Source organism: Nocardioides pocheonensis (assembly GCF_003725535.1).
Classification (GTDB): domain Bacteria; phylum Actinomycetota; class Actinomycetes; order Propionibacteriales; family Nocardioidaceae; genus Marmoricola; species Marmoricola pocheonensis.
The window spans coordinates 1-54,468 of sequence record NZ_RJSF01000005.1 but is presented as its reverse complement, the minus strand read 5'-3'; the positions used below and the strand labels follow the sequence as shown (position 1 = coordinate 54,468).

Below are 54,468 nucleotides of genomic sequence, written 5' to 3'. Positions count from 1 at the left end.
GTCGGGGCCGACTGACCGCGCGCCCCGGCCTGACGTCGTTCGGCCCTCCGGCCGGGGGCCTTTGGCCCTGATCAGCCCCACCCTCGCCACCTAGCCTCCAAGTGAAGGCGAGGAGGGCGGATGTTCGCAGTACGGATCCACGGGCGAGGCGGCCAGGGTGCCGTCACGGCCGCCGAGATGCTCTCGGTGGCAGCGTTCGACGAGGGCCGACATGCCCAGGCGTTCCCGACCTTCGGCTCGGAACGGACAGGTGCACCGGTCGTATCGTTCTGCCGCATCGACGACCGGCCGATCCGGCTGCGCGAGCCGATCTCCCACCCGGACGCGCTGATCGTGCAGGACCCGACGCTGCTCCACCAGGTCAACCTGTTCGCCGGACTCAAGCCGGACGGCTTCCTGCTGGTGAACACCTCCCGGTCGCTGGCCGACCTCGGCATCGCCGAGCTCGCCGGCGCGTTCGACGTACGCCGGGTCGCGACCGTGCCCGCCACCGAGCTCGCCCGCGAGCACCTCGGCCGGCCGCTGCCCAACGCGGCGCTGCTCGGGGGGTTCGCCGCCCTCACCGGCGAGGTCAGCCTGACCGCGGTGACCAAGGCGATCCTCGACCGGTTCGCCGGAGCCGTCGGCGCGGGCAACGTCAAGGCCGCCGAAGCGGCGTTCGACCACGTGCTGGCCTCGGCCGGCGCACGCGCGGCGGAGGTGCGCTGATGCTCAGGCAGATCGAGGGATCGCAGGCCGTCGCCACGGCCGTGCAGCTGTGCCGGCCCGAGGTGATCTCGGCGTACCCGATCTCCCCACAGACGCACATCGTCGAGGCGCTCTCGGACCGCGTCCGGACCGGCGAGCTGGCCGGTTGCGAGTACTTGATGGTCGAGTCGGAGTTCGGCGCCCTGTCGGCGTGCATCGGCTCGTCGGGCGCCGGTGCGCGCAGCTACACCGCGACGTCCTCGCAGGGCCTGCTGTTCATGGCCGAGGCGCTGTTCAACGCCTCGGGCCTGGGGCTGCCGATCGTGATGACGGTGGCCAACCGCGCGATCGGAGCACCGATCAACATCTGGAACGACCACTCCGACTCGATGTCGATGCGTGACTCGGGGTGGATCCAGCTGTTCGCCCGCTCCAACCAGGAGGCCGTCGAGCTGCACATCCAGGCGTTCCGCCTCGCCGAGACGCTGTCGGTGCCGGTCATGGTCTGCATGGACGGCTTCGTGCTGACGCACGCCTTCGAGGCGGTCGACCTGCCGAGCCAGGAGCAGGTCGACGCGTTCCTGCCGCCCTTCGTCCCGCAGCAGTCGCTCGACCCGCGCGACCCGGTCACGATCGGCGCGATGGTCGGCCCGGAGGCGTTCGCGGAGGTCAAGTACCTGATGCACGCCAAGCAGGTCGCCGCGCTCGACGAGATCCCGCGGATCTCCGAGGACTTCGCGGCCACGTTCGGCCGTGACTCGGGCGGCCTCGTGCGTCCCTACCGGCTCGACGACGCCGAGACGGTCGTGGTCGCGCTCGGCTCGGTGCTCGGGACCGTCGAGGAGGTCGTCGACGCCATGCGTGAGGAAGGCGTGCGCTTCGGCGCCCTCGCGATCTCGTGCTTCCGGCCGTGGCCGCTCGAGGAGGTCCGCGAGGCGCTGAGCGGTGCGAAGCGGGTGGTGGTCGTCGAGAAGGCGTTCGCGGTCGGAGCCGGCGGCATCGTGGGGCAGAACACCCGGCTCGCGCTGAGCGGCCTGCCGACCGAGGTGTACAACGTGGTCGCCGGCCTCGGTGGCCGGCCGATCACGCAGGCCTCGCTGCACGGGCTGTTCGCCGACGTGGTCGAGGCGCGGCTGGACCCCCGGCGGCTGCACTTCCTGGACCTCGACGTGGCACTCGTCGAGCGCGAGCTCGCCCGCGCCGGGCAGGGCAGGCGCAGCGGACCCCACGCCGAGAACATGCTGCGCGATCTCGGCGTCGTCGCCTCCGGGTCGGTCTGAGGAGGACGAGATGGCGTTCCAGGAGATCAAGCTCTACCAGGTCGGCACCTCGGTCGTCGGCAACCGCCTGCTCGACCCCGAGCACCGCACGGCGCAGGCACGGATGGGCCGCTCGAACACGCTCACCTCCGGTCACCGGGCCTGCCAGGGCTGCGGCGAGGCGCTCGGCGCCCGCTACGTGCTCGACGCCGCGATGCGTGCCACCGGCGGCAACATGGTGGCGGTGAACTCCACCGGTTGCCTGGAGGTGTTCTCCACGCCGTACCCGGAGTCGTCGTGGCAGCTGCCCTGGCTGCACTCGCTGTTCGGCAACGGCCCGGCCGTCGCCGCGGGCGTCGCCGCGGCGCTCAAGGCCAAGGGGCGCGAGGACATCCGCGTGGTCGGGCAGGCCGGTGACGGCGGCACCGTCGACATCGGCTTCGGCTGCCTGTCGGGCATGTTCGAGCGCAATGACGACGTGCTGTTCGTCTGCTACGACAACCAGGGCTACATGAACACCGGCGTGCAGCGGTCCAGCGCGACCCCGCCCGCCGCGCGCACCGCGAACACGAAGGCGATCGGGCCGGAGGCGGGCAACGTGTTCGGCCAGGGCAAGAACGTGCCGCGGATCGCGATGGCCCACGAGATCCCGTACGTCGCCACGGCGACCGTCGCCGACCTGCACGACCTCGAGGCCAAGGTGGAGAAGGCGATGACGTTCCGGGGCGCTCGCTACCTGCACGTGCTCGTGCCGTGCCCGCTCGGCTGGGGCGCGAACTCCGCCGACACGATCCGGGTGGCGCGCCTGGCCAAGGAGAGTGGGATCTTCCCGGTCTTCGAGGGTGAGCGCGGCGAGGTCACCGCGGTCTCGAAGATCCGGCGTCAGGTGCCCGTGGAGGACTACCTGCGGCTGCAGAAGCGCTACGCCCACCTCTTCGCGAACGGGGCCGCCGGCAGGCCGGACATCGTGGCCCGGCTCCAGGAGGAGGCCGACCGGAACATCGCCCGCTACGGCCTGCTGGGAGGCGAGCTCTGATGGAGAAACCGTTTGCCATCACCCTGGACATCGGCTCGAGCCGGGCCAACAAGACCGGCTCGTGGCGGACCGAGCGCGCGGTGTACGTCAACCGGATGCCGCCGTGCAACGACGGTTGCCCGGCGGGGGAGAACGTCCAGGCCTGGCTCTACGAGGGCGAGGAGGGCGGCGCGGGCTACGAGCGTGCCTGGCGGCAGATCATGGTCGACAACCCGTTCCCCGCGGTGATGGGTCGGGTCTGCTACCACCCGTGCGAGACCGCCTGCAACCGGGCGCAGCTCGACGACGCGGTCGGGATCAACTCCGTGGAGCGTTTCCTCGGCGACGAGGCCCTGCGCCAGGGCTGGACGGTCTCCGTCGACATGACGGCGACCGGCCGGCACGTGCTGGTCGTGGGGGCCGGGCCCTCCGGGCTGTCCGCGGCGTACCACCTCGCGCGACGCGGCCACACGGTCACGATCAAGGAGGCCGGACCGATGGCCGGCGGCATGATGCGCTTCGGCATCCCGCGCTACCGGCTCTCGCGCGACGTCCTGGACGCCGAGATCCAGCGGATCCTCGACCTCGGGGTGACGCTGGAGCTGGACAGCAAGGTCACCGACCTCGCGGCGCTCGCCGAGCAGTACGACGCCGTGTTCCTCGCGGTCGGCGCACAGCTCGGCAAGCGCGCCTACATCCCGGCCGGGTCGGCCGCCCACGTCCTCGACGCGGTCTCGATGCTGCGCGGGCTGGAGGAGGGTGAGCAGCCGCTGCTCGGTCGTCGGGTCGCGGTCTACGGCGGCGGAAACACCGCGATGGACGCCGCCCGCACCGCCAAGCGCCTGGGCGCGTCGGAGGCGATCGTGGTCTACCGCCGCAACAAGGACCGGATGCCCGCCCACGAGTCGGAGTTCATGGAGGCCGAGGACGAGGGCGTGTTGTTCAAGTGGCTGACCACGATCAAGCAGGTCGACCAGGGCAAGCTCGTCGTGGAGAAGATGGAGCTCGACGAGACCGGCTTCCCGCAGCCGACCGGCGAGCTTGAGGAGCTCGACGCCGACTCGCTGGTCCTCGCGCTCGGGCAGGACACCGACCTGTCGCTGCTGGAGGGCGTCGACGGCCTGGTCGTCGAGGACGGCGTCGTGCAGGTCGGGCCGGACCTGATGACCGGGCACCCGGGCATCTTCGCCGGCGGCGACATGGTGCCGTTCGAGCGGTCGGTGACCGTGGCGGTCGGGCACGGCAAGCGGGCCGCGCGCAGCATCGACGCCTGGCTCTCCGGAGCGGCACCCGAGCCCGTCGCGCGACCGGCCCTGGCGACGTACGACACCTTGAACACGTGGTACTACTCCGACGCCCCGCGTACGCACCGCCCCGTGCTGGAGAAGGCCCGCCGGGAGTCGACGTTCGACGAGGTCGTGCAGGGGCTCGACGAGGGCACGGCGCTCTTCGAGGCCCGCCGGTGCATGTCCTGCGGCAACTGCTTCAGCTGCGACAACTGCTACGGCGTCTGCCCGGACAACGCGGTGATCAAGCTGGGCCAACCGGGGGAGAAGTACCTGATCGACCTCGACTACTGCAAGGGCTGCGGCCTCTGCGTCTCCGAGTGCCCCTCCGGCGCGATCCAGATGGTCCCCGAGGAGATCTGACTCCGTCGAGTTGGGGGATACCGCCCGTCGAGTTGCGCGAAACCGTCCCTTGAGTTGGGTGAAACCGTCCTCCCGTGGAGCTGCCGGCGTTCGCGAGGGACCCCGCGGGGCTGACGCGGAGGACGGAAACACCCAACTCGTGGGGCGCTCAGGCCCAACTCGAAGGGCGGTTCCACCCAACTCAACGAGTGGGTCAGGCGTCGGGGAGGAGCTCGAGGGCGAGGCGGCGGGCGGCGGTGAGGAGGTCGGACTCGTCGGCGTCGATGTCGGTGCCGACTAGACCAGCCATGTTGATCGACATCAGCGCGAGCCGGATCCGGAGCTGGTCCTCGACGGAGGCCGAGGCGGGCACCAGAGCGGTGCAGAGATCGCCCACGCACGCATGCATGCCGTCGTGTCGCTCGGGGCCGAGCTCGTCGATCACGGCGCGGTTGGCGACGACGAACCGGAACGCCGCGAGGCCGCGCGCCTGCATGATGTCGCTCCAGCGGGCGAGCACCTGACGGCTCAGATCGGGCGTGCAGGGCTGCTGCTGCGCCCAGGCCGCGAGCTCGGCGACGCGTCGCTCGGTGTCGGCGAGCATCGCGCGCACGATGTCGGCCTTGCTGTCGAAGTGGTAGTAGAGCGCGGCCTTGGTGATCCCGAGCTGCTCGGCGATCTCGCGCATCGAGGTCGCGTCGTACCCCTTCTCCGCGAACAGCGCGAGCGCGGCGTCGAGGATCCGCTCCCGGGTTCGGGGCGGCTCCACGGCGGTCGGGGTGCTCACGGCGAATACGATAACTCGTTGCTTACCGATCGGTCAGTTGGGTACGCTCACGAACACTGATCGAACACGGTGTGAAGACCGTACGACGGGCAACGGGGTGTCCATGGCCGAGGAGCGAGCCGCGACGAGCAGGGCGGGAGTCGTCCGCCGTGTGCTGCTCTCACGTGCCGTCATCGAGCTCGGTGCGATGTCGATCCTCGCGATCATCTACAACACGGTCCGCGCCGGCGGTGGCGACGACGACCGGGCCGAGGCGATGGCCCACGCCCGCGACATCGCGAACCTCGAGGGCGTCGTCTTCCGCCACCTCGAGCTGAGCCTCGACCACTGGATCATCACGGTGCCCGTGCTCGCGGTCGCGGCCTGCTACTTCTACGCGCTGATGCACTACGTGATGACCCCGACCATCCTGGTGCTCTCCCGCCGCCGCGGTGGCTGGCGGTACTGGCGCGGCTACTGGGCCCTGGTGGTCGGCTCGGCGATCGCGCTGGTGATCTACGCGAACTGGCCCCTGGCCCCGCCGCGCCTGATGCCCGAGCTCGGCACGATCGACGTGATGCAGCACTTCGCCGCCGCCGGCTGGTGGGGCGACGCCGCTTCCGCTCCCCGAGGCCTCGGTGACGCCACCAACCAGTTCGCGGCGATGCCCTCGCTGCACTTCGGCTGGTCGCTGTGGTGCGGGATCCAGATGTGGGGCTTCGGCCGGCGCCGCTGGCGGATCGCCGCGGTGGCCTACCCGACCCTGCAGGCCCTGGTGGTCCTGGCGACCGCGAACCACTTCCTGCTCGACGTGGTGGGCGGCGCAGCCTGCATCCTGCTGGGCTACGCGGTGGTCACGCTGGTCGGTCGTGCGCTCGGCAAGACCGGTCGCCCGGCTGAGCGGGGGACCGTCGTCGCGACGCCGGGCCACGTGACGGCCGACGTGGCGGCACGCACGGTCGTCGACGCGGTCGACCGGCTGCAGCCGAGCCCGGCCACGCGCTGACCGCCCGTCGAACGGGCCGGCGGTCGGCTCAGGCCAGCTGCACGGCGGCGCGCTCGCAGGCCGCCGCGACCCGGCCGACGGCGTCGGGCCCGAGCTGTGGGCAGACCAGGTCGAGCAGCAGGTGCGCGGCCGACCGGGCACGCACCGGCACCTCCGCAGGCAGCGCCTCGCGGGCGAAGGCCACCGCCTCGGCGCACAGGTCGAGCACCCGGGTGTGCGTCACCGGCCCATGAGCAGCGGCGTGCGCCTCGATGACGCGCGCCAGCTCCTCCAGAGCCTCTCGGGTGTCGCCGGTTGCCATGCCTGGTCCAACGACCGACCCGGGTGGGACGTCACGGCCGGCGTACGGTCGAGGGGTGGAACGAGCCCGCCGCCGTCGCGCGTACAGCTGGCTGATGGGCACCTGCATCGTGCTGATCCTGCTGGCCTGGAACCTCGTGCGGCTCTGGTCGGTGCCCGCCGCGGTGGTGATGAGCGTCGTGGCGGCGGTGATCCCTCCGGTGGCCGCGATCGTGGCCAACCGCGGCTCGATGGCCGAGTCCGATCTGCCGCGGAACGCCGACCAGGTCGACGACGAGCCGTGAGCGTCAGCCGCGGCGTACGGCGGCCCGCTCGCAGGCCATCGACAGCTCGCGCAGCGAGGTGGCGTCCAGCTGCGGGCAGGTGAGCTCGAGCAGCAGGTGCGCCGCCGACCGGGCACGGGTGCCGACCTGCCGGGTCTCGCCCTCACGGGCGAACGCGACGGCCTCGATGCACAGGCTCAGCACGGTGGTGCGCACGTCCGTCCCGTCGCCGGCATGCTCCACCACCGCACGACGCAGCGTGGGCAGGCAATCGGTGGGCATCGCGGACCAGGGACTCATGCCCTCCTCAACGATCCGGAGCCCTCGCTGTTATGTGCGTGCGTCGTCACAACTCAAACGCGCCAGTAACTTGACCGCGTCGTGCGGCGCGAAGCCCTTGGCGTCGTTGTCGAAGTACACGACGACGTCCTCGCCGCCGGCCATCCAACCCCGGCAGCGCTCGGCCCAACGGTCCAGCGCCTGGTCGGTGTAGCCGCTGGAGTAGAGCTCCTTGTCGCCGTGCAGGCGCACGTAGCGCAGGTCACTGGTCCGGCGGTCGAGCATCGGCCAGCGCCCGGCGGTGTCGGCCACCACGCAGCCCACCTCGTGGGTCGCGAGCACGTCGTAGAACTCCTCGGTGGCGAACGTGCTGCTCCGCGCCTCGACCGCGTGCCGGACCCGCTGCTCGACCCGCACGGTCGTGTCGACCCGGTCGCCGGAGAGCCGCTCGTCGTGCTGGGCCGCCACCTCCGCGGCTTCCGCGGTGGTCCGGGGCAGCCGGCCGAGGAAGGCGTCGAGGACCTCGGCGTCGAAGCGGAGGTTCTCGGGGAGCTGCCACAGGACCGGCCCCAGCTTCTCCCCGAGGGCCAGCACGCCGGAGGCGAAGAAGTTCGCCAGCGGGGCGTCGATGTCGCGCAGCCGCTTCATGTGCGTGATGAACCGGCCGCCCTTCACGGCGAAGACGAAGTCGTCCGGGGTCTCGTCGTGCCAGCGCCGGTACGACGACGGGCGCTGCAGCGAGTAGAAGGAGCCGTTGATCTCGATCGAGGTGAGCCGGTCCGCGGCGTACTCGAGCTCGCGCCGGTGCGGCAGGCCTGCCGGGTAGAAGTCGCAGCGCCAGCCCGCGTAGGTCCAGCCGGAGATCCCCACCCGGCAGGTGGGTGCGCGCGTGCTCAGTGGTGGGCGGCCTTCCCGCCCTTGCGACCGGCCTTCTTCTTCTGCGCGGTCGTGCCTCCCTGGGAGCTGTTGCCGCTGCCCGAGTGGCTCTTCTCGCCGCCGTGCTTGGAGGCGCTCGGGGAGTTGGCGATCTTCGCAGCGCGCTGCTTCGACATCCCCTTGTCTTTGAGGGCTTCGTACTGGTCCTCGTTCTTCACGTTGGCCGACTTGCTGGGCATGGAACCTCCTCCTCCGACCGATGTCCCGCGACTCGTACCCGATGGCGCGGATCTCACCACCCGCGGTCAGTCGCCGGTGGAGATGCCGCCGTGGGAGTCCTTCTCCAGCGACCGGCTGATCACCATGCGCTGGATCTGGTTGGTGCCCTCGAAGATCTGCATGACCTTCGCCTCGCGCATGAAGCGCTCGACCGGGAAGTCGCGGGTGTAGCCGTACCCACCGAGCACCTGCACCGCGTTCGTGGTCACCGCCATGGCGTTGTCGGTGGCCACCAGCTTGGCGATCGAGCCCTCGCGGCTGAACGGCAGGCCCCGGTCCTTGAGGCGGGCGGCGTGCAGGGTCATCGCCCGGGCGGTCTGCACGGCGGCCTCCATGTCGGCGAGCACGAACGCCAGCCCCTGGTGGTCGATGATCCGGCTGCCGAAGGTCTCGCGCTCCTTCGCGTAGGCGACTGCGTGGTCGAGCGCCCCCTGGGCGAGGCCGGTCGCGACCGCGGCGATGCCGAGCCGGCCGGAGTCCAGGCCGGCCAGGGCGATCTTGAGGCCGTCACCCTCCGCGCCGAGGCGCCGGTCGGCGGAGACCCGGACGCCGTCGAAGACCATCGTCGCCGTCGTCGACCCGGTCAACCCCATCTTCTGCTCGGGCGGGTCGGCGGTGAGGCCGGGGCTGTCGGCGGGGACCAGGAAGCACGAGATGCCGTTGCGGGCCTCGGAGGTGCGCGCCATCACCTTGTAGAAGTCGGCCTGGCCGCCGTGGGTGGTCCACGCCTTCGCGCCGTTGAGGACGTACTCGTCGCCGTCGCGCCGCGCCGTCGTGCGCATGGCTGCCGGGTCCGAGCCGGCGTGGGACTCCGAGAGGCAGTAGGCACCGAGCAGCTCGCCGCCGAGCATGTCCGGCAACCAGCGCTGCTTCTGCTCCTCCGTGCCGGCCGTGGCCAGCCCGAAGCAGGAGAGGGCGTGCACGGAGACACCGACGCCGACGCTCGACCAGACCGAACCGATCTCCTCGAGGACCTGCAGGTAGACCTCGTACGGCAGGCCGCCACCGCCGTACTCCTCGGGGTAGGGGAGGCCGAGCAGGCCGGCGCGCCCGAGCATCCGGAACACCTCGCGCGGGAACTCCTCGTTCCGCTCCGCCTCGGCCGCCCGCGGCAGCAGCTCACGGGTCGCCAGGTCGCGCACCAGCCTGAGCAGGTCGGCGGCTTCGTCGGAGGGCAGCAGTCGTCGCGCGGTCACCCTCGCAATCTAGTAGGACGTCCGAGGATCTGCCGATCCCCGGTGGGGACGCGGTCGGACACACCCCCAGCCTCGCGTCCTTGCGCAGTACCTACGTAGCCGATCCCCGTAGTGACCTCGGTGGTTCTCCCGATGTGTCCGGGCCGCGTCCTGCGGAAGATCGAGTGCATCCCGGCCGCGCCGGCGGCCCACGACGGAGGGGGACGACCATGAGCACCGATGCGACGACGGCGGCGACCGTGGTCCGCCCATCGAGCCGGGGCCCGAGGGTGCTGGTCCGCAACCAGAAGTACCTGCGGGATCCGGCCGGACGTCTGATCACCGACGGAACATGTGTGGTCGACGCCGACGGCGAGGTGGGCTACGTCCGCCTCCAGCTGGCCCCTTTCTTCCTGGGCCCCGAGTCGTGGGAGTGGGACGGCTGGTTCCACGTCACTCGGACCCGCTCGGAGAACCCCTTGCGCGGCAAGCTCGCCGTCAGCGGGAGCGTCCGGGTCCTGAGCCAGGCGCGACGATGACCTGGCGGACGGTGCTCGTGCCGGCGGACGACCTGGCGCTCGAGCTGGTCGCCATCCGCTGGGCCGGCGGCACGGTCGTGAGCAGTCGCCCGTGCGCCGAGGGGTTCCGGGTCACCTACGTGTCGGACACCTGAGGAGCACCCGGACCTTGCGGCGCGGCGACGGTCCGCGCCGCCTTCGACCCGGGCGGGCAGCGGCGCCGTCGCCGTTGCCCGCCCGGTACCAACCCCCACGTCAGGGCCTCCGAGGGTCCGCGCCTCGGGCCTCGCCGGGTTTCGAGGCGGTTGCTGCGCAACCGCGCCTCAACCAGCGGTGGTCGAGGTCAGGAGTGCTGCGGGAAGCCGAGGTTGAGGCCGCCGTGGCTGGGGTCGAGCCAGCGGGCGGTGACCGCCTTCTCGCGGGTGAAGAACTCCACGCCGTGCGGGCCGTAGGCCTTGGCGTCGCCGAACAGCGATCCCTTCCACCCGCCGAAGGAGTGGTAGGCGACCGGCACCGGGATCGGCACGTTGACGCCGACCATGCCGGCCTCCACCTCGCGCTGGAAGCGCCTGGCAGCGCCGCCGTCGTTGGTGAAGATCGCGGTGCCGTTGCCGTACGGACCGGAGTTGATCAGCTCGAGGCCCTCGGGGTAGCCCGAGACCCGCACCACGGACAGCACCGGGCCGAAGATCTCGTCGGTGTAGACCTTCGACGTGGTCGGCACCTGGTCGATCAGGGTCGGCCCGAGCCAGAAGCCGTCCGGCTCGCCGTCGACCTCGACGTCGCGCCCGTCGACGACCACGGTGGCCCCGTCGGTGCTCGCCTGGTCGACGTACGACGCCACCTTGTCGCGGTGCTCGCGCGTGATCAGCGGGCCCATGTCGCACGAGCGCCGGCCGTCGCCGGTCTTCAGCGTGGCCATCCGCTCGGTGATCTTCTCGATCAGCGGGTCGGCGATCGTGTCGACCGCGAGCACCACGCTGATCGCCATGCACCGCTCGCCGGCCGAGCCGAAGCCGGCGTTCACCGCGGCGTCGGCGACCAGGTCGAGGTCGGCGTCGGGCAGCACCAGCATGTGGTTCTTGGCGCCGCCGAGCGCCTGGACCCGCTTGCCGTGGGCCGTGCCGGTCTCGTAGACGTACTTCGCGATCGGGGTCGAGCCGACGAACGAGATCGAGGCGACGTCGGGGTGCACCAGCAGCGCGTCGACGGCCTCCTTGTCGCCGTGCACGACGTTGAAGACGCCCGCGGGCAGGCCGGCCTCGGCCATCAGCTCGGCCATCCAGTTCGCCGCCGACGGGTCCTTCTCGCTCGGCTTGAGCACCACGGTGTTGCCGGTGGCGATCGCGATCGGGAAGAACCACATCGGCACCATCGCCGGGAAGTTGAACGGGCTGATGATGCCGACGACGCCCACCGGCTGCTTGAGGGTGTAGACGTCGACGTCGGTCGAGACCTGCTCGCTGAACGCGCCCTTGGTCAGGTGCGGCAGGGAGCAGGCGAACTCGACGACCTCCAGGCCGCGGGCGATCTCGCCGGCCGCGTCGGAGAGCACCTTGCCGTGCTCGGCGGTGAGGATCTGGGCGAGCTCGCCCTTGCGGCTGTTGAGCAGCTCGCGGAAGGCGAACATCACCTGCTGGCGGCGGGCGATCGAGCTCTGCCCCCAGTCGCCGAAGGCCTTGGCTGCCGCTGCCACCGCGGTGTCCACGTCTCCGGCGGACGCGAATCGCACCTGCTTCTGCACGATGCCCTTCGCGGGGTCGTAGACGTCGCCGGTGCGCGTGCCCGTGCCGGCGGACGGGCCGCCGTTGATCCAGTGATCGAGGATGTTCTGGTCGTTCATGGGTTTCCCTCCAGTGCGGGTGGTTGAGGTGCGAGGAGCGCTTCGCCCTTGTCCTGAGGTGCGAGCTTGCGAGCCTCGAAGGGTCGAAACCTGGTGAGTTGGCTAGGAGAGGTCCGGGAGCCCCAGCACCTCGTCGTACGCCGCGACGGCCTCGGCCACCTCGGCGGGCGTGACGATGCAGGGCGGGACCACGTGGATCCGGTTGTCGGCGGTGAACGCGAGCAGGTTGCGGGCGAGCAGCTCGGACTTGACCCGGGCCATCACCGCGCCGCTCACCGGCTCGCGGGTCTCGCGGTCGGCGACCAGCTCGAGGGCCCAGAAGACGCCGGTGCCGCGCACCTCGCCGACGATCTCGTGCTTCTCGGCGAGTCCGGCGAGCGCCGGGCCGATGTGGTCACGCCCGACGGTGGCGGCGTTCTCGACGATGCCCTCCTCCTCCATCGCGTCCAGCGCCGCCACGATCGCGGCCATCGCGAGCGGGTGGCCGGAGTAGGTGAGCCCGCCGGGGAACACGGTGTCGTCGAAGTCGGCGGCGATGTGGTCGGCGATGATCACGCCGCCGGCCGGCACGTAGCCGGAGTTCACGCCCTTGGCGAAGGTGATCAGGTCGGGCACGACGTCGTAGGCGTCGAAGGCGAACCAGTCGCCGGTGCGGCCGAAGCCGGCCATCACCTCGTCGAGGATCAGCACGATGCCGTGCTTGCTCGCCAGCTCGCGCACTCCGGCGAGGTAGCCCGGCGGCGGCATCAGGATGCCCGCGGTGCCCGGGATCGTCTCGAGCAGGATCGCGGCGATGCTGCTCGGCCCCTCCGCCTCGATCACGCGGCGCAGGTGGTGCAGCGCGCGCTCGGACTCCTGCTCGGCGGTCGCCGACCAGAACTCGCTGCGGTAGAGGTACGGGCCGAAGAAGTGCACGTGGGCGCGGGCGTACTGGTTCGGGATCCGGCGCCAGTCGCCGGTCGCGACCACCGCGGCGCCGGTGTTGCCGTGGTAGGACCGGTACGTCGAGAGCACCTTGTCGCGCCCGGTGTGCAACCGGGCCATCCGGATCGCGTTCTCGTTGGCGTCGGCGCCGCCGTTGGTGAAGAACACCTTGTTCAGTCCGTCGGGCGCGCGGGCCGTGATCCGCTTCGCCGCCTCCCCGCGGGCCCGCACGGCGTGCTGCGGTGCGACCGTCGCCAGGGTCTGGGCCTGCTCCACGATCGCGGCGACCACCTTGGGGTGCTGGTGGCCGATGTTCAGGTTGACCAGCTGGCTGGAGAAGTCCAGGTAGCTGCGGCCCGCGTGGTCGTGCACCCGGCACCCCGAGCCGCCGGCGAGCACCAACGGGTGCAGCGCGGCCTGGGCCGACCAGGAGTGGAACACGTGGGCGCGGTCGAGCTGGTAGGTCAGGTCGTCGAGGTCGGCGTGCTCGCTGGCCTGCGGCGTTCCTTCGGTGAGCGTCATTTCTCGTTGTCCTTCCGGGCCGGCCGGGTGGCCGCCTGAGCGGCCACCCGACCGGGACATGTCCCGAGGTTGGTGTGCGGTGGCCGGCGCCTACGCGCCGCCCTCCTTGAGCGTGACGTCCATCGGCTTGAAGCCGGTGCCCATCACGTCGACGCCCTCGGCCTTGAGCTCGTCGAGCGCCTTCTGGACGTACTCGTTGCTGTACGCCGTCGACGGCGGCGCCTTGGTGATGATCGTCTTGCCCTGGTCGTTCTTCGTGCCCAGCGCGATGTCGACGGTCTGCTTCCAGGCGTTCTCGTCGATCATCCCGGCACCGCCCGTGGAGGGCCAGATCAGCTTGTTGACCTCGTTGGTCATCCACAGTTGGTGGCTCTCGCCGAGCTTCGAGCCGGCCGAGGTGACGATCTTGGCGGCGTCCTCCGGGTGGTCACGCACGTAGACCCAGCCCTTGATCGAGCCCTTGATGAACTTCACGGTCTCGTCCGCGAACTTCGAGTCCGACAGCTTGTCGGTGGGCGCCCAGATCGCGTCCTGGAGCATCGAGGTGCCGACGTCGTTCCAGTTGATCACGTTCAGGTCGTCGGGCGTGTAGAGCTTGCCGGTCTTGGGGTTCTTGGTCTCCAGGACCTGGGCGTACTCGTTGTAGGTCATCGCCTGGGCGGCGTCGATGTCACCGGCGAGGAAGCCGTTCATGTCGAAGGCCTGCTGCACCAGGGAGATGTCCTTGAGGGTCACCCCGGCCTTCTGCATGCCGGCGAAGAGCTCCCACTCGTTGCCGTAGCCCCAGCTGCCTACCTTCTTGCCCTTCAGGTCCGCAGGCCCCGCGATGCCCTTGTCCTTGAAGGAGATCTGCGTGGTGGCGCTTCGCTCGAAGACCTGGGCGACGTCGGTGACCTTCGCGCCGGCCTCGATCGAGCCGAGCACCTTCGGCACCCACGAGATCGCGTAGTCGACGTCGCCGGCGCTCAGCGCGTCGATCGGAACGATGTCCGGGCCGCCCTCGACGATCTGCACGTCGAGGCCCTCGTCCTTGTAGTAGCCCTTCGCGACGGCGGCGTAGTAGCCGGCGAACTGCGCCTGCGCGACCCACTGCAGCTGGAGCTTGACGGGCGTGAGCTTCTTCGAGCCGGACGCGCCGGAGTCGTCGTTGCTGCTGCCACAGGCGGCCAGCACGGCCGCGAGGACGAGGGCGAGGACGGCGACGATCGCCCCGCGTCTCCTGCGGTTGGACGTTGGCTTCATGGTTCTCCTCGGGTTGGTCGTGCAACGTGGTGCTGCGTGAGGTGGTGCTGCTCCTGGGTCGGACTTGCAGGGACTTACAGGGACACCGTCGACGTTGACGGGGAACTGTGGCGGGCCACGCGCAGCTCGACGAGCAGGGTGACCACGTAGAAGGCGAGGCCGAGCAGGATCGAGCCGAGCACGTAGGCCCACGCCAGGGGGTAGTTGCTGCTGGAGGCGGCGGTGGTGATCGCCTTGCCGAGCCCGTCGACCGGGCCGCCGAAGTACTCAGCGATCAGCGCCGAGATCACCGCCAGCGAGCTCGCGATCCGCAGGCCCGTGAACACGTACGGCGAGGCGGTCGGCAGCGTGACCGCCCGGGCCACGAACACCGGGCGGGCGGCGTACACGTGCATGAGCTCGCGGTGCACGACCTTGACCTGTCGCAGCCCGCGGAGGGTGTTGACGTACACCGGGATGATCACGGTGAGCGCGGCGACGATCACGCGCGCGGTGTTCGCCGCGGCGCCGAACATCGTGTAGAGCACCGGGGCCAGCGCGACGATCGGCACCACCGAGAGCGCTGCGACGATCGGCACGGCCATCAGGTCGATGACCTTGACGGCGTTCGCGACCAGCGCGCCGAGGATGCCGAGCGCGGCCCCGATCAGCAGGCCGTAGAGCGCGTTGCGGCCGGTGCCGAGCATGCCGTGCCAGATCGAGCTGCGGCTGTCGAGGAACTCCGACCAGATCGACTGCGGCGACGGGACGATGAACGCGTCGATGTTGAAGACGTCCACCACCAGCTGCCAGAGGCCGATCGTCGCGACGCCCAGCAGGGCGGGAGCCAGCAGCGTGGTGAACCGGGCATCGCGCAGCGGCCGCATGCGCAGCGTCGCCTCGGCCCGCTCGGTGGCCGCCAGGCTCATCGGGTCTCCACTCCTCGGGCCGCGGCCACCGGGCCGCCGTGGAGCAGCTCGCGCACGCGGGCGATGGTGTGGAAGAACTCCTCCGCGTCGCGGAACTCGTCGTCACGGGCGTGCCCGGCCGTCGGCCGGGAGTCGACGATCTCGATGATCCGCCCGGGCCGTGGGGTCATCACGACCACGCGGTCGGAGAGGAAGACCGCCTCGGGGATCGAGTGCGTCACGAAGAGCACGGCCGCTCCGGTCTCCGAACAGATCCGGACCAGCTCGGCCTGCATCCGCTCGCGGGTGATCTCGTCGAGCGCCCCGAACGGCTCGTCCATGAGCAGCAGGCGCGGGCTCTCCGCGAGCGCACGGGCGATCGCGACGCGCTGCTGCATGCCGCCGGAGAGCTGGTCGGGATAGGACCGGGCGAAGTCGGTCAGTCCGACCAGCTCGAGAAGCTCCTCGACCCGGGTCTGCCGGTCGGACCTCGCGACGCCGTGCACCTCCAGTGGGAGGCCGACGTTCGCGGCCACGGTGCGCCACGGCAACAGGCCGGCCTGCTGGAAGGCGATGCCGTAGTCCTGGTCGACGCGGGCCTGGTGGGTGCTCTTGCCGAACACGGTGAGCGACCCGCTGGTCGGGTGGTCGAGGTCGGCCACGATCCGCAGCAGCGTGCTCTTGCCGCAGCCGCTCGGGCCGATCAGCGAGACGAACTCGCCCTCGGCGACCTCCAGGTGCACATCGTCCAGCGCGATCACCTGGTGTCCCTTGGTGCCGGCGAACACGCGACCGACGCCGCTGGCCCGGATCGCGCAGCCGTCCTTGGTCACGGCATCGTCGGTCAGGGCGTGGGTCATGACGCCTCCCCGCGTCGGTAGGGCCGGAGCAGCAGGCCGATCAGGCCCACCGCGCCGGCGGCGACCAGTCCGACGCCGATCGCGCCGAAGATCGGCGCCCACGGCTTCGCGGGGTCGCCCCCGGCGGACTGGGCGTACTCGATGATCATCCGGCCGACACCACCGCGGAGGCCGATGGAGACCTCGGCGACGACGGTGCCGATGACCGCGCTCGCGGCGGCGAGGCGCAGCGCGGGCAGCAGGTAGGGCACGCTGGCGGGCAGCCGCAGCTTGACCAGGCCGCGCCACCAGCCGACGCCGTACGCGTGCATCAGGTCGAGGTGGGTGGCGTCGGGGGAGCGGAGGCCGCGCAGGGCGCCGACCGCGACCGGGAAGAACGCCAGGTACGCCGCGATGACGGCGACCGAGTTCTCGCTGGTCCAGGTCCAGCCGCCGATGTGGATCTGCGAACCCCACCTGCGGACGAGCGGCGCGATCGCGATCAGCGGGACGGTCTGGCTCAGCACGATCCAGGGCAGCATCGCCGACTCGGCGAGCCGGAAGCGCGCCATCAGCACGGCCAGGGCGAACCCGACCACCACTCCGATCAGCCAGCCGGTCGCCGCCAGCTTCAGCGAGAAGACGCAGGCGTCGAGCACCGCCGAGCCGACGGTCTGGTGGCCGGAGAAGATGTTCACCGGCTGGGAGAACTTGTGGAGCATGTCCCACACGTGCGGCATCGCCATGTCGGTGGTGCGGGGGAGTACCACGACGCCGTGGACCACGACCCCTGTGTCGGGGCCGAGTGCCTTGTACGCCTCCCACAAGCCGGCGACCGCGAGGACGCCGCCCGTGCCGAGCAGCGCCCGGACCGCGAACCGGGCCCAGGCCGAGGGAGCCGTCATGCCTTGGCCGTCACGTGGTCGCGCAGCCGGGGCATGATCGTCTCGCCGTACTGGCGGAGGGTCTCCTCCTTGTTGTCGTGCTGGAGGTAGACCGCGAACTGGTCGACCCCGATCGCCTTGAGCTCCTGGAGCTTGGCGACGTGCTGCTCGGGCGTGCCGAGGATGCAGAACCGGTCGACGATCTCGTCGGGCACGAACTCGGTGTGGGTGTTCCCGGCCCGGCCGTGCTCGTTGTAGTCGTAGTCCTCGCGGCCCTTGATGTAGTCGGTGAGCACCTGCGGGAAGTCCGCGCCCTCGCCGTACTTGGCCACGATGTCGGCGACGTGGTTGCCGACCATGCCGCCGAACCAGCGGCACTGCTCGCGCATGTGCTTGACCGACGCGGCGTCGTCGGACCCGACGTACGCCGGCGCGGCGACGCAGAAGGTGATCGCCTCGGGGTCGCGGCCGGCGTCCTCGGCCGCCTTGCGCACCTGCGCGATCATCCACTTCGCGATGTCGACGTCGCCGAGCTGGAGGATGAAGCCGTCACCGACCTCACCGGCGGTCTTCAGCGCCAGCGGCCCGTACGCCGCGACCCACACCTCGACCGCCGACGTGCGCGCCCACGGGAACTGCAGCGTCGAGCCGTTGTGCTCGACCGGGCGGCAGTTGGCCAGCTCGCGGATCACGTGGGTGGCCTCGCGGACCTCCTTGAGGGTGGTCGGCTTGCCGTTGAGCACGCGCACCGCCGAGTCGCCTCGCCCGATGCCGACCACGGTGCGGTTGCCGTACATCTCGTTGAGCGTGGCGAACACCGAGGCGGTGACGGTCCAGTCGCGGGTGGCGGGGTTGGTCACCATCGGCCCGACGATCACGCGCCGGGTCTCGGCGAGGATCTGGCTGTAGATGACGTACGGCTCCTGCCAGAGCAGGTGGGAGTCGAAGGTCCAGACGTAGTCGAAGCCGTGCTCCTCCGCCTGCTTCGCCAGTGCGACCGTGCGCCACGCGGGCGGGTTGGTCTGCAGCACGACGCCGAAGTCCATGATGGGTCCTTTCGTCGACCCCGGTGGTTGAGGTGCGAGCTCGCGAGCCTCGAACCCCGGGGACCTGGGTCAGATGAGGTACTGGCTGAGGCCGCGCTTGAGGTAGCGCCCGTGGCCCGGGCTGCCGAGGTACGCCCCGCCGTCGACCAGCACCCGGCCGCGGGAGATCACGGTGTCGACGTGACCGTCGATCTCGAAGCCCTCCCAGGCGGAGTGGTCCATGTTCATGTGGTGCGTCTTGCCCTCGCCGTAGCCGATCGACGTGTGCCCGTTCGGGTCGTAGACCACGATGTCGGCGTCGGCACCGGGCGCGATCACGCCCTTCTTGCCGTAGAGGCCGAACATCCGCGCCGGCGTCGTCGAGGTCAGCTCGACCCAGCGCGCCAGCGAGATCTCGCCGGTCACGACGCCCTGGTACATCAGGTCCATCCGGTGCTCGACCGAGCCGATGCCGTTCGGGATCGCCCGGAAGTCGCCCCTGCCGAGCTCCTTCTGGTCCTTCATGCAGAACGGGCAGTGGTCGGTCGAGACCATCTGCAGGTCGTTGGTGCGCAGCGCCTGCCACATGGAGTCCTGGTGGCCCTCGGCGCGCGAGCGCAGCGGCGTCGAGCACACCCACTTCGCGCCCTCGAACGCGCCGTAGTCGTCGCTGCGCGCGCCGAGCTGCTCCTCCAGGGACAGGTAGAGGTACTGCGGGCAGGTCTCGCCGAAGACGTTCTGCCCCTTGTCGCGGGCCCAGGCGAGCTGCTCGACCGCCTGCTTGGCGGAGACGTGCACGACGTACAGGGGTGCGCCGGTGAGGTTGGCGAGCATGATCGCGCGGTGCGTCGCCTCCTCCTCCATCTGCCAGGCGCGCGCGATGCCGTGGAAGTACGGGTCGGTCTTGCCCTGGCTGACCAGCTGCTCGGCCAGCACGTCGATCGCGGGGCCGTTCTCGGCGTGCATCATCGTGAGCAGACCGAGGTCGGCGGCCCGCTGCATCGCCTTGAGGATCTGGGCGTCGTCGCTGTAGAAGACGCCCGGGTAGGCCATGAACAGCTTGTACGACGTGATGCCCTCGTCGACGAGCGTCTCCATCGCCTTGAGGGAGAACTCGTCGACGCCGCCGATGATCTGGTGGAAGCCGTAGTCGATCGCGCAGTTTCCGTCTGCCTTGGCGTGCCAGGCGGCCAGGCCCTCCTCGACGCGCTCGCCGTAGCGCTGCACCGCGAAGTCGATGATCGAGGTGGTGCCGCCCCAGGCAGCCGCGCGCGTGCCGGTCTCGAACGTGTCGGAGGCGTTCGTGCCGCCGAACGGCAGCTCCATGTGGGTGTGCGCGTCCACGCCGCCGGGGATGACGTACTTCCCGGCGGCGTCGATCACGGTGTCGGCGTCGATCTGCCCGAGCGCTGTCGAGCCCGGCGCGAGCAGCGCGACGATCGTCTCGCCGTCGACGAGCACGTCGGCCGGGGTGGCGCCGGTGGCGTTGACCACCGTGCCGTTCTTGATGAGGGTCGTCATGGGTGGGTCCTCCTCCAGGTGTCGGTGGTTTCGAGGCTCGTCGCTGGCGCTCCTCGCACCTCAACCACCGGGCTCGTGCCCCCGGCGCCGGTGGTTGAGGTGCGGGCGCCAGCGAGCCTCGAAACCTCCGGGGCGGTCACGGCTGGGCGATCCGGGTGTACGAGTCGGGCCGCCGGTCGCGGTAGAACTGCCAGTCGTCGCGCATCTCCTGCACCATCCGCAGGTCGAGGTCGCGGACCATCAGCTCCTCCTTCTCGTCACTGCCCAGCTCGCCGACGTAGTTGCCGCGCGGGTCGATGATCTGGCTGGTGCCGTAGAAGTTGACCGCCTCGTCGCCGTACTCGTTGTCCTCGAGGCCGACCCGGTTGGGCTGCAGCACGAAGTAGCCGTTGGCGACCGCGGCGGCCGGGCCCTCGATCTCCCACAACCGGTTGGAGAGGCCGGGCTTGGTGGCGTTGGGGTTGAAGACCATGTGGGCGCCGTTGAGGCCGAGCTCGCGCCAGCCCTCGGGGAAGTGCCGGTCGTAGCAGATGTAGGTGCCGACCTTGCCGACCGCGGTGTCGAAGACGGGATAGCCCAGGTTGCCGGGCCGGAAGTAGAACTTCTCCCAGAACTTCTCCACGTGGGGAATGTGGTTCTTGCGGTACTTGCCGAGGATCGTGCCGTCGGCGTCGACCACCACGGTGGTGTTGTAGTAGACGCCGGTCTGCTCCTCCTCGTAGATCGGCAGGACCATCACCATGCCGAGCTCCTGGGCGAGCGCGGCGAAGCGCTGCACGATCGGGCCGTCCGCCGGCTCGGCGTACCGGTAGTACTTCTTGTCCTGGGTGATCCCGAAGTACGGGCCGTAGAACAGCTCCTGGAAGCAGATCACCTGCGCGCCCAGGTCGTGGGCGTCACGCGCGAACTGCTCGTGCTTGTCGAGCATCGACGCCTTGTCGCCGGTCCAGGTCGTCTGTGAGATCGCTGCTCGCACTGTGTCCATGCCACCCCTCCGCAGGATTCCTCGAGGTCGTCGAGGTCGGATTTTCTGTTATCTTCTGCTCTGAACATTTCGGATTGGTTTCCCGGTGTATCACCGCCGTAAAGCCCTGCGCAAGAGTTCGGGGCGCACGAATCGACCCGGGGGTGAAGGTGGCCAGGCTCGAAGATCTGGACGACCGCTCGCCGCGCGGCATCGCCGGCACCCTGGCCCGGCAGATCCGCCAGGGCGAGCTCTCGCCCGGTGACCGGCTGCCCACCGTGCGCCACGTCGCGGCCACCCTCGGCGTCAGCCCCGCCACGGTCAGCGAGGCCTGGCAGGCGTTGCGTCGGGCCGGCCTGATCGAGTCGCGCGGCCGCGCCGGCAGCTTCGTGCGCACCGAGCCGAAGCCGTGGCTCAGCCCGCGCGTGCAAGGTCTCGTCGGGTACGTCGAGGGCCTGCCGCTCGACCTCTCGCGCGGCACGCCCGACCCGGCGCTGCTGCCCCCGCTCGCGCCGGCGCTGAGGCGGGTGCGCCCGACCGCGGACACGAACGTCTACCAGGACTCCCCGGTGCTCCCGGAACTGCGTGACGTGCTCGCCTCGACCTGGCCGTTCGAGGCGGAGGTGGTCACCGTGGTCAACGGCGCCCAGGACGCCGTGGTCCGCACGCTCGAGCAGGTCGTCGGCTTCGGCGACCGGGTGGCGATCGAGAGCCCCGGCTTCCCGGCGTTCCTGGACATGCTCGACGTGCTCGGAGCCGAGATCGTGCCGCTCGACCTGGACGCCGAGGGCGTCACGGTCGCGTCCCTGACCCGAGCGCTCAAGGGCAAGCCCGCCGCGATCGTCCTGCAGCCGCGGGCGCAGAACCCGACCGGCGTCTCGATGTCGCCGCGCCGGGCCGAGGACCTGGCCCGTGCCGTGCGTCGCGCGCGGTCGACCGCGATCGTGATCGAGGACGACCACTCCGGGGCGATCAGCGTGGGGGAGGACGTCTCGCTCGGCCGGTGGCTCCCCGGCCAGGTGATGCACGTCCGCGGGTTCTCGAAGTCGCACGGCCCCGACCTGCGGATCGCCGCGCTCGGCGGCCCCAGCGAGCTCGTCGACCGGCTGGTGGCCCGCCGGATGCTCGGCGCAGGGTGGACCTCCCGGATGCTCCAGACGATCCTCCTCGACCTCCTCGTCGAGCCGGCCTCGGTGGCGGCGGTCGAGGTCGCCCGGCGTACGTACGCCGAGCGGCAGGCCGCCCTCTGCTCCGCCCTCGCCGAGCACGGCATCGAGCTCGCCGTGCCCGACGGCATCAACCTGTGGCTCCCCGTCGCCGACGAGCGGGGCGCGCTCGTGCAGCTGACCACGCTCGGCATCCGGGCGGCCGGTGGCACGCCCTTCCTGGCGCCCGGCCCGGAGGAGTCCGGCAACGGGGGCGACCACCTGCGCGTGACGGCCGGGCTCGTCGAGACGAAGGCGGCGTCTCACGTGGCTGGCGCTCTCGCGGCGGCGGCGACGGCCGGGGCCGTACGCTACGGCGCGTGACCACTGCAGACAGCGCCGTGCCCGACCTGAAGAACCTCACCATCTCCGTGCTCGGCGGCACCGGTCCCCAGGGCCGCGGGCTCGCCCGTCGGTTCGCCCAGGCCGGGCTGACCGTCGTGATCGGCAGCCGCACGCAGGAGAAGGGCGCGGCGACCGGCGCCGAGCTCGCCGCAGCCACGGGCGGTGCGATCACCGGCACCGACAACCTGAGCGCCGCCGAGGCCGGTGACCTCGTGCTCGTCGTCGTGCCGTGGGAGGGCCACGACCAGCTGCTCGAGTCGCTGAAGCAGGCGCTCGCCGGCAAGGTGGTCGTCGACTGCGTGAACCCGCTCGGCTTCGACAAGCAGGGTGCCTACGCGCTGAAGGTCGAGGAGGGCTCCGCCACCGAGCAGGCCGCGGCGATCCTCACCGAGAGCACGGTCGTGGGCGCGTTCCACAACGTCAGCGCCACGCTGCTCGAGGACCCGGAGGTGACGTCGGTCGAGACCGACGTCCTGGTGCTGGGCGACGAGCGCGAGGCGACCGACCTGGTCCAGGCGCTCGCCGACACCGTGCCCGGCATGCGGGGCGTGTACGCCGGCCGCCGCCGCAACGCCCATCAGGTCGAGGCCCTGACCGCGAACCTGATCAGCGTCAACCGGCGCTACAAGGCGCACGCCGGGGTCCGCGTCACGGACATCTGAGCGACCGGCCGTGGACCTGCTGCGCACCCCGGACGAACGCTTTGCGAACCTGCCGGACTACCCCTTCGAGCCGCACTACGTGACGCTCGCCGACGGCGTGCGCGTGCACTACCTCGACGAGGGGCCGCGCGACGCCGAGGTCGTGCTGATGCTGCACGGCGAGCCGTCGTGGAGCTACCTCTACCGGCACATGGTGCCCGTCTTCGCCGAGGCCGGGCTGCGTGCGGTCGCACCCGACCTGGTCGGCTTCGGCCGCTCGGACAAGCCGACCCGGCTCTCCGACTACACCTACCAGGGCCACGTCGACTGGCTGCGGGAGTGGATGGAGGCGCTCGACCTGCGCCGGATCACGCTGATCTGCCAGGACTGGGGCTCGCTGCTCGGCCTGCGCCTCGCCGCCGAGCACGGCGACCGGTTCGACCGGATCGTGGTCGCGAACGGCTTCCTCCCGACCGCCGACCGGCGCACCCCGCCCGCCTTCCGGGTCTGGCGTGCCTTCGCGACCTGGTCGCCGGTCTTCCCGGTCGGCCGGATCGTCGCGACCGGCACGAAACGCGCGCTCTCGCCGGCCGAGCGGGCGGCGTACGACGCCCCGTACCCGAGCCGTCGCCACCTCGCCGGCGCCCGCGCCTTCCCGCGCCTGGTGCCGACCTCGCCCGACGACCCCGCCGTGCCGGCCAACCGGGCCGCGTGGGCGCGTCTCGGCGCCTGGGAGAAGCCCTTCCTCACCCTCTTCGGCGACAGCGACCCCATCCTCGGCCGCGCCGACGGCCCCCTCCAGCAGCATGTGCCCGGCGCCCGCGACCAGCCGCACGCCCGCCTGTCCGGCAGCCACTTCGTGCAGGAGGACGCCGGCCCGGAGATCGCACGCCGCACCGTGGACTGGATGCGCGGCGCCCGCTGACGCGTCGCCGGGGCGCGACGCTCCTATGCTTCGTCAAGCAGCTGCGGCCCCGTTTTCGAGTAGGCGGTAGAGGTCTCGGGCGACATAGCGGGCAAGGCAGCGTTTGATCTCTCGGCTGGTCTTGCCCTCGGCGGTGCGGCGGGCGACGTAGTCGCGGGTGGCTTGCTGGTACTGGATCCGGATCTGCACGACCGTGTGCAAGGCGGTGTTGAGGCTTCGGTCGCCGTAACGATTGAGTCGATAACGGGTGGTGACTTGGCCACTGTTGGCAGGGATGGGTGCCACGCCGGCGAGCATCGCGAACGCTGCCTCGGAGTGGATCCGGCCAGGGTGGGACCAGGCGCACAACACTGTCGCGGCGACGATCGGTCCGACGCCGAACTCCTCGAGCAGGTCGGGTCGCCAGCTGCGGATGATGGCCAGGATCGCCTTCTGCAGTTCACGTGCTTCCTTCAACATCGCGTGCGCGCGACGAGCCAAGGTCCGCAGCGCCACGACCGTGCTGGTCGTCTCCACGTCCCAGGAGGCGTGCACCCGCAGGCCCGCGGCGGTGTTGAGCATCGCGGCAAGCTTCTGCCCACGGAACCGGGCACGGATGGGTTCGGGTGCGGCGATGACCAGGCTGAAGACCTGCAGCTGGGCCTCGGTGGAGGCGTTGATCGCCGAGCGGCGAGCAGCCAAGAGCACCGACAGGGCTTGGCGTTCGCCCCCGCTGCGCGGGGTCCCCAACTTGGGTCGGGACATCGCTTCACGCGCAGCCCGGATCGCATCGAGCGGATCGGACTTCGCACCGTTGCGGCGCGCAGACCGCTTCGGGCGGTCCAACTCGATGACGATCTCCGAGGCCTCCAGCAGGTGACGGCTCAGGCCCGCGCCGTGGCCACTGGTCCCTTCGATCGCCCAGGCCCGCAACGTGGCGTGGTTGTTGGCAAACGCCACGAGCTCGGCATAGCCCTGGGCTGTCGCCTCGACAGTGATCTCGTTGAGGACGCCACCGGTCGCGGTGTCGACCACAGCAGCGGAGTGGGTGTGGACGTGGGTGTCGACGCCGATGACGACATCGACCACGTCGCGTAGATCGGTCAGACTGGTCATGCGTTCTCTCCTTCGCTGGACGGGACGTGGTTCCGGTCCGGGACGGAGGTTCGGCAGGACTGTGATGAGACACATCCGGCGCCTCTAACGCCAGGTGGTCAAGCTCCTGATCAGGCCAGCTCCTCCAACCGGGCCGGGGCCGGCAACCACGAGTGGACATGTCGCACTAAGGCACCAAGGCCAGTCATTCCGGGGGTCACACCCGTAGTCACCAACCCACAGCCCATCACCGTCAGGCTGCGTTGGCGATCCTCACAGTCCTTCCGCCGCCAGCCGGCAGCCCCTCGACGCCTGACGTCGTGCGGGTCCTACGTCACGGGTGGGACACTCGTCTGGATGAGGCTCGCAACGGATGGCCCGGACCCGCAGGAGTCACCCACGGTGCGCGCACCCTGGGGTCAGACCGCCGGACGGGCGGACAAAGTGATCGCGCTCCTGCTCGGCATCTACCTGGCGTACTCGCTCGCACTGTGGCCGCTCGTGCCGGCGCTGATCGGGTCGCACCCGTTGCTGCTGGAGATCCTCAGCGGGTCGACGTTGGCCGAGGTGACCGTCGGTGCACGCAGTCGGCTGGGAGAGCTGCCGCTCTGGTTCGCCGTGGCGGCCGCTCTGCCCGCCACGATGATCTTCGACTGGGTCTTCTGGTGGGCGGGGCGACGGTGGGGCGACCGTGCACTGCACCTCCTCCTGGGCAGCGGTTCCTCGCCACGCGCACGGGCGAAACGCGAGGCACGTGCGGTCCGGCTCGAGCGCATGGCCGAGAGGTACGGTTCAGCGGGCGTCGTGCTGGCCTACTACCTTCCGCTACCGACGGTGCTGATCTACGCGGCCGCGGGGCTGTCGGGGATGCGTCTGCGCACCTTCCTGGCGCTGGACCTCCTCGGCACAGTGCTCTGGGTCGGCCCCGTCGTCGGCCTTGGCTACACCATCGGCAAGCCCGCCGTGGATGTCGTCCGCCGGGTCGACCACTACTCCACGCTCCTGACCATCGTGGTGGTCCTCGTGGTGATCGGCGTTCAAGCTCGAAGACGTCGCCCCGCACTCAAGTGACGCGTCCCGAGCTGGGCGCGTCGACTCAGCGGCGAACCCGGTAGCGGATGTGGGTCGCCTCGGGGGTGTCGATCACGTGGCGAATGTCGAGCTCGATCTCCGCCGGCAGAACGTCGAAGAGCCGGCGACCGTTGCCGAGCAGGACCGGGATCTGGTGGATCTGGATCTCGTCGAGGACGCCGGCCTCGAGGGCTCGCTGCGCGACGTTGGCGCCACGGACCTGCACGTCCTTGCCGCCCGCTGCGGCCTTAGCCTGCTCCATGGCGCTCGCGATGCCGTCGGCGACGTAGGTGACCAAGGGGTACCCCCAGCGGGCGGCCGGAGGCGGCGGACGGTGACTGGGCACGAAGATCGGCACGCCACCGTGCGAACCACCCCAGTGATCCATGAGCTCTGCGGTCCGGCGGCCGGCGAGGATCGCTCCGGCCGCGCTCCACTCGTCCTCGAACTGCTTGACCGGCCGCGACGGGTCCCGTGAGTCGGCCCACGCGTGCAGCCGCTCGCCGTCCTCACCACCCAGGTAGTCGTTCACGTCGGCGACGAAGCCGTCGACCGAGACGGACATGTCGAGCACGGACAGGGACATCGTTCCTCCTTGGTGCGATTCTTCATGACGCGACGGTGTTGTCACGCCCTTGCTCTCACCACGAACGAGCCGCTCCGGATCCGACACCCGAGTGACCTTCCTTCGGCGGAGTCAGATCCGAACGTGTGGATCGCACCCCCGGTAGATTCGCCGTGATGCGGCCAGGACGACCGCCGGTTGCCCCACAGCTCATCGACGTCTCGAGGACATGACGATGGACCTCTGCCTGAGCTGGAACCGCTCCCTGCTCTCGTAGGGTGAGGGCGGCAAGCGGGGTTCGCGCACCGCAACGGGGAGTGACCCTTCGCTCGAGGAGACTGACACGGATGGACCCGGTCAAGTTCGGTTTGGTGGGTTATGGCTTCGGGGGCAGGTACTTCCACGCGCCGTTGATCTCCTCCGCGCGGGAGTGTGAGTTCCTCGGCGTGGTCACCACGTCGAGCGAGCGCCGCGAGCTCGTGGCTGCCGACCATCCCGGCCTCGACACGTTCGACTCCCTCACGGCCCTGGCGGACGCCGGCGCCGAGGCCGTGGCCATCTCCACGCCGGCCGACACCCATTCGGACCTCACGGACAAGGCCATCGCGCTGGGCCTGTCGGTGGTCTGCGACAAGCCGTTCAGCCTGGATCCGCAGGCCGCACGCCGCAGCGTCGCGCTCGCAGTCGAGCGCGGAGTGACGCTGAGCCCCTACCAGAACCGCAGGTGGGACTCCGACTTCCTCACGGTGCGGAACCTCGTCGGGGATGGGTCCCTGGGCGACGTGCGGAGGTTCGAGTCGCGATTCGAGAGGTACGCCCCTGGCAGGGGCCCGGGACGGTCGGGCGGTGGCACTCTGCTCGACTTCGGAGCGCACCTCGTGGACCAGGCACTCGTTCTGCTGGGACCGGTGGAGGACGTGTACGCCGAGTACATGATCCGCGAGACCGGGCTCGACGACGACGTCTTCGTCGCCCTGAGGCACACCAACGGCGCCATCTCCCACCTGTGGGGCAGCTGGAGCCAGCACGCCCCCGGGCCGCGGTTCCGGGTCACCGGTACGACCGCGTCCCTGGTCGTCACGACAGCAGACACCCAGGAGGGTCTGCTCGTCACCGGCGCGACGCCGTCGACCACCGACACCTGGGGTGTGGAAGCGCCCTCCGAGCTCGACCGCATCCACACGGCGTCGACGTCCGCACCGGTCACACTCGCCCGTGGTGCGTGGGACACGTTCTACCCGGCCTTCGCCCGAGCCGTGCGCGGCGAGGGACCGCCACCGGTGAACGCCACCGACGCCGTCGCGACAGCGGACGTCCTCGAGGCCGCCCGCGTCAGTGCCACCCGACATGCGCTCGCTCGTCCAGGAGCCGCTGGCTGAACGCGATGTCGTATTCGGTGCGCGTCGTTCGTGGCTGACGTGACAGACCGTCCACGAGGGGCGCCGCCGTGACCGCAGGAGATGTCCGTTGACACACTCGCAGGCCCATATCCACCGGATGTTCGAGCTCATCGAGCCGATCGCCACGGTCACCTTCTCCGATGCGGTGAACCAGGCGTTCCTGGCCCTGGGCATGCGCAACTACTGGGACGGATACTTCGCGGGACGGGCCGCGCCGCTGGGCCTGGTCCCGGCAGAGGTGGTGGACGCGGTGTTCTACAACTTCGCCGCCGGTGAGGTGGCACGCCACATCCCCTGGGTCTGGGGAAAGGTCACCCCGGAACAGGCGATCGTCGTTCGCGAGCGGGCCAGCGCTGCCGCGCTGCGACAGAGGATCGGGAAGATCGCCGAGTCCACCGGTCTGGCGCGAGTCGCCGAGCTCGCCACCCGAGCGGCCGTCAGTGCGCCGACCGAGGGCCGGATCCTGTACGCCGCGCACCGGGCGCTCGTCGTACCCGAGGAGCCGGTGGCCCGACTCTGGCACGCGGCGAACCTTCTGCGCGAGCACCGGGGGGACGGGCACAACGCCGCCCTCGTCGCTCACGACATCGGTCGCACCGAGGCCCACGTCCTCATGGCTCTCGCCCTCGGGCAGAAGGCGGAGGAGTTCGGCCGGATCTCCCACCTGCCCAGCGCACACCTGGCCGCCGTGATCGACGGGCTGCGCGGGCGCGGCCTCGTGGACGGCACCGGGGGCTTCACCGCTGCCGGCCGGGAGACCAGGGAGCGGATCGAAACGCTCACCGATGAACTGGCAGCGCCGGCGTACGACGTGCTCAGCGCAGACGAGCTCGAGGAGCTGACCGCGGGCCTCGAGCCGATTGCCTCCGCCCGCTAGTCGTCAGCCGACGATCCGGTGACCGGCCCGGCGTAGCAGCTCAGACGCCTCATCCAGCCGATCATCCGGGATCATCACGACGTCGCCGTCGAAGCTGGCGGCGACCCAGACAGGCACCTTGCCTGCGGCGAGAGGTGCCACGACCGCAGCGAGCATGCCGGTCGCGTCCGGCGGATGCGCCTCGTCGCCGTTCCACAACGCCGCCCACGCGTCGGCGGCCTCGTCCTGGCGTCGCATGCACGCTCCGCCGTCAGGGCCGTGCACGACCGCGAGCACCTCGCCGTCATCGGCGACCTCGACGTCCGGCACCAGGCGCTGCAGCACGTACCGGCCCTCGAGCAGCCGCAACGTCTGACCATCAGCCATCGACACCAGCGCATCGTGGCACACCGTGGTGTGCGCAGGGCTCGTGCCAGAGGACGACCTGCCGCCTGCGCGAGCCCTTAACGTGGGTGGATGACCGATGAGTTCACGGCCGAGCGCTGGTCGACAACAGCATGACGACAGGGAAGATCGACATCCGTTTCAGTGACCCCGCGGCCACCGCACCCTCATGGGAGTCAATCGACGCGCTGCTCGATGAGGCGCAGCTCTACTGGCTGACCACCGTGCGGTCCGACGGACGCCCGCACGTGACCCCGCTGGTCGGTGTCTGGAGCGACGGGCAGTTTGCGTTCTGCACCGGCGTCGGTGAGCAGAAGCACCTCAACCTGGAGCACTCGCCACTCGTGGCCGTGACGACCGGCAGCAATGGCTGGAAGTCAGGCACCGACGTCGTGGTCGAGGGGACCGCGCACCGGGTCACCGGGCGCGAGCGCCTCCGGCCGCTCGCCGAGGCGTGGCTGCGCAAGTACGGCGATGACTGGGCGTGGGACGCCGACGACGAGGGCTTCACCGACGGCGACGGCAGTCGGCCGTGGGTCTACGTCGTAGCGCCGGCGAAGGTGATCGCGTTCGGCAAGGACCCTCACTCGCAGACGGTCTATCGGCCCTGAGAGGGCGCCGGACCCACGTGAGAACGTCCGGCACACCATCAGGTGACCGCCTCGAATCGTCGGGATCAGCGCGATCCGCTCAGACAAGGTGGATCACGCCGCCGCGTGCAGGTGCACTCTCATGCCGCGAAGAAAGCTCGCGCTGACCCGCCGGCGTCGTGTCGCGGTGCGGGAGATCCTCGATGCTGCCTGGCGGCTGATGGCACGTCATGACCTGGGTGACGATGAAGTGGACCGGGAGCAAGGACCGCGACGACGACCTGCACCGTGGCATGACCACGACCCTGCACAGGATCAAGGCGGCCGCCGAGGCGGCGTGACGGGCCGAACGACGCCCCGGCGCCTCAGCTGCCCTCGGCGACGGGGTAGATCTCGTCCGCCACGAGTCCGTGCGCCTCGCGGTGCACGGTCGCGGCGGCGTCGGCCGTCGGTGCCTCGACCAGGCAGAAGACCTTGCCCTGGTCCTCGTTCACCCAGTAGTGCAGGTACTGCACGCCGTGCTGGCCCTGGGTGGCCAGGTCCGCCAGGTGCGCGCCGGCGACGTCGTCGAGGCTGACGCCGCCGTCGATCGTGTGGACGTCCATGAACAGTGCCATCGTGGTCTCCTTCGTGGGGTCGGCGCTCACGCGCCGGATCGGGCCTGCTCGGGGCAGAAGCCGGAGCAGAGCAGTCGCAGCCGGGTGAGCCGGCCGGAGTCGTCGGTGTCGGCGTACATCTCCTGCTCGACGAGGCACCACACGCCGTCGAGCTTCTCCCCGCGGGCGCGGGCGCGCCAGCGCAGGTGCAGCCGCTCGCCGACGCCGCCGACGACCGCCTCGACCACGTCGAAGTCGTCGAGGTCGCCGAACCAGCCGGTGAACGCCTCGCGCACGCCGTCCGGGCCGGTCCACTCGCGCAGGCCGCGCGGGACGAGTGCCTGGAAGTACGCCGTCTCGGCGACCGTGTCGCCGAGGCCGGCGAAGTCACGGCGGACCAGGTGCTCGGGGAAGGTGCCCGCGGCGGTGTAGCTCGGCGACGCCGGCCCGCCGGTGGCGGGGGCTGCTGTGGTGGTCATGGCACAGTTCTAGGCGCGGACAGGTCCGCGCCGGATCGGGCAGGTGCCTGATCTTTCGGCGTCAGTCGGGAGGAGCGCCGACGAACCCGTGCTGCATCGCGAAGAGCGCGGCCTGGGTCCGGGTCGAGACCCCGAGCTTGGCGTAGATGTGCTCGAGGTGGGTGGACACGGTCTTGCGGGAGACGCTCAGCGCGGCGGCGATCTGCGGGTTCGACAGCCCGCGGGCCAGCTCGATCAGCACCTCGACCTCGCGGTCGGTGAGACCGCCGGGCGTCACCTCGCGCTTGCGTGCCCTGCGGCCGTTGCTCGCGAGCAGCGCGTTGACCGCGTCTGCGTCGAGCTCACCGGCCCGGGCCTGCTCGCGCAGCCGGAGGGCCGCCTGGTCGGGGTCGAGCGCCGGCTCCCGGGGGTCGGCGTCGAGCAGCGACTGGTAGGCGTCGGCGACGGCGACGACCCGGGCAGGCAGCGGCAGCGCGTCCCGTCCCAGCCCGTGCGGGTAGCCGGAGCCGTCGAGACGCTCGTGGTGGAGGCTGGCGGTGCGGGCGACCGCCTCGAGCCCGGGCACCCGGGAGAGCATCCGCTCGGTGAGGTACGGGTGCGTGCGCGCCCGCTCGCGCTCGCTGACCGACCACCGCGGCTGGTTCCAGACCGGGCTCGGGACGCCGATCACGCCGAGGTCGTGCACCAGCGCGGCTCGACGTACCAGGGTCGTGTCGGCGTCCGACAGTCCCAGCCGGCCCGCGATGCGGGTTGCCCAGGCGGCGACGCCGCGCGAGTGGCCGGTCCGGTACGGCGTCTTGAGGTCCGCGAAGTCCGCGAAGGCCTCGAGGGCGCGATCGAGCTCGGCCTCGGTCAGCGTCGCGCCCAGCCGCGGGTCCAGCGCGATCACCTCGTCCCACACCTGCACGTCGCCGATGCCCGCGAGCACTTCGTCCGCACGGGCGAGGAACGCGTCGACGAGCGCCGGGTCGAACTGCGTGCCGCGGCGCTCCTGCGCGACCTGCACCGCGGCCGCCTTCCCGCCGGTGTCGAAGAACGCCTCGACGACGTCGGCCAGGTGCACGACCCGGATCGCCGGCGCGAGGTCGAGGGCGCCCTCCCGGCCCGGCACCCCGCGCCCGTCCCAGCGCTCGAAGGCCTGCAGCAGCGGGCGGCTCACCTCGTCGCCGAGGTCGAGCCGGCCGGCCAGGTCGCTCGCCGCCAGGCAGTGGTTCTGCATCACCCGCTGGACCGAGCGGCCGGCGGTGGCGAGGAAGCCGCCCATCATGCCGAGCCGGTGCAGCCGCGACGACCCTCCGCCGAGGTGGCGCAGCACGAACAGCGCCATGGTCATGCCGCCGAGGTCCCCGTCGTGGGTGTCGGCGTACAGAGCGGTCTCGTCGCCGAAGAGCGCGGCGACCTCGCTGGTGTCGGCCGCACACCCGACCCACGTGAGCAGCGACGTGTAGTACGCCGCGGCCCGGTTCTCGGCCTCGACACCTGCGGCGTCGGCCAGCCGGAGCGCGATCAGGGTCTGCCTGAGCACGCGCTCCATCGGCCGCCCCATGCCGAGGTCCGAGACCAGGGACAGGGTCGCCACGAGCTCGGACAACCGCACCGGCTGGGCCGTGTTGGACACGCGCTCATGATGGCACCGTGGCAGCCGGGGAGGCGGCGATCGGCTGAAGACTCCGAACGTCGGGGCCGCTGCTCACTTCGGCAGGAGATCCGTCGAATGACAACAGCCCGCGCGGGTCGTCAGCCTGCGAGGTGGCGCCACGTCGGGGCGAGCTCGTCCCAGTCGCCGACCGCGGCGACCTCGCCGTCGACGAGGACGACGACCTGGTCGGCCTGGGCGAGGGCTGCGCGCTTGGCGGTGGCACCGATCACGGTCGTGCGCCGCTCGCGCAGGGCGGCCCAGAGCTCGATCTCGGTGTTGGCGTCGAGGGCGCTCGACACGTCGTCGGCCAGGAGCAGCTCGGCGTCCGTCGCCAGCGCCCGGGCCAGGGCGAGCCGTTGGACCTGCCCTCCCGAGAGTCGTACGCCGCGGTGACCGACCCGCGCGTCCTTGCCGCCGGCCTCCTCGATGTCGCGTCCGAGCCGGGCGGCGGCGACCGGGTCGTCGAAGGCCCGCCGGTGACCCAGCAGCACGTTGTCGGAGAAGCTGCCGGACAGCACCCGAGGCACCTGGGCGACGTGGGCGACCTGCGCCGGCCGGAGGAAGGACTGCGGGTCGGTGACCTCTTGGCCGTTCCAGCGCAGCGAGCCCGCGTGCTCCATCAGCCCGGCGAGCGCCGAGAGCAGGCTCGACTTGCCGGAGCCGACCTGCCCGACCAGGAGCACGAGCTCGCCGGCCCTCACGGTGAGGTCGAGGTTGCTGACGCCGATCGTGCCGTCGTCGTGGATCGCCGAGAAGCCGGCGAGCTCCAGGCGCTCGAGCGGCACGCGCCGTACGGGCGCCGGCTCGGGAGCCGCGCCACTGACGAGGTCCACCCCGGGGGGAAGGTCCATCAGGTCGGCCCCGCCGGCGAAGCGGCTGGTCTCCTTCTGCCAGGCCCGCGTCCCGGGCGCCTCGGTGACCACCATCCCGGCTACCCGGCCGAACCAGTCGAATCCGGCGACCGCGTTGGCGACGAGCAGGGCGATCGCCAGGCTCCAGCCGCCCTCGAAGTAGATCGCCCACGACGCGACGACGCCGCTCTGCACCATCACCATGGGTACGCCGTCCAGGAACGCCTGCACCCGGTGCTCCTTCACCGCAGCAGCGACCCGGCCCGAGTCGACGTGGCGCAGGTGGGCGTGCACCTCCGGGATGGCCGCGGCGAGCTTCACGGTGCGCGCCGAGTCCAGCGCCGAGACCAGGGCGCGGCCGAACCGCGCCCGGGCAGCGGACGACGCGGCCGCCGACCGACCCGCGATCGGGCGGCCCAGCGTCGAGGCGAGCGCCGACGAGACCATCACCACGAGAAGCACCGTGCCGGCCAGCCACGTGCCGGCGAGCAGCGCGGTGATGCCGGCGATGATCAGGCCGTTGACGAAGTCGACCCAGCGGTCGGCGTACCGGGCGTAGCGGTCGGCGTCCATCGAGCGCGCGACGACCTCGCCCGGTGGGGTGCGCGCGAGCCGACGCTGCCTGGTCTGTCCGTGCAGGACGGACATCCGGGCCCGGAGCATCACCTCGACCCACCAGCGGGGGTAGCGCCAGAACGCGTTGGCCAGCAGGACCGGGGCGGCGAGCATGCTCACGACGACGGCGCCGGTCAGCCACGTCGGGCTTCCGCCGTGCCGGAGGTCCTCGACGACGCGTCCCCAGAGCAGGCCGGTGACGGCACCTTGAGCCCCGGTCAGGGAGGCGAGCAGGAACATCAACGCGCCCAGTGCGCCCCACCACGGGCGCACCGCGAGGGCGTGCGCGATCCCGCGCGCGAGGGACGGTCCGGTGCCGACGGCGGCGAGCTCGGGCGGCGGGCCGGAGCGCCGGCGTCCACCGACGGCGTGGTGCTCGGGCTCCGCGGGCTCGGCGGCGGAGAGCTCGGCCGCGACCGTGCCCCGGTCGTCGAGTCCGTCCGCGGCGGCGGTGTCGTGCCCGTGGTCGGTGCGACTGGCGCGGAGCAGCTCGCGGAACGGTCCGGGCGTGACGGCGAGCTCGGTGCGGGTGCCCTGCTGGACGACGCGACCGTGGTCGAGGACCGCGACCAGCGGCGCCCGCTCGATCGTGGACAGTCGGTGGGCGACGAGGATGCCGGTGCGGGCGGCGAGCAGTCGATCGGCTGCGGCGACGACGCGGGTCTCGGTGAGCGGGTCCATCCGCGCGGTGGCCTCGTCGAGGACGACCACGCGGACGTCGCGCACCAGCAGCCGGGCGAAGGCGACGAGCTGTTCCTCCCCGGCCGAGAGCGACGTGCCGCCCGGACCGAGGAGGGTGTCGAGGCCGTCCGGCAGACCCGCGATCCAGCCGTCCAGGCCCAGCTCGACCACCGCCGCCTCCACCTTGCTCCGGGGCAGGTCGCCGAAGAGCGTGATGTTCTCGGACAGCGTGCCGGCGAGGATCTCGGTGCGCTGCGTGACCACGCCGACCGCACGCCGCAGCCGCTGGAGGTCCAGGTCGCGGACGTCGGCCCCGCCCAGGAAGACCGTGCCGCGCGGCGGTTCCATGGCGCGCGAGATGAGCGCCGCCAGCGTCGACTTGCCGGAGCCGGTGCGGCCGACCAGGGCGACGGTCTGACCCGCGGGGACCCTCAGGTCGATGCCCTCCAGCGCGAAGGTGCCCTCGGCGTAGGCGAAGTCGAGGTGACGCAGCTCGAGGTCGAGCGGCCCGTCCGGGAGCGTGTTCCCGCCCTCTGGCTCGGGCGGCATGGCCAGCATCTGCCGCAGCCGGATGACGGCGCCGAGGCCGGCCTGCAGGTCCGGCAGGTGGTAGGTCACCATCGCGATCTGGCCGACGAACGTCGAGGTGACCAGGAACAGTGTCACCAGCTGGGCGACCGAGAGGTGGTCGCGGGAGGCGAGGACCACCCCGGCGACCGCGATGCCCGCGAGCAGGGCGTGCAGCATGACGCCGGCGCGGCGTACCAGTCGGCTCTCGATGTCGACGACGGCCTTGAACTTCGCGTGCACGTCGGCGGAGAGCCGGGCGACCCGGCGTACGACGTGGGCCTGGCCGAGGCTGGTGCGCAGGTCGTCGCGCCCGGCGATCCCCTCCTCGAGCACGGCGGCGTGGTCGGTCCACGCCATCTCCTCGACGACCTTCCGCCGCGAGATCTCACCGAGCAGCGACCGGATGGCGAGCCAGGTGAGGGCCGCGAGCACCGGGAAGAGCACGAAGGACGGCCACCAGGTCAGGCCGGCGACGAGCCACATCGGCACGGTGCCGAAGAGGGTGCGCGCGAGCATCCAGATCTGCCACCGGACGAGGTTGCCGACCTCGTGGGTGTCGTCGTCGACCCGGTCGAGGACCTCGCCGACGGCCTGCTCGTTCAGCGCGGACAGTGGCTGGCGCAGGGCGGCCCGGAGCAGGTCCTCGCGCAGGCGGCCTTCGGCGCGATCGGAGCGGCCGACCCAGGCGATCTTGCCGGCGGTGTCCACGACGGCCGCACCGACGAGGCAGGCAGCCAGCAGCCAGACCAGGCTGCGGGACGGGTGCTCCGCGAGCCGCCCGGCCACGACGGTGCCGAGCGTCATCCCGACCGCGCCGACCGCGGAGGCGGCGAGGGCAGCGGCTGCGACCGGACTGCTCAGCCGGCGCAGGTCGACGCGGCGGGACGGATCGACGACCGGCAGCGTCGCGCGCTGCTGGTCGGTGATGTCGGCCCGAGCCGTGGTGAGTGTCATGGCCCCGACCACGTTATGCGGGCCGCCGACGGTTCTCTCCTGGTTTTCCGGCCCGTCCAGGGTTGTCGTATCGGGGCCGGGCCGTTCGTGGAGCAGGTGAGGGGCCACCAGGGCCCACGAGGTGAAGGGAGCTGCACCATGCGGCTGACGACGATGACGCAGGTCACCGTGGATGGTGTGATGCAGGGGAACGGCCACGCCACCGAGGAGGAGCGCCGGGGTGGCTTCGACCGCGCCGGGTGGGCCATGGGGAGGTTCGACGACGAGACCTCCACGTTGATCACCGAGACCTACCAGCGCGCCGACGCGTTCCTGTTCGGCCGGCGTACCTACGAGATGTTCGCCGAGACGTGGGGACGACGCGAGGAGATGCGCGGCCACCCGATCGGCGTCGCGTTGAACAGCACGCCCAAGTACGTCGCGTCGACCACGCTCACCGACCCGCAATGGGCAGACACCACCGTCCTCGGCGCGGACCTTGCTGCTGCGATCAGGGACCTGAAGGCCACGGCGTCGGGCGAGCTGCAGGTGCACGGCAGCGGTGGCCTGATCCGCTGGCTGCTGGCGCACGACCTGGTCGACGAGCTCACCCTGCTCGTCGTTCCTGTCATCCTCGGCCAGGGTGTTCGGCTGTTCCCCGATGCCGGCCCGGACGTCGCGCTGGAGCTCGTCAGCTCGCACGCCGACTCGAAGGGCGTGTCGGTCCAGGTGTACCGGCCGGCCGGGCGTCCGACGTACGCGCCGAATCACGTGTAGCCGGCGGGACCGCGCAGTGCCTGTGTGGGAAACTGCGTGGCCACCACCTTCCTCCCTGGTGATCAGGGAGGCGCCACTCACGGCACCGAGGAGCAGCGTGTCCGCATCGGCACAGCCCGACGACCGGGCCTGGGAGCAGGTCGGGCGCGCGTCGTACGTCTCGTTCACCAGCTACCGCAAGAACGGCACGCCCGTGTCCACGCCGGTATGGATCGCTCCCGACGGCGACGACCTGTACTTCTTCTCGGACACCGATGCCTTCAAGGTCACGCGCATCCGGAACAACCCCGCCGTCACGCTCCAACCCTGTGACGTCCGCGGCCGCGTCAAGGCCGGCGCCCCGCTGGTCAACGGCAGGGCCGAGGTGCTCGACCATGCCGACAGTCCGCGCGTACGACGCATCGTCAACCGGAAGTACCGGGTGCAGGGCACCATCGGCACCCTGTTCAGCCGACTCCGGGGGTCCGAGGCGTCGATCGGGATCCGCATCCAGAAGGCCTAGCCGGCTCGAGGCCCATCTCGTCAGGCAGAGCCGTCCAGCTCGTCCCGGAGACGGGCGGCGAGGTTCACCGACGACTCGATCTCGCTGCGGCGGTTGGAGACGCTCTCCACGTTGATCCCGAACGGGACGCCGACCCGTCGGCAGTACGCGATCAGCTCGCGCGCGGTCGCGAAGGCCTGGTCGAAGGAGGCCTCCAGGGTGTCCTCGGCATGCCGGAGCTCGTTCTGGATCCAGCGCGGCACGTCCACGCCGAGCCACTGCAGGAACTCCAGGGTCTTCATCGACCCGCACACCGAGAAGGTGAAGACGATCGGCACCGGGTCGACGCTGCGCTGCACGCACTCGTAGAGGTAGTCCGAGACGAGGTTCTTGGCCGCGTTGACGTCGTACACCACCTGGGTGACGAAGAACGAGCATCCGGCAGCCTGCTTGGCGAGCATCCGCAGGTGCTCCTCGCCGGTGCGGGTGTGGCGCTCCGGGATCGCGACGGCGCCGAGCAAGAGGTCCGGTGCCGCTTCGGCCCGCAGATCCTGGGCGCGTCGCAACGACGTCGCGACCGGCTTGGTGCGCGAGGAGGCTCCGACGAAGACGGTCAGGACACGGTCCGGCTCCTGGGTGCTCAGCCAGGACCTGAGCTCAGGCTCGGCATGTTTCCCGACCGCCCGGTAGACGACAGTGGGGATGTTCCAGCCCTCGAGGTGACGGGAGAGGTACTCCGCCGGATCCATGGTGGGCAGGAACGGGAACGGACGTTCCTCGGGGTTGCGGTCGCTCTCGTCGTCGATGTCGTAGAGCACGAGGCCGTCCAGGTCCAGGTCCTGGAGCCGCTTGGCCGTGACGTCGGCAATCTCCTGGACCCTGACCGCGGGCGTCGCCTCCCGCGGCGGGGTCAGCGCGAAGAGCAGGAACTCGCCCCGACGTTCGAGGATGCGTCGCTGCAGATCCACGCGGCGACCCTATCCGGCGGTGCTCAGGGCCGGAACTCCCGCGGCGGGTCCTCGCCGACCCGGCCGTCGACGACCTCCCGGATCAGGTCGGCATGGCCGCAGTGCCGGGAGTACTCCTCGCACACGTCGGCGACCATGCGCCGCAGGTTGGGGGTGCGACCGTCGTCCCACGTGAAGCGGCCCGGCGTACCCGGTCCGCCCTCGGCCAGCGCCGCGGCGATCATCTCGTCCGCGCGGCCCACCGCGCCCTTCCACAGCGCGTAGAGCTCCTCCGGGCTGTCGTCGGCCGCCGAGCGCCACTCCCAGTCCGGGCCGGAGTCCCAGTCGCCCTCCTCCCACGGGGAGAGATAGCGCTCGCCGCGCAGCTTGACCGCGAACCAGTCGGTCTCGACGAGCGCGAGGTGCTTGAGCAGGCCGCCGAGGGTGATCGTGCTCGCGCCGATCGTGGTGGTCAGGCCCGCGGCGTCCAGGTCCCAGCACTTCCACGCGAACGTACGCCGCGTGCGGGCCAGGCTGCTGAGCATGGTGGCGACCTCGTCGCCGTCCATGACCACGGTGAAGTCGGCGTCGAGCGCCCCGGGAACTCTCGTCTCCGTCATGCGGAGCACGCTACGGGCGGGTGCGGACAGTCTGCAGCCCGACATCGCCGTCGGCCGCGCTGGTCACGATGTGACCTCGGAAGTCACGCCTTCAGGGTGTCAGCACCATCCACCCAGGAGGACACCATGCCCAGTGCCAGCAAGATGACGACCCCCGTGGCGGTCGACCTGCCCGAGCTCGAGGGCCGGTACGCCGAGCTCGGCGGCTACACCGTCGGGTTCGAGACCTACCGGCAGGACGCCGATCCCGCACCCTTGTTCGCCGGCCTCCCCGACGACCGCTGCCAGTGCCCGCACTGGGGCGTCGTGCAGTCCGGCCAGATCACGTTCCGCTGGGCCGACCGCGAGGAGACCTACGGCGCCGGTGACGCCTACTACGCGACGCCCGGTCACCTCCCCCTGATCGCGGCGGGCACCAGCGTCGTCGAGTTCAGCCCGACCGACGCCCTGGGCGAGACGATGGCCGCCATCGAGGGCAACCTCGCCGCACTCGAGGCAGGTGTGCGATGACCACCTCGACGATGCCGTCGCCGGCGACCCTCCAGTCCAGCGTCGAGAAGTTCGTGGCGTTCCTCGAGAGCGGAGGCGACGCCCCCGAGGGACTGTTCGCGCCGACCGTCTTCGGCGACCTGACCTTCCCGCACTGGCGCGTCCAGACCGACGGGGCCGACGAGCTCGTCGCTGGTCGGCGGCGGATGCATCCCCAGCCCGGGCGCGTCCGGCTGGAGCGGGTGACCCCCACGGAGACGGGCTACCTGGTCAAGCTGGAGGAGCGCTGGGAGGACGACGGCCAGCAGTGGTACTGCCGGGAAGGCTTCGTCCTCGACCTCGACGACACCGGTGCGATCTGCGACTTCACGGTCTACTGCACCGGCGACTGGGACGAGGACCGTCAGCGCGAGCACGCGAACGCCGTCACCCTGCTGCGCCCTTAGTGCCACCATGGAGCCCGTGGGAACCACCGCGGCGGACCTCCCGGACCCGGCCCTCCAGGCGCTGCGCCTGGCCGAGACCTATGTCTTCGGCACCGAGCCGGGCAAGATCCCCGCGGTCCTGCACGAAGCCTTCGAGGCCTCCACCGACGACCGGGTTCGTGCCCGCCTCGGCGCCACGCTCGCGCGCTGCTGGGCGTACGCCGGGGCGCACGCCCGCGCGGTGCCTTTCGCCGACGCTGCCCTCGCCCACGCGACCGCGACCGGTGACGACGTGCTCGTCGCGGATGCGCTCGACGCCGCGCTCGCCACGCACTGGGGGCCCGACGAGCTGTCCGTCCGCACCGATCTGGCGCGGCGGCTCGACGACGTCACCGCTCACTTGACCGACGTGGACGTGCGCACCCAGGCCCACCTGTGGACCCTGACGGTCGCCCTCGAGGTGCTCGATCTGCCGGCGATGAACCGCCAGATGCGTGCGCTGGAGCTGCTGGGCGAGGAGTCGTCGCGCGCGATGTTCTTCGCCGCCTCGCGCCGGCTCACGCTCGACCTGCTCCGGGGAAGGACGGACACCGCCGCGGAGCTGGTCGCGGTCGCCGGCCGGGCGCTGGAGACGGCCCATCTGGCCGACGGCCCGCTGGTGGTGTCGAGCATGCGCGCGTACGCCGCGGTCCACAGCGGCGACCGGGCCACGGCCGCGGAGCTGGCCCAGCTGGCGGAGGACTTCGCGGTCGCCGAAGGTGTCCGCGAGCTCTACGCCGAGGCGGCCTGGATGTGGCTCGGCGCCGGTGAGGTCGAGCGGGCCATCTCCCTGGCGGCGACGTTCGACGCCGGTGTGCTGGCCGCGCTGCCCCGCGACTTCAGCTACCTGCCGACCCTGCAGCTGGTCCTGGACGTCGCACTCCACGCCGCCGACACCGACCTCGTAGCCCGGGTCGCACCGTTGCTCGCCCCGTACGCCGGCCGGGCCGTGGTCGCCTCGGGCGCCCTGATGTTCCACGGGGTCACCGACGACCCGTTGTCCCGGGCTGCCGGCCTCCTCGGGGATCACGAGACGGCGACGCGGTTGCGGGCCGACGCGCTGGCGGCGTACACGCGGATCGGCGCGACCTGGTGGCGCCAGCGGCTTGAGCGCTGGGTCACCGGGGAGCACGCCGTCACCGAGGACAGCCAGGCGGCCGACAGCAGGATGACCCTGCGTCCCGGACCTCCCGGGACCTGGCTGGTCGGTCACGCCGGCACCACGACAGCCGTGCCGGCGCGGAAGGGCATGGCGCACCTGCACGCGCTGCTGTCCCGGCCGGGCAGCGGCGTGGACGCGGTCGTGCTCGCCGGCGGGCAGGTCGCCGAGGGCGACCTCGGCCCTCGCGCCGACACGGTCGCACTGGACGCCTACCGCCGTCGGCTGCGAGAGCTGGACGACGCGCTCGACGCCGCCGACCTCAACGGCGACGCGACCGCTGCGGAGAGCCTGGTCGCCGAGCGAGCGGCGCTGCTGGCCGAGGTCTCGGCGGCCACCGGCCTCGGGGGACGAGCCCGCCACGTCGGAGGCAGCGCCGAGCGTGCCCGGGTGACCGTGCGCAAGGCGATCGCGGCTGCCATCGAGACGATCAAGGCTGCTGATCCGGTCGTCGGCCGGCACCTGGCGACCCACGTCCGCACCGGCTTCACGTGCAGCTACGAGCCCGATGCCGACCGGTCGCTGACCTGGGAGCTGTGAACAGCGTCGAGCGCTCCGGCTGGGTACCGTGCACGCATGCCCATCAGGCTCGAGAACGTCGCCATCGCCGTGCGTGACCTCGAGGAGGCGATCGCCTTCTTCACCGACCTCGGGCTCTCGGTCCTCGGCCGCGACACGGTCAGCGGCGAGTGGACCGACACGGCGGTGGGTCTGGACGGCAACCACGCCAAGATCGCCATGCTCCAGACTCCGGACGGTCAGGGTCGCCTCGAGCTGTTCGAGTACCTCCACCCCGACGCGATCGAGACCGCGCCGACCCTGCCCCACGAGATCGGCATGCACCGCGTGGCCTTCTCCGTCGACGACCTCGACGAGGCGCTCGAGATCGCCGCGCGACACGGGTGCCACCCCCTGCGGGGCGTCGCGACGTACGAGGACATCTACCGGCTCACCTACGTCCGCGGGCCCAGCGGCATCATCGTGATGCTCGCCGAGGAGTTGAAGAAGGCCTGAGAGCGACCGTGCACCTCGGCATCGCCCGAGGGCCGGCTTCCCGGTCCTTCGGTCACGACGCCGGCTTGCGCCCGAGCACGTACAGCCGCTGCGTGGTCTCACCCCGGCCCGTGAGCGGCCCGCGGAGGTACCACTCCACGTCGACCAGACCGGCCGACTCGACCACGCCGACGACGAAGGCGGGGTCGTGGAGGACGACGTCGAGGTCGACCTCCTGCTCGAACCAGTCGTCGAGGTGGCGCACCTCCGCGCCGGCGTGAAGGGCGAGGACCAGCCAGCCGTCGAGGGCGAGCGGGCGGGCCAGCGCGGCCACCGCGTCGGGGAGCTCGGAGGCGGCGAGGTGGATGAGGGAGTACCAGCCCAGCACGGCCTTCCACCCCGGCCCGGTGGCGGGCCGGGCGAGGCGGCGCAGGTCGCCGACCGCATAGGTGACGTCAGGGAAGCGGCGTCGGGCCTCGGCCACCATCTCCGGGGAGAGGTCGAGTCCGGTGGCCTCGGCTCCGCTCGCGGCCAGGTACGCCGTGACGTGTCCCGGGCCCGAGCCGACCTCCACGACGGGCCCGCCGGCCACCTGGTCGAGCACCCGGTCCAGGAGCCATCGCTCGAACGGGAGATCGTCGAGCTCGTCGACGAGGTGGTCGGCGTACGCCTCCGCAACGGCGTCGTACGACGCGCGCACCGAGGCGTCGCGCCGGTCGGCGCCGCCGGCGATCACCGAGTCCCGGTCGACCGCGGGCTCAGCCGTGGCCACGGGCTGCTCGGGCACCGGCCCGAGGAGGTGCACCCAGCGCCGGTCGTGCTGCCCGGCCTGGCGCTCGAGCTCGCGCACCAGCGGCTGCTCGCGCTCCGCCATCCGGCGCAGGCACGCCTCGACCTCGCCGCGGTCGGTGAACGGGTGCAGCCGGTCGGTGCGGGTGCGCAGCTCGCCGGGCGCCTGCGGGCCGCGGAGCAGCAGCACCGTGAGGAGGGCGCGCTCGTCGGCCTCGAGGCCGAGCTGCTCGTCGAGGACCTGGTGGTACTTCAGCGTCCGTCGCCCGGTGTCCGACCAGACGATCCGCAGCAGGCCCCGGTCCTTGAGCGACCGCGCGGTGCGCTCGACGGTCTGCTCGTCGAGGTCGAGCACCGGCTCGCGGCTGCTGGTCTGGTTGCACGCGGTGCGCAAGGCGTTGGCGGTGAGCGGGTAGGAGGCCGGCACCGTCGTCTGCTTCTCCAGCAGGCTGCCGAGGATGCGCTGGTCGACCGGGTCGAGGACGGGGAGGTCGGTCACGGTGACGACCCTAGAACGCCCCGCCAGGTCAGTGCGTGCGCGACGTCCCGGCGTGCTCGCGGTCGTCGTCGCCGAAGCGGCCCTCGCGCCAGCTGCCCTCGAGGCCGACCAGCCAGACCGCGGCGGTCCCGGCCAGCACCAGCGACAGGACGAGCGCGGTCACGCGGCGTACGGTGCCGGGCACCTGGTGCCTCCTGACCACCAGCCGCAGCGCGGGCAGCGCGCGGCCCAGCACGTGCGCGGCCATCACCGCGAACCACACGAAGAACACGCCCTTGTGCAGGCCGACCCAGTCGACCCGGAGGCCCAGGACGTCGACGACCGCCTGGCGGCTGGTGTCCTGTCCGAGCAGCACCAGCGCGACGCCGGAGCCGAGCAGGGCGAGCGTGGTGACGACCACGAGCGGGCCGAGCATCCGGAGCACCAGCGGGGGAGGGCCGGCGAGGCGGTAGCCCGCGTGGCCGGCGTAGTAGCGCACCATCCGCCACCCCGTCGTGGCAGTCTTCGCCACCGCGGGCGGGACGAGCAGGGCACCGAGGGCGACGTGCCAGCTGATCAGGCCGCGTACGTCGAGCAGGGTGAGCCCCTCCGCGAAGAACAGCACGAGCAGGAAGAGTCCGAGCCACGCGGTGAGCAGCGCGTTGCCGGCCGGGCCGCCAGTGCCCGGCAGCACCGGGTCGTGGCGCTCGCGCCGGCCGAGTGCCGTGTCGACCACGTCGCGCACCGGCGCCTGGTCACCCGCAGCATCGAACATGGGCCCAGCGTCCCACTCCGACCTCGGTGGATTCTTGGAGCGGACGCTCGCCTTCGGACGAGCGAGACCCGTCTTCGCACGGGGGCGCGACGAACGCGGGTGCCTCGCCTGCGGGGGAGAGCGCGGGCGCTCCCGTAGCGTTCGTCTCGTGCCCGACCTTGTGGAACGCGTCGACGCGTGGCAGCGGCGCCATCGGGTCGTGGGCATCCCGATCGCCGTGGTGTACAAGTTCTTCGACGACCAGGGCGGCTACCTCGCCTCGGTGATCACCTACTACGCGTTCATCGCGATCTTCCCCCTGATGCTGATCGGGTCCTCCGTGCTCGGCTTCGTGCTGCAGGGGCATCCCACCCTGCAGCGCGAGATCCTCACCTCCGCGCTCGCGCAGTTCCCGATCGTCGGCGACCAGCTCGGCCGGCCCGGCGGTCTGCAGGGGAGCGCGTCCGCGGTGGTCGTCGGCTCGGTGACCGCGCTGTACGGCGTGATCGGGCTCGGGCAGGCGGCGCACAATGCCATCAACGCCTGCTGGGCGATCCCGCGCAACGCCCGGCTGAACCCGATCGTGAGCCGGCTCCGCAGCCTGGTGTGGATCGTGGGCGCCGGCCTCGCGCTCGTGCTGATCGCGGTCGTGACCAGCCTGGGCAGCCACCTCGACGTGCTCGGCCGCAACGTCGGCTCCGAGGTGCACTGGGCGGCCCTGCTGCTGAGCGTGCTGGTCAACGCCTACGTGCTCGCGCTGATGATGCGGCTGTCGACGCCGCAGGACGAGCGCCTGCGTGACGTGCTCCCCGGCGCCGCGCTGATCGCGGTGCTGTGGCAGCTGCTCCAGCTGCTCGGGGGCGTGTACGTCGAGCACGTGATCAAGAAGGCCAACGAGATGAACGCCGTGTTCGCCCTCGTGCTCGGGCTCGTGGCGCTGATCTACATCGCGACCGTGATGGCGATGATCGGGCTCGAGGTGAACGTCGTGCTCTTCAAGCGGCTCTACCCGCGAGCCCTGCTCACCCCGTTCACCGACGCGGTGCAACTCACCCCGGCCGACGAACGGGTCTACCGGGAGTACGCCCAGGCGCAGCGGCACAAGGGCTTCGAGCAGATCGACGTCAGCTTCGGCGACCGGTCGCAGACCTAGAACGGACCGGCGTCCTTCGCGTCGTACGCCGCCGAGTCGTGCATGGAATCGTTCGCCATGGTCCCCCTCCGAGATCGGCGACCAGCCTAGCCCGGCGTCGCTCAGCCGACTTCCTTCCACGGGTCGTGCTCGGCCAGGATCCGGTCCATGCGGGCCTGGTCGAGGCGCGAGACCACGTGCTGGGTCTCCTGCGCGTCGCGCACCACCTTGGCGAGGGTGAACGACGACGTGGTCAGGAAGAGCGTGCCGAGCGCGAGGAACGCCTTCGGCCACGGGTCGGCGGGGAGGTAGTAGATCGCGATCAGCATCGTGAAGAGCGCGATGCCGAAGGCGATCGCGGACTGGGCGAAGAAGGCGGAGGTGTTCTTCGGGGGCACGGGAGCATCCATGGCTCAGACTCTGCTCGAACGCGCCCGGCCCGACATCGGTACGGATACTCAGCTTCTCGCGCTCGCCCGGTGCCACACTGCGGCGTGTGAGCTCATCGCCGGCCGCCGTCGCCGTCCAGGACCGGCTCTTCCGCGCGCTGGCGGTGCTGCGCGTGATCGTGCTGGCCAACGCGGTCGCGCTGAACCTCTACCGCTGGGGCCACTACCGGCACCCGGTGGCGGTCGCCGCGTGCGTGACGGTGATGGTGCTGTGGACCGGCCTCGCCACCTGGCTGTACGCCGACCCGCGCCGGCGTACGCGCCTGCTCCTCGGCGCCGACCTGGCGATCGCACTGGCGCTGCTGGTCGCGACGCCGCTGGTCAAGGGATCGGGCTTCCACGCGACCGTGCCCGGGTTCTGGGTGATGGCGGCCCTGCTGGCGTGGTCGATCCAGTACCGCTGGGCCGGCGGCCTCGTCGCCGGCCTGCTTCTGGCCTCGGTCGACCTGTCCCTGCGTCCGGAGATCCGGCAGTCCGACTACGGCAACGCCTTCCTGCTCGTGATCGGTGGGCCGATCGTCGGGTTCATGTGTGCGTCGCTGCAGGAGATGGCGGCCGATCGCGAGGTGGCCGAGCGGGCCGCGGCGATGGCCGCCGAGCGCGCCCGGCTCGCCCGTGTCGTGCACGACGGCGTGCTGCAGGTGCTCGCGCTGGTGCAGCGACGTGGGCGTGAGCTCGGGGGAGAGGCTGGGGAGCTCGGCCGGCTGGCCGGGGAGCAGGAGCGCGAGCTGCGCACGCTGATCCGCGCGCAGGAGGCGGTCACCCCGACCCCGGCCGACACGGTCGACCTGGTCAGCGAGCTGAGCCGGCTCGAGCGCTCGGGTTCGGTGACCGTGTCGACGCCGGCGGCTCCCGTCGAGCTGCCGGCCGCAGCCGGACGCGAGCTGCTGGCTGCCGTGCGCGCCTGCCTCGACAACGTCCGGGTCCACGTCGGCGACGACGCACCCGCCTGGGTGCTGGTCCAGGCGTTTCCCGACCGGATCGAGGTCTCGGTGCGTGACGACGGACCGGGCATCCCGCCCGGCCGGCTCGAGCAGGCGGCGGCCCAGGGCCGGCTCGGCGTGATCGGGTCGATCCGCGGCCGGATCGCCGACCTCGGCGGCAGCGCCCAGCTCGTGACCGGCTCGGGCGGCACCGAGTGGGAGCTCGTCGTCCCACGCGAGGCGCCCGGGCTCCCCTAAGGTCGTCGTGATGAGCGAGACCGAGGAGAACCCGCCCCTGCGCGTGATGGTGGTCGACGACCACCCGATGTGGCGCGACGCCGTCGAGCGCGACCTGGTCGCCGCCGGTCACGACGTGGTCGCGGTGGCGGCCGACGGGCGCGAGGCCCTGGCGCGGTTCCCTGCCGCGCGTCCCGACGTGGTCGTGCTCGACCTGCAGATCCCGGCCCCCGACGGGGTCGAGGTCACCACGCAGGTCGTCGCCCAGGACCCGGACGTCAAGGTGCTGGTCCTGTCGGCGTCGGGCGAGCAGGCCGACGTGCTCGCGGCGGTGAAGGCCGGCGCGACCGGCTACCTGGTGAAGTCGGCGTCGCGCGAGGACCTGCTGGCCGCCGTACGCCGCGTCGCCCAGGGTGACCCCGTGTTCACCCCGGGCCTGGCCGGCCTGGTGCTCGGGGAGTTCCAGCGGATCTCCGACGCGCCCACGCCCGACCCGGCGCAGCCGCGGCTGACCGAGCGCGAGACCGAGGTGCTGAAGATGGTCGCCAAGGGCCTCTCCTACCGGCAGATCGCCGAGCGGCTGGTGCTCTCGCACCGCACGGTGCAGAACCACGTGCAGAACACCCTGACCAAGCTGCAGATGCACAACCGCGTCGAGCTCACTCGCTACGCGATCGAGCAGGGGCTCGACGCCGACTGAGCCCGGGCCTAGGGTGACCGCAGTCGAGAAGGGGAGATCGATGCGCCGTCTGGTCCTGCTTGTCACCGTCCTCGGAGTGCTCGGGTTCGCGGCTCCTGCCGCGGCGATCACCTACGGCACCGCCGACGGCACCGGTCATCCCAATGTCGGCGGCCTCGTGGCCGCGCAGGCGTACTCCGACGGCACCTGGATCTACTGCTCCGGCACGCTGATCGCGCCGAAGGTGTTCCTGACCGCGGCGCACTGCGCCGAGGGCGATCGGGTCCGGGTCACCTTCGACCCGGCGTACCAGGACGGCGACAAGGTGTACGCCGGCACCTGGCACGCCGATCCGCTCTACAACGGCGCACAGAGCGACCCGCACGACATCGCCGTCGTCGTGCTCGACACCGCGCCGAGGATCACCCCGGCCAAGCTGCCCGCGGCCGGCTCGCTGTCGAACCTGCCGAGCACGCAGCAGTTCACCTCGGTCGGGTACGGCGCCCACGAGGTTACCAACTCGCCCGGTGGCCACCAGTACCTCTACGACGACGTGCGGATGGTCGCGACCGGCACGCTGAACTCGATCAACCCGGCCTGGCTGCGGATCTCGATGAACCCGTCGACCGGCAACGGCGGCACCTGCTACGGCGACTCCGGCGGGCCGAACTTCCTCGGCAGCTCCGACGTCGTCGCCGCCACGACGATCACCGGCGACGCGATCTGCCGGTCGACCAACGTGGACTACCGGCTGGACACCGCCTCCGCGCGAGACTTCCTCGCCGGCTACGTCACCCTGCCGTAGGTCAGCGACTCGCGAGCTTCCCGGCGACCTGCCGGCCTGCGAGTGCCAGCACGCTGCCGCAGACGGCGCCGACCAGCCCGAAGAGGCAGAACGGGAGCAGGCGGGTGTGCAGCGGCGCCGCGCCGTCGTACCCGACGGTCATGAAGGTGAAGGCCAGCGCGAAGCCGTAGAGCGCCCCGACCGCTGCAGCCATGGTCCGCGACCGGCAGCACGCGCCCGACGCCAGGCCGGCGACCGCCCACGGGACGAGGCTCAGCCCGGAGCCGACGAGGACGACCCGCGCGCACAGCGCGCCGAGCACGGCACCGAGGCCGACGGCGGCGACGGCCAGCGGGACGGGCCGGGTGAGGAGGGGTGCTTGCGTCACGTCGCGACCATACCTAGACTGCCTAGGTATGGGAAGAGAGCGCGTCAAGGGACACCTTGACCTGCTGATCCTGTCGGTGCTCCGGCAGGGCGCGGCCCACGGCTACGAGGTGATCGCCGAGCTGCGGCGGCGCAGCGAGGGGGAGTTCGACCTGCCGGAGGGCACGGTCTACCCGGCGCTGCACCGGCTCGAGCGCGAGGGGCTGCTGGCCAGTGACTGGGCCACCCTCGAGGGACGGCGGCGTCGGATCTACCGGCTGACCGCGCCCGGCGAGAAGGCGCTGGCGGAGCAGTCGCGGCAGTGGCACCGCTTCGCGGCGAGCATGTCCAGCGTGCTGGGGACGGCGTGATGGACCTCATCGACACCTACCTCGACGACCTCGCGGCCCGGCTGCGCGTCGGCCCGGCCCGGTCCCGCCGCTTCCTCGTGGAGGCCGAGGAGCACCTGCGCGACACCGTCGCGCGCGAGGTCGCGGCCGGTGCCGCCGAGCCCGACGCCGAGCGCGTCGCCATCGAGCGGTTCGGCACCGTCCGGCAGGTCGCGCGCGCCGCGAACGGCCCCGTCCTGGCCCGGCTCACCCCGCTCGCCCTGGGCGGCGCCCAGCTCGCTGCCGTCGGCTCGGCGACCGTGCTCGCCGGCACCCTGCTGTCGCGGCTCGTCGCCGCGGTCACCTCGACGACCGCGACCTTCGGGTTCCCGCACGACACCGTCGCCTCGGCCTCCCAGGTCGCGCACTGGCTGGCCGTGCAGCCCGGCGCCGCCGACTGGCCGGCGGCGGCCGCCTCGGAGAACGCCGCCGACACGCTGGTGCTGCGCGGCGGGTTCGCGCTGCTGTGCCTGCTGGCCAGCCTCGGCGTCCTCTGGCTGCTGCGGCGCCGGACGAGCGCGCCTGCCGACGGCGTCGTGCCGGCGATCGGCATGACGGCCTTCGGCGGCGCCGCGGCGTTCCTGCTCCTGGCCGGGTTCACCGACTCGCGCACGCCGTTCGAGTGGGGCCGCGGGCTGCTGCTCTCCGACGCGAGCGTGGCGCTGGTCGTGGCTGCGGCGTACGCCGTGGTGCTGCTGCGGCGGGTGCAGACGCCCGACGTCGCCCCGGCTCCCCGCTGACGCTCAGGAGGCGATGTCGGGAGTCTCGTCGCTCTCGGCGGTGGCTGCGGCGCGGGCCCGCTGCTCGGCGCGACGCTCGACGAACCTGCTGGCCTGCTGGTCGAGGCCGTCGAGGAACACGGCGAGCTCCTGGCGGGCCTTCTCGCCGACCTCGCCGAGGCCGGTGCGACCGAAGACGTCCCAGTGCCGCAGCACCGGCATGATCACGTCGTCGTGGTGCAGCCGCAGGTCGTAGATGCCGGCCTTGGCGATGATCATGGAGTTGCGCCGGAAGCCCGCCATGGTCGCGCCCGGCATCTCGAAGCCGATCACCTCGTCGGCGATCGCCCGCATGGTCTCGTCGGGCGCGATCTCCAGCGCCGCCGCGACGATGTTGCGGTAGAAGACCATGTGCAGGTTCTCGTCCTTGGAGATCCGGGCGAGCAGCTGGTCGGCGATCGGGTCCTGGGTGACCTTGCCGGTGTTGCGGTGCGAGACCCGGGTCGCCAGCTCCTGGAAGGACACGTAGGTCACCGCCTCGAGCGCGGTCTTGTCGCCGGAGTCGTAGCCGGACGTCATGTAGTCCATCCGCGCCCGCTCCAGCTCCACCGGGTCGACGCCGCGGGTGACCACCAGGTAGTCGCGCATCGCGATGCCGTGCCGGTTCTCCTCCGCGGTCCAGCGCCCGACCCAGGTGCCCCAGGCGCCGTCGCGGCCGAAGCGCGTGGCGATCTCGCGGTGGTAGGAGGGCAGGTTGTCCTCGGTGAGCAGGTTCGTGATCATCGCGGCCTTGGCGGTCTCCGAGAGCCGTGACTGCTCCGGCGCCCAGTCCTCGCCGCCGAGGAACGCGAAGTCGCGCCCCTCGCCCCACGGGACGTAGTCGTGCGGATGCCACTCCTGCGCCATCGCGAGGTGGCGGTCGAGGTTCGCCTCGACGACCGGCTCCAGCTCCTCCAGCAGGTGGTTCGCAGTGCTCACGCGTGCTCCCTCGGTCGGCGTTCCTGCGAGCGTACGCCGACCCGGGCGGTCGGGTCTTCGTCGCCGGTCAGCACCACCAGCCGCCGGGTGGCCCGGGTCATCGCGACGTACCGGTCGACGGCGCCCTCGACGCCGTCGCCGAAGTCCTCCGGGTCGACGAGCACGACCAGGTCGAACTCCAGGCCCTTGGCGAGCTCCGGCGTGAGCGTCCGGACCCGTGAGCTCTCGGGCACGGCGACGTCACCGACGGTGATGACGCAGGCGATGCCCTCGGCGTGCTCGGCGAGCCAGGAGTCGAGGATCGGTCGCAGGTCGGTGAGCGGCGCGTGGACCACCGGTTCGCCGGTGCTGCGGATCGAGACCGGCACGTTCGCGTCCGGCAGGGCAGCGCGGATCACCGGCGCCGCTTCGGCCATCACCTCCTCCGGCGTGCGGTAGTTGATGCTCAGCGACGCGAGCCTGACGTGGTCGAGCCCGACCCGCTCGAGGCGCTGCTCCCACGACTCGGTGAAACCGTGGCGGGCCTGGGCCCGGTCGCCGACGACCGTGAAGCTGCGCGAGGGGCAGCGGACCAGCAGCATCTGCCACTCCGCGTCGGTCAGCTCCTGGGCCTCGTCGACGACGACGTGCGCGAACGGTCCGGCGAGCAGGTCGGGGTCGAGCGCGGGCGTCGCGGACTCGTCGACCAGCGCGGCGGCGAGGTCCTCGCCGCGCAGCATCGACATCACCAGCATCTCGGAGTCGTCGGTGGCGATCAGGTCGTCAACGACGCGTGCCATCTCCTCGCGCTGGGCGGCCGCCGCGGCCTCCTCCCTGCGGCGGCGCCGCGAGGCCTCGGGGTCACCGAGGCGCTGCCGGGCCGCGTCGAGCAGCGGCAGGTCGGCGGTGGTCCACGCCTGGGCGTCGGCGCGCTGGAGGGCGCGGACCTCGTCGGGTCCGAGCCACGGTGCGCAGAGGCGCAGGTACGCCGGCACGGACCACAGGTCGGCGACCAGGTCGGTGGCCTCCACGACCGGCCAGGCCCGGCCGAACGCGGTGACCAGCGCGGTGTTCTGCACGAGCGCCCGTCGCAGCTGGTCCTCCGGCACGTCGTCGAGCTCGGCCTTGTCGACCAGGATCGTCATGAGCTCCTCCCAGACCTGGTCGCGGGCCTCGTTGTGCGGCGTGCCGGGGGCGGGTGCGTCGAACGCCTCGGCCCAGTCCTCGGTGCTCAGCCAGAGGTCGCACCACGGGGTCTCGACCTCCATGCCCTCCTTCGGCGGCTCCTCGTGGAACCGGACCGCCGGCTCGATCGCCCTCACCAGGTCTGCCGATGCCTTCAGCCGCGCCACCTCGGGGTCGCGCTCGGCAGCCGCGGCAGCCCCTTCCGGCACCAGGTCGCGCAGGGTGCAGGTCTGCACGCCCTCCTCCCCGAGGCTCGGCAGCACGTCGGAGACGTAGGCCAGGTAGGGCTGGTGGGGCCCGACGAAGAGCACGCCGCCACGGCGATGGCCGAGTCGCGGGTCGGCGTACAGGAGGTAGGCGGCGCGGTGGAGGGCCACCACGGTCTTGCCGGTGCCCGGGCCGCCGTCGACCACCAGCGCGCCGCGCGAGCCGGCGCGGATGATCGCGTCCTGGTCGGCCTGGATGGTGGTGAGCACGTCGCGCATCCGGTCCGATCGGCTGCCCGCCAGGCTGGCGATCAGTGCCGAGTCCTCGTCGAGCGCGAGCGGCCCGTCCAGCCCCTCGGCGGTGAACGCCTCGTCCCAGTAGTCGGTGACGCGGCCACGCGTCCAGCGGTAGCGCCGGCGGCTGACCAGGCCCATCGGGTTCGCGAGCGTGGCGGCGAAGAACGGCTCGGCGGCGGGGGAGCGCCAGTCCACCAGCAGCCGCCGGCCGTCGCGGTCGCCGAGCCCCAGCCGGCCGACGTACACCGGCCCGGCGTCCTCGGTGACCATCCGGCCCAGGCACAGGTCGAGCCCGTAGCGACGCAGCGTGCGCAGCCGGGCGGTGAGCCGGTGCACCTCCTGGTCGCGGTCGAGCGCCTCCTGGCCGGTGCCGCCCGGGCCCTTGCGGGCCTGGTCGAGGCGGTCGGTCAGGTCGGCGACGGTCTGCTCGAGGCTGTCGGCGACGGCGGCGAAGTGGGCCTCGTCGGCGGCGACGAGGGCGGGGTCGGACTTGGCGGCGAGATGGTCGGGGAGGGCGAAGGCACGGGTCAGGTTCGGGGTCACGACGGGCGATTCTGGGGCCGGACCGGGGCCTTGCCGCAAGACCCCGGGTGCGCTATACGTTGGAGAGGGAGAGGGGCAGTGCCCCTCTCCCTTCGTCGTCCCCGTCGTGCTCGTGGGTCAGGAGACCGCGTCGCGCACCAGCTCGGCGACCTTCTTCTCCACGGCAGGCGTCCAGGCCTGGATCGCGAACACGACCGGCCAGAGGTCGCCGTCGTCGAGGTGCGCGGCGCCCTCGAACCCGAGGGTCGAGTAGCGCTCGTTGAACTTGCCGGCGTTCTTGAAGAACAGCACGACCTTGCCGTCGGCGTTGGCGTACGCCGGCATGCCGTACCAGGTCTTCGGCTCCAGGTCGGGCGCCTCGGCGCTGACCGTGACGTGCACCCGCTCGGCGAGGGCACGGTCCTCGGGGTTCATCTTGGCGATCGAGTCGAGGACCGCCTGCAGGCCGTCGGCCTTCTTCGCGCCCTTCTTGCCCTCCGCGCGCAGCTCTGCGGCGCGGGCCTTCATCGCGGCGCGCTCCTCGGCGGTGAAACCGTCGGACTCGGTGGTGGCCTTCTTGGCAGGCATGTCGTTCCCCTTCGAGATCAGCGGCCCGGCTGGTGCCGGCCTCCTGCAAGCAAGGCTAGGGGCGGGCGTCGTACGGGTGCTTCTCGATTCCTGACCGGCTCGGCGTGGTTGTCGTTGAACCCGATCGTGTCGTCGCTCGTGGTGAGGAGTGAGGGATCCGAGCCCACGCGGGCTCCCGTACGAGGAACGGAGAACGCGATGTACGCACGAGCAGTCGCGGCCCTGGCGGTCACGGTGTCGGCACTCCTGCACCTGAAGATGTGGTTCGGAGGGGTGCGCGACCAGAGCGTCGGACCGGCCTTCCTGGTCAACACGTTCGGCGGCCTCGTCATCGCGGTGCTGCTGCTCACCTGGCGGCACTGGGTGCCCCTGCTGCTCGCGGTCGGCTTCGGCCTGTCGACCGCCGGAGCGTTCACGATCGCCGCGACGGTGGGTCTCTTCGGCGTGCACGACCACTGGACCGGCGGCTACGTCTGGACCGCCCTGATCTCGGAGGCGATCGCCGTGGTCGCCGCCCTGGTAGCCGCAGGGCGCGAGGGCTACTTCGCTCGGCTGTCCCGGCAGCGGAGTCCCGCGCTGCGCGGGGTGCACCAGCACTGAGCGTGTGTGTTTCTGGGCGCTGTCGCCGGGAAGGGTCCGGCGATTGAGGTGCGAGCGCCAGCGAGCCTCGAAGCCACGCCGCTTGGCAGGGAAGCAACCACCGCTGGTTGAGCTTGCCGAAACCGCTCTGTCGGGTCGCGGTCTGTGCCGGGGGAACGGTCGGCGGCGACGCGGGCGGCGCGCGGCCGGGTCTCGATGTCGGCCGCGGGTCTGCGCCGCCGTCCGGTGGTTGAGGTGCGAGCGCCAGCGAGCCTCGAAACCACTCTGGCCTGGTGGCGGTCTGTGCCGGGGGACGGGCAGCGACGACGGGGCATGGGGCCGGACCGGTCTCGCTGTCGGCT

Annotated in this window: 60 protein-coding genes (1 of these 60 only partly in view); 29 read left to right on the top strand and 31 right to left on the bottom strand. The window is 71.5% G+C overall.

Annotated features, from left to right (window positions below; translation table 11 throughout):
• The 5 genes from EFL26_RS02480 to EFL26_RS02460 form a co-directional block, all read left to right on the top strand.
• Positions 1-15, top strand: partial view of an MMPL family transporter gene (locus tag EFL26_RS02480; RefSeq protein ID WP_123221313.1) — the 3' end only. Its footprint begins 2,133 nt before the window's first position; only the last 15 of its 2,148 coding nucleotides appear in the window; the start codon falls outside the window, past its left edge; its stop codon occupies positions 13-15.
• A 105-nt stretch (positions 16-120) separates the two neighbouring features.
• Positions 121-708: a 2-oxoacid:acceptor oxidoreductase family protein gene (locus EFL26_RS02475; protein ID WP_123221312.1), complete on the top strand. Its 588-nt coding sequence runs from the start codon at positions 121-123 to the stop codon at positions 706-708.
• Positions 708-1,967 (top strand): pyruvate ferredoxin oxidoreductase, encoded by a 1,260-nt coding sequence (gene porA, locus EFL26_RS02470; protein WP_123221311.1) that lies wholly within the window; start codon positions 708-710, stop codon positions 1,965-1,967. The genes EFL26_RS02475 and porA overlap by 1 nt, the downstream gene beginning before the upstream one ends.
• A gap of 10 nt (positions 1,968-1,977) precedes the next feature.
• Positions 1,978-2,982, top strand: coding sequence for a thiamine pyrophosphate-dependent enzyme (locus EFL26_RS02465; RefSeq protein WP_123221310.1), 1,005 nt, complete (start codon positions 1,978-1,980; stop codon positions 2,980-2,982).
• Complete coding sequence (locus tag EFL26_RS02460) at positions 2,982-4,610, top strand: NAD(P)-binding protein (protein ID WP_183408001.1); 1,629 nt, start codon at positions 2,982-2,984, stop codon at positions 4,608-4,610. Before EFL26_RS02465 ends, EFL26_RS02460 begins: the two co-directional genes overlap by 1 nt.
• A 193-nt stretch (positions 4,611-4,803) precedes the next feature.
• Here the strand turns inward: EFL26_RS02460 and EFL26_RS02455 are convergent, their stop codons facing one another.
• The gene (locus EFL26_RS02455; protein WP_183408000.1) at positions 4,804-5,376 is read right to left on the bottom strand and encodes a TetR/AcrR family transcriptional regulator; all 573 of its coding nucleotides are present in this window, start codon (positions 5,374-5,376) and stop codon (positions 4,804-4,806) included.
• A gap of 103 nt (positions 5,377-5,479) precedes the next feature.
• On the opposite strand from EFL26_RS02455, the gene EFL26_RS02450 reads away from it, so the two are divergent.
• A complete protein-coding gene (locus tag EFL26_RS02450) occupies positions 5,480-6,361 on the top strand; it encodes a phosphatase PAP2 family protein (RefSeq protein WP_123221307.1) in 882 nt (293 codons plus the stop codon).
• A gap of 28 nt (positions 6,362-6,389) precedes the next feature.
• On the opposite strand, the gene EFL26_RS02445 is transcribed toward EFL26_RS02450, so the two are convergent.
• Positions 6,390-6,662, bottom strand: coding sequence for a hypothetical protein (locus EFL26_RS02445; protein WP_123221306.1), 273 nt, complete (start codon positions 6,660-6,662; stop codon positions 6,390-6,392).
• Between the two features lie 55 nt (positions 6,663-6,717).
• Between EFL26_RS02445 and EFL26_RS02440 the strand changes: the two genes are divergently transcribed.
• Positions 6,718-6,945, top strand: coding sequence for a DUF3099 domain-containing protein (locus EFL26_RS02440; protein ID WP_245999972.1), 228 nt, complete (start codon positions 6,718-6,720; stop codon positions 6,943-6,945).
• Between the two features lie 3 nt (positions 6,946-6,948).
• Here EFL26_RS02440 and EFL26_RS02435 read toward each other — a convergent pair whose 3' ends face one another.
• From EFL26_RS02435 to EFL26_RS02420, 4 genes are all read right to left on the bottom strand, one after another.
• The gene (locus EFL26_RS02435) at positions 6,949-7,224 is read right to left on the bottom strand and encodes a hypothetical protein (protein ID WP_123221304.1); all 276 of its coding nucleotides are present in this window, start codon (positions 7,222-7,224) and stop codon (positions 6,949-6,951) included.
• Positions 7,225-7,254: 30 nt separating this feature from the next.
• The gene (locus tag EFL26_RS02430; RefSeq protein ID WP_245999971.1) at positions 7,255-8,073 is read right to left on the bottom strand and encodes a DUF72 domain-containing protein; all 819 of its coding nucleotides are present in this window, start codon (positions 8,071-8,073) and stop codon (positions 7,255-7,257) included.
• A gap of 23 nt (positions 8,074-8,096) precedes the next feature.
• The gene (locus EFL26_RS02425) at positions 8,097-8,318 is read right to left on the bottom strand and encodes a DUF7218 family protein (protein ID WP_123221302.1); all 222 of its coding nucleotides are present in this window, start codon (positions 8,316-8,318) and stop codon (positions 8,097-8,099) included.
• Positions 8,319-8,384: 66 nt separating this feature from the next.
• The gene (locus EFL26_RS02420) at positions 8,385-9,554 is read right to left on the bottom strand and encodes an acyl-CoA dehydrogenase family protein (protein ID WP_123221301.1); all 1,170 of its coding nucleotides are present in this window, start codon (positions 9,552-9,554) and stop codon (positions 8,385-8,387) included.
• 209 nt (positions 9,555-9,763) lie between these two features.
• Between EFL26_RS02420 and EFL26_RS02415 the strand changes: the two genes are divergently transcribed.
• Together EFL26_RS02415 and EFL26_RS24005 are read left to right on the top strand one after the other, a co-directional pair.
• A complete protein-coding gene (locus tag EFL26_RS02415) occupies positions 9,764-10,072 on the top strand; it encodes a hypothetical protein (protein WP_123221300.1) in 309 nt (102 codons plus the stop codon).
• Positions 10,069-10,206 (top strand): hypothetical protein, encoded by a 138-nt coding sequence (locus tag EFL26_RS24005; protein ID WP_183407999.1) that lies wholly within the window; start codon positions 10,069-10,071, stop codon positions 10,204-10,206. Before EFL26_RS02415 ends, EFL26_RS24005 begins: the two co-directional genes overlap by 4 nt.
• Before the next feature lie 188 nt (positions 10,207-10,394).
• Here EFL26_RS24005 and EFL26_RS02410 read toward each other — a convergent pair whose 3' ends face one another.
• The 9 genes from EFL26_RS02410 to EFL26_RS02370 all read right to left on the bottom strand — a co-directional run bounded on the left by EFL26_RS02410 (position 10,395) and on the right by EFL26_RS02370 (position 20,723).
• Positions 10,395-11,894: a CoA-acylating methylmalonate-semialdehyde dehydrogenase gene (locus EFL26_RS02410; RefSeq protein WP_123221299.1), complete on the bottom strand. Its 1,500-nt coding sequence runs from the start codon at positions 11,892-11,894 to the stop codon at positions 10,395-10,397.
• Positions 11,895-11,996: 102 nt separating this feature from the next.
• The gene (locus tag EFL26_RS02405) at positions 11,997-13,340 is read right to left on the bottom strand and encodes an aspartate aminotransferase family protein (protein ID WP_123221298.1); all 1,344 of its coding nucleotides are present in this window, start codon (positions 13,338-13,340) and stop codon (positions 11,997-11,999) included.
• Between the two features lie 90 nt (positions 13,341-13,430).
• Entirely contained in the window at positions 13,431-14,582 is a 1,152-nt protein-coding gene (locus EFL26_RS02400; protein WP_123221297.1) for an ABC transporter substrate-binding protein, read from the bottom strand.
• A 74-nt stretch (positions 14,583-14,656) separates the two neighbouring features.
• Entirely contained in the window at positions 14,657-15,490 is an 834-nt protein-coding gene (locus tag EFL26_RS02395) for an ABC transporter permease (protein ID WP_221176810.1), read from the bottom strand.
• Complete coding sequence (locus EFL26_RS02390) at positions 15,487-16,329, bottom strand: ABC transporter ATP-binding protein (protein WP_123221296.1); 843 nt, start codon at positions 16,327-16,329, stop codon at positions 15,487-15,489. Before EFL26_RS02390 ends, EFL26_RS02395 begins: the two co-directional genes overlap by 4 nt.
• Positions 16,326-17,213, bottom strand: coding sequence for an ABC transporter permease (locus tag EFL26_RS02385; protein WP_123221295.1), 888 nt, complete (start codon positions 17,211-17,213; stop codon positions 16,326-16,328). The genes EFL26_RS02390 and EFL26_RS02385 overlap by 4 nt, the downstream gene beginning before the upstream one ends.
• Positions 17,210-18,238 (bottom strand): TIGR03842 family LLM class F420-dependent oxidoreductase, encoded by a 1,029-nt coding sequence (locus EFL26_RS02380; RefSeq protein ID WP_123221294.1) that lies wholly within the window; start codon positions 18,236-18,238, stop codon positions 17,210-17,212. The genes EFL26_RS02385 and EFL26_RS02380 overlap by 4 nt, the downstream gene beginning before the upstream one ends.
• A 69-nt stretch (positions 18,239-18,307) precedes the next feature.
• Positions 18,308-19,738, bottom strand: a complete 1,431-nt coding sequence (hydA, locus tag EFL26_RS02375) for a dihydropyrimidinase (protein WP_123221293.1) — start codon at positions 19,736-19,738, stop codon at positions 18,308-18,310.
• Positions 19,739-19,874: 136 nt separating this feature from the next.
• The gene (locus EFL26_RS02370) at positions 19,875-20,723 is read right to left on the bottom strand and encodes a nitrilase-related carbon-nitrogen hydrolase (protein WP_123221292.1); all 849 of its coding nucleotides are present in this window, start codon (positions 20,721-20,723) and stop codon (positions 19,875-19,877) included.
• Between the two features lie 149 nt (positions 20,724-20,872).
• Here EFL26_RS02370 and EFL26_RS02365 point away from each other — a divergent pair, with 149 nt between their 5' ends.
• The 3 genes from EFL26_RS02365 to EFL26_RS02355 are packed head-to-tail and all read left to right on the top strand — an operon-like array spanning position 20,873 to position 23,818.
• The gene (locus EFL26_RS02365) at positions 20,873-22,231 is read left to right on the top strand and encodes an aminotransferase-like domain-containing protein (RefSeq protein WP_221176809.1); all 1,359 of its coding nucleotides are present in this window, start codon (positions 20,873-20,875) and stop codon (positions 22,229-22,231) included.
• Positions 22,228-22,914, top strand: a complete 687-nt coding sequence (npdG, locus tag EFL26_RS02360; protein ID WP_123221291.1) for an NADPH-dependent F420 reductase — start codon at positions 22,228-22,230, stop codon at positions 22,912-22,914. Before EFL26_RS02365 ends, npdG begins: the two co-directional genes overlap by 4 nt.
• Positions 22,915-22,924: 10 nt before the next feature.
• A complete protein-coding gene (locus EFL26_RS02355; RefSeq protein ID WP_123221290.1) occupies positions 22,925-23,818 on the top strand; it encodes a haloalkane dehalogenase in 894 nt (297 codons plus the stop codon).
• Between the two features lie 33 nt (positions 23,819-23,851).
• On the opposite strand, the gene EFL26_RS02350 is transcribed toward EFL26_RS02355, so the two are convergent.
• The gene (locus tag EFL26_RS02350; protein WP_183407998.1) at positions 23,852-24,913 is read right to left on the bottom strand and encodes an IS110 family RNA-guided transposase; all 1,062 of its coding nucleotides are present in this window, start codon (positions 24,911-24,913) and stop codon (positions 23,852-23,854) included.
• A 336-nt stretch (positions 24,914-25,249) separates the two neighbouring features.
• Between EFL26_RS02350 and EFL26_RS02345 the strand changes: the two genes are divergently transcribed.
• Positions 25,250-25,963: a DedA family protein gene (locus EFL26_RS02345; protein WP_123221289.1), complete on the top strand. Its 714-nt coding sequence runs from the start codon at positions 25,250-25,252 to the stop codon at positions 25,961-25,963.
• Positions 25,964-25,988: 25 nt separating this feature from the next.
• On the opposite strand, the gene EFL26_RS02340 is transcribed toward EFL26_RS02345, so the two are convergent.
• Positions 25,989-26,549, bottom strand: coding sequence for a dihydrofolate reductase family protein (locus EFL26_RS02340; protein ID WP_123221288.1), 561 nt, complete (start codon positions 26,547-26,549; stop codon positions 25,989-25,991).
• A 326-nt stretch (positions 26,550-26,875) separates the two neighbouring features.
• On the opposite strand from EFL26_RS02340, the gene EFL26_RS02335 reads away from it, so the two are divergent.
• Complete coding sequence (locus EFL26_RS02335) at positions 26,876-27,907, top strand: Gfo/Idh/MocA family protein (protein ID WP_123221287.1); 1,032 nt, start codon at positions 26,876-26,878, stop codon at positions 27,905-27,907.
• Between the two features lie 118 nt (positions 27,908-28,025).
• Positions 28,026-28,805, top strand: coding sequence for an SCO6745 family protein (locus EFL26_RS02330; RefSeq protein ID WP_123221286.1), 780 nt, complete (start codon positions 28,026-28,028; stop codon positions 28,803-28,805).
• Positions 28,806-28,808: 3 nt separating this feature from the next.
• Here EFL26_RS02330 and EFL26_RS02325 read toward each other — a convergent pair whose 3' ends face one another.
• Positions 28,809-29,171 (bottom strand): ACT domain-containing protein, encoded by a 363-nt coding sequence (locus EFL26_RS02325; protein WP_148046605.1) that lies wholly within the window; start codon positions 29,169-29,171, stop codon positions 28,809-28,811.
• A 131-nt stretch (positions 29,172-29,302) separates the two neighbouring features.
• On the opposite strand from EFL26_RS02325, the gene EFL26_RS02320 reads away from it, so the two are divergent.
• Positions 29,303-29,800: a pyridoxamine 5'-phosphate oxidase family protein gene (locus EFL26_RS02320; RefSeq protein ID WP_123221284.1), complete on the top strand. Its 498-nt coding sequence runs from the start codon at positions 29,303-29,305 to the stop codon at positions 29,798-29,800.
• Positions 29,801-30,144: 344 nt separating this feature from the next.
• On the opposite strand, the gene EFL26_RS02315 is transcribed toward EFL26_RS02320, so the two are convergent.
• The 4 genes from EFL26_RS02315 to EFL26_RS02300 form a co-directional block, all read right to left on the bottom strand.
• Entirely contained in the window at positions 30,145-30,426 is a 282-nt protein-coding gene (locus EFL26_RS02315; protein WP_245999970.1) for a DUF4242 domain-containing protein, read from the bottom strand.
• Positions 30,423-30,854: a hypothetical protein gene (locus tag EFL26_RS02310; RefSeq protein WP_123221283.1), complete on the bottom strand. Its 432-nt coding sequence runs from the start codon at positions 30,852-30,854 to the stop codon at positions 30,423-30,425. Before EFL26_RS02310 ends, EFL26_RS02315 begins: the two co-directional genes overlap by 4 nt.
• A 61-nt stretch (positions 30,855-30,915) precedes the next feature.
• Positions 30,916-32,472, bottom strand: coding sequence for an HD domain-containing phosphohydrolase (locus tag EFL26_RS24610; RefSeq protein WP_245999967.1), 1,557 nt, complete (start codon positions 32,470-32,472; stop codon positions 30,916-30,918).
• A gap of 119 nt (positions 32,473-32,591) precedes the next feature.
• Positions 32,592-36,164 (bottom strand): ATP-binding cassette domain-containing protein, encoded by a 3,573-nt coding sequence (locus EFL26_RS02300; RefSeq protein ID WP_123221282.1) that lies wholly within the window; start codon positions 36,162-36,164, stop codon positions 32,592-32,594.
• Positions 36,165-36,302: 138 nt separating this feature from the next.
• On the opposite strand from EFL26_RS02300, the gene EFL26_RS02295 reads away from it, so the two are divergent.
• Positions 36,303-36,920 carry a dihydrofolate reductase family protein gene (locus EFL26_RS02295; protein ID WP_123221281.1) on the top strand — a complete coding sequence of 206 codons (618 nt, stop codon included), beginning with the start codon at positions 36,303-36,305 and terminating at the stop codon, positions 36,918-36,920.
• Between the two features lie 97 nt (positions 36,921-37,017).
• Positions 37,018-37,422: a PPOX class F420-dependent oxidoreductase gene (locus tag EFL26_RS02290; RefSeq protein WP_221176808.1), complete on the top strand. Its 405-nt coding sequence runs from the start codon at positions 37,018-37,020 to the stop codon at positions 37,420-37,422.
• A 20-nt stretch (positions 37,423-37,442) separates the two neighbouring features.
• Here EFL26_RS02290 and EFL26_RS02285 read toward each other — a convergent pair whose 3' ends face one another.
• Both EFL26_RS02285 and EFL26_RS02280 read right to left on the bottom strand, forming a co-directional pair.
• The gene (locus tag EFL26_RS02285) at positions 37,443-38,369 is read right to left on the bottom strand and encodes a methylenetetrahydrofolate reductase (RefSeq protein ID WP_123221279.1); all 927 of its coding nucleotides are present in this window, start codon (positions 38,367-38,369) and stop codon (positions 37,443-37,445) included.
• 23 nt (positions 38,370-38,392) lie between these two features.
• Positions 38,393-38,968 carry a mycothiol transferase gene (locus EFL26_RS02280; RefSeq protein ID WP_245999966.1) on the bottom strand — a complete coding sequence of 192 codons (576 nt, stop codon included), beginning with the start codon at positions 38,966-38,968 and terminating at the stop codon, positions 38,393-38,395.
• A 126-nt stretch (positions 38,969-39,094) separates the two neighbouring features.
• Here EFL26_RS02280 and EFL26_RS02275 point away from each other — a divergent pair, with 126 nt between their 5' ends.
• Genes EFL26_RS02275 through EFL26_RS02260 form a run of 4 tightly spaced genes read left to right on the top strand, consistent with a single transcriptional unit; the run spans position 39,095 to position 42,094 of the window.
• Complete coding sequence (locus EFL26_RS02275; protein ID WP_123221278.1) at positions 39,095-39,478, top strand: cupin domain-containing protein; 384 nt, start codon at positions 39,095-39,097, stop codon at positions 39,476-39,478.
• On the top strand, positions 39,475-39,903 hold the full coding sequence (locus tag EFL26_RS02270) for a hypothetical protein (protein WP_123221277.1): 429 nt from the start codon (positions 39,475-39,477) through the stop codon (positions 39,901-39,903). Before EFL26_RS02275 ends, EFL26_RS02270 begins: the two co-directional genes overlap by 4 nt.
• A 16-nt stretch (positions 39,904-39,919) precedes the next feature.
• Entirely contained in the window at positions 39,920-41,620 is a 1,701-nt protein-coding gene (locus EFL26_RS02265) for a hypothetical protein (protein WP_148046604.1), read from the top strand.
• A 36-nt stretch (positions 41,621-41,656) separates the two neighbouring features.
• Complete coding sequence (locus tag EFL26_RS02260; RefSeq protein ID WP_123221275.1) at positions 41,657-42,094, top strand: VOC family protein; 438 nt, start codon at positions 41,657-41,659, stop codon at positions 42,092-42,094.
• A 52-nt stretch (positions 42,095-42,146) separates the two neighbouring features.
• Here the strand turns inward: EFL26_RS02260 and EFL26_RS02255 are convergent, their stop codons facing one another.
• Positions 42,147-43,361 (bottom strand): DUF480 domain-containing protein, encoded by a 1,215-nt coding sequence (locus EFL26_RS02255; RefSeq protein WP_123221274.1) that lies wholly within the window; start codon positions 43,359-43,361, stop codon positions 42,147-42,149.
• A 28-nt stretch (positions 43,362-43,389) separates the two neighbouring features.
• Positions 43,390-44,115: a hypothetical protein gene (locus EFL26_RS02250; protein ID WP_123221273.1), complete on the bottom strand. Its 726-nt coding sequence runs from the start codon at positions 44,113-44,115 to the stop codon at positions 43,390-43,392.
• A gap of 148 nt (positions 44,116-44,263) precedes the next feature.
• On the opposite strand from EFL26_RS02250, the gene EFL26_RS02245 reads away from it, so the two are divergent.
• Entirely contained in the window at positions 44,264-45,247 is a 984-nt protein-coding gene (locus EFL26_RS02245; protein WP_245999964.1) for a YihY/virulence factor BrkB family protein, read from the top strand.
• 101 nt (positions 45,248-45,348) lie between these two features.
• On the opposite strand, the gene EFL26_RS02240 is transcribed toward EFL26_RS02245, so the two are convergent.
• Positions 45,349-45,636: a YiaA/YiaB family inner membrane protein gene (locus EFL26_RS02240; RefSeq protein ID WP_123221271.1), complete on the bottom strand. Its 288-nt coding sequence runs from the start codon at positions 45,634-45,636 to the stop codon at positions 45,349-45,351.
• Positions 45,637-45,722: 86 nt separating this feature from the next.
• Between EFL26_RS02240 and macS the strand changes: the two genes are divergently transcribed.
• Genes macS through EFL26_RS02225 form a run of 3 tightly spaced genes read left to right on the top strand, consistent with a single transcriptional unit; the run spans position 45,723 to position 48,319 of the window.
• Positions 45,723-46,856: a MacS family sensor histidine kinase gene (macS, locus tag EFL26_RS02235; protein ID WP_245999963.1), complete on the top strand. Its 1,134-nt coding sequence runs from the start codon at positions 45,723-45,725 to the stop codon at positions 46,854-46,856.
• A gap of 10 nt (positions 46,857-46,866) precedes the next feature.
• Positions 46,867-47,535 (top strand): response regulator, encoded by a 669-nt coding sequence (locus EFL26_RS02230; RefSeq protein WP_221176807.1) that lies wholly within the window; start codon positions 46,867-46,869, stop codon positions 47,533-47,535.
• Positions 47,536-47,575: 40 nt separating this feature from the next.
• The gene (locus tag EFL26_RS02225) at positions 47,576-48,319 is read left to right on the top strand and encodes a trypsin-like serine protease (RefSeq protein ID WP_123221269.1); all 744 of its coding nucleotides are present in this window, start codon (positions 47,576-47,578) and stop codon (positions 48,317-48,319) included.
• A gap of 1 nt (position 48,320) precedes the next feature.
• Here the strand turns inward: EFL26_RS02225 and EFL26_RS02220 are convergent, their stop codons facing one another.
• Positions 48,321-48,686 carry a hypothetical protein gene (locus EFL26_RS02220; protein ID WP_123221268.1) on the bottom strand — a complete coding sequence of 122 codons (366 nt, stop codon included), beginning with the start codon at positions 48,684-48,686 and terminating at the stop codon, positions 48,321-48,323.
• Between the two features lie 28 nt (positions 48,687-48,714).
• Between EFL26_RS02220 and EFL26_RS02215 the strand changes: the two genes are divergently transcribed.
• Both EFL26_RS02215 and EFL26_RS02210 read left to right on the top strand, forming a co-directional pair.
• Complete coding sequence (locus EFL26_RS02215) at positions 48,715-49,035, top strand: PadR family transcriptional regulator (RefSeq protein ID WP_123221267.1); 321 nt, start codon at positions 48,715-48,717, stop codon at positions 49,033-49,035.
• Positions 49,035-49,793, top strand: coding sequence for an HAAS signaling domain-containing protein (locus EFL26_RS02210; protein ID WP_123221266.1), 759 nt, complete (start codon positions 49,035-49,037; stop codon positions 49,791-49,793). The genes EFL26_RS02215 and EFL26_RS02210 overlap by 1 nt, the downstream gene beginning before the upstream one ends.
• Positions 49,794-49,796: 3 nt before the next feature.
• On the opposite strand, the gene EFL26_RS02205 is transcribed toward EFL26_RS02210, so the two are convergent.
• The 3 genes from EFL26_RS02205 to EFL26_RS02195 form a co-directional block, all read right to left on the bottom strand.
• On the bottom strand, positions 49,797-50,750 hold the full coding sequence (locus EFL26_RS02205) for an acyl-ACP desaturase (protein WP_123221265.1): 954 nt from the start codon (positions 50,748-50,750) through the stop codon (positions 49,797-49,799).
• Positions 50,747-52,960, bottom strand: coding sequence for an RNA polymerase recycling motor ATPase HelR (gene helR / locus EFL26_RS02200; protein WP_245999961.1), 2,214 nt, complete (start codon positions 52,958-52,960; stop codon positions 50,747-50,749). The genes EFL26_RS02205 and helR overlap by 4 nt, the downstream gene beginning before the upstream one ends.
• Positions 52,961-53,077: 117 nt before the next feature.
• Positions 53,078-53,527, bottom strand: coding sequence for an iron chaperone (locus EFL26_RS02195; RefSeq protein WP_123221264.1), 450 nt, complete (start codon positions 53,525-53,527; stop codon positions 53,078-53,080).
• A gap of 198 nt (positions 53,528-53,725) precedes the next feature.
• Here EFL26_RS02195 and EFL26_RS02190 point away from each other — a divergent pair, with 198 nt between their 5' ends.
• On the top strand, positions 53,726-54,127 hold the full coding sequence (locus tag EFL26_RS02190; RefSeq protein WP_123221263.1) for a hypothetical protein: 402 nt from the start codon (positions 53,726-53,728) through the stop codon (positions 54,125-54,127).
• Positions 54,128-54,468: the final 341 nt, after the last annotated feature.

Bases quoted from the DNA above. Each gene is read 5' to 3' on its own strand.
- EFL26_RS02475 (WP_123221312.1), top strand. From the start codon at position 121: ATGTTCGCAGTACGGATCCACGGGCGAGGCGGCCAGGGTGCCGTCACG.
- porA (WP_123221311.1), top strand. From the start codon at position 708: ATGCTCAGGCAGATCGAGGGATCGCAGGCCGTCGCCACGGCCGTGCAG.
- EFL26_RS02465 (WP_123221310.1), top strand. From the start codon at position 1,978: ATGGCGTTCCAGGAGATCAAGCTCTACCAGGTCGGCACCTCGGTCGTC.
- EFL26_RS02460 (WP_183408001.1), top strand. From the start codon at position 2,982: ATGGAGAAACCGTTTGCCATCACCCTGGACATCGGCTCGAGCCGGGCC.
- EFL26_RS02450 (WP_123221307.1), top strand. From the start codon at position 5,480: ATGGCCGAGGAGCGAGCCGCGACGAGCAGGGCGGGAGTCGTCCGCCGT.
- EFL26_RS02445 (WP_123221306.1), bottom strand. From the start codon at position 6,662: ATGGCAACCGGCGACACCCGAGAGGCTCTGGAGGAGCTGGCGCGCGTC.
- EFL26_RS02435 (WP_123221304.1), bottom strand. From the start codon at position 7,224: ATGAGTCCCTGGTCCGCGATGCCCACCGATTGCCTGCCCACGCTGCGT.
- EFL26_RS02425 (WP_123221302.1), bottom strand. From the start codon at position 8,318: ATGCCCAGCAAGTCGGCCAACGTGAAGAACGAGGACCAGTACGAAGCC.
- EFL26_RS02415 (WP_123221300.1), top strand. From the start codon at position 9,764: ATGAGCACCGATGCGACGACGGCGGCGACCGTGGTCCGCCCATCGAGC.
- EFL26_RS24005 (WP_183407999.1), top strand. From the start codon at position 10,069: ATGACCTGGCGGACGGTGCTCGTGCCGGCGGACGACCTGGCGCTCGAG.
- EFL26_RS02410 (WP_123221299.1), bottom strand. From the start codon at position 11,894: ATGAACGACCAGAACATCCTCGATCACTGGATCAACGGCGGCCCGTCC.
- EFL26_RS02405 (WP_123221298.1), bottom strand. From the start codon at position 13,340: ATGACGCTCACCGAAGGAACGCCGCAGGCCAGCGAGCACGCCGACCTC.
- EFL26_RS02400 (WP_123221297.1), bottom strand. From the start codon at position 14,582: ATGAAGCCAACGTCCAACCGCAGGAGACGCGGGGCGATCGTCGCCGTC.
- EFL26_RS02395 (WP_221176810.1), bottom strand. From the start codon at position 15,490: ATGAGCCTGGCGGCCACCGAGCGGGCCGAGGCGACGCTGCGCATGCGG.
- EFL26_RS02390 (WP_123221296.1), bottom strand. From the start codon at position 16,329: ATGACCCACGCCCTGACCGACGATGCCGTGACCAAGGACGGCTGCGCG.
- EFL26_RS02385 (WP_123221295.1), bottom strand. From the start codon at position 17,213: ATGACGGCTCCCTCGGCCTGGGCCCGGTTCGCGGTCCGGGCGCTGCTC.
- EFL26_RS02380 (WP_123221294.1), bottom strand. From the start codon at position 18,238: ATGGACTTCGGCGTCGTGCTGCAGACCAACCCGCCCGCGTGGCGCACG.
- hydA (WP_123221293.1), bottom strand. From the start codon at position 19,738: ATGACGACCCTCATCAAGAACGGCACGGTGGTCAACGCCACCGGCGCC.
- EFL26_RS02370 (WP_123221292.1), bottom strand. From the start codon at position 20,723: ATGGACACAGTGCGAGCAGCGATCTCACAGACGACCTGGACCGGCGAC.
- EFL26_RS02350 (WP_183407998.1), bottom strand. From the start codon at position 24,913: ATGACCAGTCTGACCGATCTACGCGACGTGGTCGATGTCGTCATCGGC.
- EFL26_RS02345 (WP_123221289.1), top strand. From the start codon at position 25,250: ATGAGGCTCGCAACGGATGGCCCGGACCCGCAGGAGTCACCCACGGTG.
- EFL26_RS02340 (WP_123221288.1), bottom strand. From the start codon at position 26,549: ATGTCCCTGTCCGTGCTCGACATGTCCGTCTCGGTCGACGGCTTCGTC.
- EFL26_RS02335 (WP_123221287.1), top strand. From the start codon at position 26,876: ATGGACCCGGTCAAGTTCGGTTTGGTGGGTTATGGCTTCGGGGGCAGG.
- EFL26_RS02330 (WP_123221286.1), top strand. From the start codon at position 28,026: ATGTTCGAGCTCATCGAGCCGATCGCCACGGTCACCTTCTCCGATGCG.
- EFL26_RS02325 (WP_148046605.1), bottom strand. From the start codon at position 29,171: ATGGCTGATGGTCAGACGTTGCGGCTGCTCGAGGGCCGGTACGTGCTG.
- EFL26_RS02320 (WP_123221284.1), top strand. From the start codon at position 29,303: ATGACGACAGGGAAGATCGACATCCGTTTCAGTGACCCCGCGGCCACC.
- EFL26_RS02310 (WP_123221283.1), bottom strand. From the start codon at position 30,854: ATGACCACCACAGCAGCCCCCGCCACCGGCGGGCCGGCGTCGCCGAGC.
- EFL26_RS02300 (WP_123221282.1), bottom strand. From the start codon at position 36,164: ATGACACTCACCACGGCTCGGGCCGACATCACCGACCAGCAGCGCGCG.
- EFL26_RS02295 (WP_123221281.1), top strand. From the start codon at position 36,303: ATGCGGCTGACGACGATGACGCAGGTCACCGTGGATGGTGTGATGCAG.
- EFL26_RS02280 (WP_245999966.1), bottom strand. From the start codon at position 38,968: ATGACGGAGACGAGAGTTCCCGGGGCGCTCGACGCCGACTTCACCGTG.
- EFL26_RS02275 (WP_123221278.1), top strand. From the start codon at position 39,095: ATGCCCAGTGCCAGCAAGATGACGACCCCCGTGGCGGTCGACCTGCCC.
- EFL26_RS02270 (WP_123221277.1), top strand. From the start codon at position 39,475: ATGACCACCTCGACGATGCCGTCGCCGGCGACCCTCCAGTCCAGCGTC.
- EFL26_RS02260 (WP_123221275.1), top strand. From the start codon at position 41,657: ATGCCCATCAGGCTCGAGAACGTCGCCATCGCCGTGCGTGACCTCGAG.
- EFL26_RS02250 (WP_123221273.1), bottom strand. From the start codon at position 44,115: ATGTTCGATGCTGCGGGTGACCAGGCGCCGGTGCGCGACGTGGTCGAC.
- EFL26_RS02240 (WP_123221271.1), bottom strand. From the start codon at position 45,636: ATGGATGCTCCCGTGCCCCCGAAGAACACCTCCGCCTTCTTCGCCCAG.
- EFL26_RS02230 (WP_221176807.1), top strand. From the start codon at position 46,867: ATGAGCGAGACCGAGGAGAACCCGCCCCTGCGCGTGATGGTGGTCGAC.
- EFL26_RS02225 (WP_123221269.1), top strand. From the start codon at position 47,576: ATGCGCCGTCTGGTCCTGCTTGTCACCGTCCTCGGAGTGCTCGGGTTC.
- EFL26_RS02215 (WP_123221267.1), top strand. From the start codon at position 48,715: ATGGGAAGAGAGCGCGTCAAGGGACACCTTGACCTGCTGATCCTGTCG.
- EFL26_RS02210 (WP_123221266.1), top strand. From the start codon at position 49,035: ATGGACCTCATCGACACCTACCTCGACGACCTCGCGGCCCGGCTGCGC.
- EFL26_RS02195 (WP_123221264.1), bottom strand. From the start codon at position 53,527: ATGCCTGCCAAGAAGGCCACCACCGAGTCCGACGGTTTCACCGCCGAG.
- EFL26_RS02190 (WP_123221263.1), top strand. From the start codon at position 53,726: ATGTACGCACGAGCAGTCGCGGCCCTGGCGGTCACGGTGTCGGCACTC.